General features: G+C 73.3%; 64 protein-coding genes and 1 tRNA gene (1 of these 65 only partly in view). 39 read left to right on the top strand and 26 right to left on the bottom strand.

From position 1 onward, the window contains the following. From PSU4_RS18090 to PSU4_RS33050, 6 genes are all read right to left on the bottom strand, one after another. A protein-coding gene (locus PSU4_RS18090) for a sulfate adenylyltransferase subunit 1 (protein WP_147109795.1) crosses the window boundary here: on the bottom strand, positions 1–677 show its 5' portion. Its footprint begins 628 nt before the window's first position; 677 of the gene's 1305 nt are visible here — the first part of the coding sequence; it begins with the start codon at positions 675–677; its stop codon lies beyond the left edge, outside the window. Then, positions 677–1564 carry a sulfate adenylyltransferase subunit CysD gene (cysD, locus tag PSU4_RS18085; protein ID WP_147109827.1) on the bottom strand — a complete coding sequence of 296 codons (888 nt, stop codon included), beginning with the start codon at positions 1562–1564 and terminating at the stop codon, positions 677–679. Before cysD ends, PSU4_RS18090 begins: the two co-directional genes overlap by 1 nt. Positions 1565–1620: 56 nt before the next feature. Beyond that, the gene (locus PSU4_RS18080; RefSeq protein ID WP_147109793.1) at positions 1621–2331 is read right to left on the bottom strand and encodes a phosphoadenylyl-sulfate reductase; all 711 of its coding nucleotides are present in this window, start codon (positions 2329–2331) and stop codon (positions 1621–1623) included. Then, positions 2328–2504, bottom strand: a complete 177-nt coding sequence (locus PSU4_RS18075) for an Insertion element protein (RefSeq protein WP_147109791.1) — start codon at positions 2502–2504, stop codon at positions 2328–2330. Before PSU4_RS18075 ends, PSU4_RS18080 begins: the two co-directional genes overlap by 4 nt. Next, positions 2501–4180: a nitrite/sulfite reductase gene (locus PSU4_RS18070; RefSeq protein WP_147109789.1), complete on the bottom strand. Its 1680-nt coding sequence runs from the start codon at positions 4178–4180 to the stop codon at positions 2501–2503. Before PSU4_RS18070 ends, PSU4_RS18075 begins: the two co-directional genes overlap by 4 nt. A 137-nt stretch (positions 4181–4317) precedes the next feature. Then, positions 4318–4404: a putative leader peptide gene (locus tag PSU4_RS33050; protein WP_366557239.1), complete on the bottom strand. Its 87-nt coding sequence runs from the start codon at positions 4402–4404 to the stop codon at positions 4318–4320. A 271-nt stretch (positions 4405–4675) separates the two neighbouring features. Here PSU4_RS33050 and hemW point away from each other — a divergent pair, with 271 nt between their 5' ends. Both hemW and PSU4_RS18060 read left to right on the top strand, forming a co-directional pair. Next, positions 4676–5851 carry a radical SAM family heme chaperone HemW gene (gene hemW, locus PSU4_RS18065; RefSeq protein WP_246115189.1) on the top strand — a complete coding sequence of 392 codons (1176 nt, stop codon included), beginning with the start codon at positions 4676–4678 and terminating at the stop codon, positions 5849–5851. Positions 5852–6038: 187 nt separating this feature from the next. Continuing rightward, complete coding sequence (locus PSU4_RS18060) at positions 6039–6836, top strand: esterase/lipase family protein (protein WP_147109784.1); 798 nt, start codon at positions 6039–6041, stop codon at positions 6834–6836. Positions 6837–6887: 51 nt separating this feature from the next. On the opposite strand, the gene PSU4_RS18055 is transcribed toward PSU4_RS18060, so the two are convergent. Genes PSU4_RS18055 through PSU4_RS18040 form a run of 4 tightly spaced genes read right to left on the bottom strand, consistent with a single transcriptional unit; the run spans position 6888 to position 10370 of the window. Then, positions 6888–7715 carry an ABC transporter permease gene (locus PSU4_RS18055; protein WP_147109782.1) on the bottom strand — a complete coding sequence of 276 codons (828 nt, stop codon included), beginning with the start codon at positions 7713–7715 and terminating at the stop codon, positions 6888–6890. Continuing rightward, positions 7712–8641, bottom strand: coding sequence for an ABC transporter ATP-binding protein (locus PSU4_RS18050; RefSeq protein WP_246115188.1), 930 nt, complete (start codon positions 8639–8641; stop codon positions 7712–7714). Before PSU4_RS18050 ends, PSU4_RS18055 begins: the two co-directional genes overlap by 4 nt. Further along, the gene (locus tag PSU4_RS18045; protein WP_147109780.1) at positions 8638–9750 is read right to left on the bottom strand and encodes a sigma-E factor regulatory protein RseB domain-containing protein; all 1113 of its coding nucleotides are present in this window, start codon (positions 9748–9750) and stop codon (positions 8638–8640) included. The genes PSU4_RS18050 and PSU4_RS18045 overlap by 4 nt, the downstream gene beginning before the upstream one ends. 47 nt (positions 9751–9797) lie before the next feature. Further along, positions 9798–10370, bottom strand: coding sequence for a hypothetical protein (locus PSU4_RS18040; protein WP_147109778.1), 573 nt, complete (start codon positions 10368–10370; stop codon positions 9798–9800). A 145-nt stretch (positions 10371–10515) separates the two neighbouring features. On the opposite strand from PSU4_RS18040, the gene hrcA reads away from it, so the two are divergent. The 13 genes from hrcA (at position 10516) to era (ending at position 23589) form a co-directional block, all read left to right on the top strand. Next, the gene (gene hrcA, locus PSU4_RS18035) at positions 10516–11535 is read left to right on the top strand and encodes a heat-inducible transcriptional repressor HrcA (protein WP_147109776.1); all 1020 of its coding nucleotides are present in this window, start codon (positions 10516–10518) and stop codon (positions 11533–11535) included. Between the two features lie 105 nt (positions 11536–11640). Further along, the gene (gene dnaJ, locus PSU4_RS18030) at positions 11641–12792 is read left to right on the top strand and encodes a molecular chaperone DnaJ (protein WP_147109823.1); all 1152 of its coding nucleotides are present in this window, start codon (positions 11641–11643) and stop codon (positions 12790–12792) included. Between the two features lie 5 nt (positions 12793–12797). Next, on the top strand, positions 12798–13544 hold the full coding sequence (locus PSU4_RS18025) for a 16S rRNA (uracil(1498)-N(3))-methyltransferase (protein WP_147109774.1): 747 nt from the start codon (positions 12798–12800) through the stop codon (positions 13542–13544). A 283-nt stretch (positions 13545–13827) separates the two neighbouring features. Then, the gene (locus PSU4_RS18020; RefSeq protein WP_147109773.1) at positions 13828–14589 is read left to right on the top strand and encodes an alpha/beta hydrolase family protein; all 762 of its coding nucleotides are present in this window, start codon (positions 13828–13830) and stop codon (positions 14587–14589) included. 57 nt (positions 14590–14646) lie between these two features. Continuing rightward, positions 14647–15420: a cyclase family protein gene (locus tag PSU4_RS18015; protein ID WP_147109821.1), complete on the top strand. Its 774-nt coding sequence runs from the start codon at positions 14647–14649 to the stop codon at positions 15418–15420. Between the two features lie 13 nt (positions 15421–15433). Further along, on the top strand, positions 15434–17098 hold the full coding sequence (locus tag PSU4_RS18010) for a thiamine pyrophosphate-binding protein (RefSeq protein WP_147109770.1): 1665 nt from the start codon (positions 15434–15436) through the stop codon (positions 17096–17098). 88 nt (positions 17099–17186) lie between these two features. Continuing rightward, a complete protein-coding gene (locus PSU4_RS18005) occupies positions 17187–17720 on the top strand; it encodes an isochorismatase family protein (RefSeq protein WP_147109768.1) in 534 nt (177 codons plus the stop codon). 204 nt (positions 17721–17924) lie between these two features. Continuing rightward, positions 17925–18944, top strand: a complete 1020-nt coding sequence (locus PSU4_RS18000; RefSeq protein WP_373866071.1) for a PhoH family protein — start codon at positions 17925–17927, stop codon at positions 18942–18944. Positions 18945–19035: 91 nt separating this feature from the next. Next, positions 19036–19572 carry an rRNA maturation RNase YbeY gene (gene ybeY / locus PSU4_RS17995; RefSeq protein ID WP_147109764.1) on the top strand — a complete coding sequence of 179 codons (537 nt, stop codon included), beginning with the start codon at positions 19036–19038 and terminating at the stop codon, positions 19570–19572. Between the two features lie 4 nt (positions 19573–19576). Next, positions 19577–21082: a hemolysin family protein gene (locus PSU4_RS17990; RefSeq protein WP_186817029.1), complete on the top strand. Its 1506-nt coding sequence runs from the start codon at positions 19577–19579 to the stop codon at positions 21080–21082. Then, positions 21063–21422 (top strand): cytidine deaminase-like protein, encoded by a 360-nt coding sequence (locus PSU4_RS17985; RefSeq protein ID WP_147109762.1) that lies wholly within the window; start codon positions 21063–21065, stop codon positions 21420–21422. The genes PSU4_RS17990 and PSU4_RS17985 overlap by 20 nt, the downstream gene beginning before the upstream one ends. Next, complete coding sequence (gene lhgD / locus PSU4_RS17980; RefSeq protein WP_147109760.1) at positions 21419–22663, top strand: L-2-hydroxyglutarate dehydrogenase; 1245 nt, start codon at positions 21419–21421, stop codon at positions 22661–22663. The genes PSU4_RS17985 and lhgD overlap by 4 nt, the downstream gene beginning before the upstream one ends. Then, positions 22660–23589 (top strand): GTPase Era, encoded by a 930-nt coding sequence (gene era, locus PSU4_RS17975; RefSeq protein WP_147109757.1) that lies wholly within the window; start codon positions 22660–22662, stop codon positions 23587–23589. Before lhgD ends, era begins: the two co-directional genes overlap by 4 nt. An 81-nt stretch (positions 23590–23670) precedes the next feature. Here the strand turns inward: era and PSU4_RS31895 are convergent, their stop codons facing one another. Together PSU4_RS31895 and PSU4_RS17965 are read right to left on the bottom strand one after the other, a co-directional pair. Further along, positions 23671–24369 carry a DUF4190 domain-containing protein gene (locus PSU4_RS31895; RefSeq protein WP_222596312.1) on the bottom strand — a complete coding sequence of 233 codons (699 nt, stop codon included), beginning with the start codon at positions 24367–24369 and terminating at the stop codon, positions 23671–23673. Between the two features lie 42 nt (positions 24370–24411). Beyond that, a complete protein-coding gene (locus tag PSU4_RS17965) occupies positions 24412–25239 on the bottom strand; it encodes a HugZ family pyridoxamine 5'-phosphate oxidase (protein ID WP_147109755.1) in 828 nt (275 codons plus the stop codon). A gap of 111 nt (positions 25240–25350) precedes the next feature. Between PSU4_RS17965 and recO the strand changes: the two genes are divergently transcribed. Together recO and PSU4_RS17955 are read left to right on the top strand one after the other, a co-directional pair. Next, positions 25351–26091, top strand: a complete 741-nt coding sequence (gene recO / locus PSU4_RS17960) for a DNA repair protein RecO (RefSeq protein WP_147109754.1) — start codon at positions 25351–25353, stop codon at positions 26089–26091. A gap of 168 nt (positions 26092–26259) precedes the next feature. After that, entirely contained in the window at positions 26260–26862 is a 603-nt protein-coding gene (locus PSU4_RS17955) for a hypothetical protein (RefSeq protein WP_147109752.1), read from the top strand. Between the two features lie 220 nt (positions 26863–27082). Here PSU4_RS17955 and PSU4_RS17950 read toward each other — a convergent pair whose 3' ends face one another. From PSU4_RS17950 to PSU4_RS17935, 4 genes are read right to left on the bottom strand one after another with little or no spacing between them, the layout of a single operon-like run. Next, positions 27083–27460 (bottom strand): hypothetical protein, encoded by a 378-nt coding sequence (locus PSU4_RS17950; RefSeq protein WP_147109814.1) that lies wholly within the window; start codon positions 27458–27460, stop codon positions 27083–27085. 14 nt (positions 27461–27474) lie between these two features. Next, positions 27475–28260 carry an isoprenyl transferase gene (locus PSU4_RS17945; RefSeq protein ID WP_147109750.1) on the bottom strand — a complete coding sequence of 262 codons (786 nt, stop codon included), beginning with the start codon at positions 28258–28260 and terminating at the stop codon, positions 27475–27477. 22 nt (positions 28261–28282) lie between these two features. Next, on the bottom strand, positions 28283–28705 hold the full coding sequence (locus tag PSU4_RS17940; protein ID WP_147109748.1) for a Fur family transcriptional regulator: 423 nt from the start codon (positions 28703–28705) through the stop codon (positions 28283–28285). After that, positions 28702–29079 carry an ArsR/SmtB family transcription factor gene (locus PSU4_RS17935; protein WP_147109746.1) on the bottom strand — a complete coding sequence of 126 codons (378 nt, stop codon included), beginning with the start codon at positions 29077–29079 and terminating at the stop codon, positions 28702–28704. Before PSU4_RS17935 ends, PSU4_RS17940 begins: the two co-directional genes overlap by 4 nt. Positions 29080–29142: 63 nt before the next feature. Here PSU4_RS17935 and PSU4_RS32465 point away from each other — a divergent pair, with 63 nt between their 5' ends. Beyond that, entirely contained in the window at positions 29143–29652 is a 510-nt protein-coding gene (locus tag PSU4_RS32465; RefSeq protein WP_246115186.1) for an antibiotic biosynthesis monooxygenase family protein, read from the top strand. Here PSU4_RS32465 and PSU4_RS17925 read toward each other — a convergent pair. Continuing rightward, positions 29586–30272, bottom strand: a complete 687-nt coding sequence (locus PSU4_RS17925) for an SRPBCC family protein (RefSeq protein WP_147109744.1) — start codon at positions 30270–30272, stop codon at positions 29586–29588. The two genes, PSU4_RS32465 and PSU4_RS17925, sit on opposite strands and share 67 nt — an antisense overlap. Beyond that, on the bottom strand, positions 30269–30601 hold the full coding sequence (locus PSU4_RS17920) for an ArsR/SmtB family transcription factor (protein ID WP_147109742.1): 333 nt from the start codon (positions 30599–30601) through the stop codon (positions 30269–30271). Before PSU4_RS17920 ends, PSU4_RS17925 begins: the two co-directional genes overlap by 4 nt. 947 nt (positions 30602–31548) lie before the next feature. On the opposite strand from PSU4_RS17920, the gene PSU4_RS17915 reads away from it, so the two are divergent. Next, positions 31549–32454, top strand: coding sequence for a type IV toxin-antitoxin system AbiEi family antitoxin domain-containing protein (locus PSU4_RS17915; RefSeq protein WP_186817028.1), 906 nt, complete (start codon positions 31549–31551; stop codon positions 32452–32454). Between the two features lie 1322 nt (positions 32455–33776). Then, positions 33777–35174 carry a glycine--tRNA ligase gene (locus PSU4_RS17910; protein ID WP_147109738.1) on the top strand — a complete coding sequence of 466 codons (1398 nt, stop codon included), beginning with the start codon at positions 33777–33779 and terminating at the stop codon, positions 35172–35174. A gap of 100 nt (positions 35175–35274) precedes the next feature. On the opposite strand, the gene PSU4_RS17905 is transcribed toward PSU4_RS17910, so the two are convergent. Next, entirely contained in the window at positions 35275–36270 is a 996-nt protein-coding gene (locus PSU4_RS17905; RefSeq protein WP_147109736.1) for a hemolysin family protein, read from the bottom strand. A gap of 73 nt (positions 36271–36343) precedes the next feature. Beyond that, a complete protein-coding gene (locus tag PSU4_RS17900) occupies positions 36344–37723 on the bottom strand; it encodes a hemolysin family protein (RefSeq protein ID WP_147109733.1) in 1380 nt (459 codons plus the stop codon). 232 nt (positions 37724–37955) lie between these two features. Here PSU4_RS17900 and PSU4_RS17895 point away from each other — a divergent pair, with 232 nt between their 5' ends. From PSU4_RS17895 to PSU4_RS17880, 4 genes are read left to right on the top strand one after another with little or no spacing between them, the layout of a single operon-like run. After that, positions 37956–38882 (top strand): ABC transporter ATP-binding protein, encoded by a 927-nt coding sequence (locus PSU4_RS17895; RefSeq protein ID WP_147109731.1) that lies wholly within the window; start codon positions 37956–37958, stop codon positions 38880–38882. Positions 38883–38884: 2 nt separating this feature from the next. After that, positions 38885–39610 carry an ABC transporter permease gene (locus PSU4_RS17890; RefSeq protein WP_147109729.1) on the top strand — a complete coding sequence of 242 codons (726 nt, stop codon included), beginning with the start codon at positions 38885–38887 and terminating at the stop codon, positions 39608–39610. 10 nt (positions 39611–39620) lie between these two features. After that, complete coding sequence (locus PSU4_RS17885; RefSeq protein ID WP_147109727.1) at positions 39621–40802, top strand: sensor histidine kinase; 1182 nt, start codon at positions 39621–39623, stop codon at positions 40800–40802. Then, positions 40799–41407 (top strand): response regulator transcription factor, encoded by a 609-nt coding sequence (locus PSU4_RS17880; protein ID WP_147109725.1) that lies wholly within the window; start codon positions 40799–40801, stop codon positions 41405–41407. The genes PSU4_RS17885 and PSU4_RS17880 overlap by 4 nt, the downstream gene beginning before the upstream one ends. A gap of 13 nt (positions 41408–41420) precedes the next feature. On the opposite strand, the gene PSU4_RS17875 is transcribed toward PSU4_RS17880, so the two are convergent. Then, the gene (locus PSU4_RS17875; protein WP_147109723.1) at positions 41421–41771 is read right to left on the bottom strand and encodes a tetratricopeptide repeat protein; all 351 of its coding nucleotides are present in this window, start codon (positions 41769–41771) and stop codon (positions 41421–41423) included. Between the two features lie 63 nt (positions 41772–41834). Here PSU4_RS17875 and PSU4_RS17870 point away from each other — a divergent pair, with 63 nt between their 5' ends. The 4 genes from PSU4_RS17870 to PSU4_RS17855 all read left to right on the top strand — a co-directional run bounded on the left by PSU4_RS17870 (position 41835) and on the right by PSU4_RS17855 (position 45429). Further along, positions 41835–42227, top strand: a complete 393-nt coding sequence (locus tag PSU4_RS17870; protein ID WP_147109721.1) for a hypothetical protein — start codon at positions 41835–41837, stop codon at positions 42225–42227. An 84-nt stretch (positions 42228–42311) separates the two neighbouring features. After that, positions 42312–43367: an XdhC family protein gene (locus PSU4_RS17865; RefSeq protein WP_246115185.1), complete on the top strand. Its 1056-nt coding sequence runs from the start codon at positions 42312–42314 to the stop codon at positions 43365–43367. A 149-nt stretch (positions 43368–43516) separates the two neighbouring features. Continuing rightward, the gene (locus tag PSU4_RS17860; protein ID WP_147109810.1) at positions 43517–44134 is read left to right on the top strand and encodes a YdcF family protein; all 618 of its coding nucleotides are present in this window, start codon (positions 43517–43519) and stop codon (positions 44132–44134) included. Next, a complete protein-coding gene (locus PSU4_RS17855) occupies positions 44131–45429 on the top strand; it encodes a deoxyguanosinetriphosphate triphosphohydrolase (protein WP_147109719.1) in 1299 nt (432 codons plus the stop codon). Before PSU4_RS17860 ends, PSU4_RS17855 begins: the two co-directional genes overlap by 4 nt. Before the next feature lie 156 nt (positions 45430–45585). Here PSU4_RS17855 and PSU4_RS17850 read toward each other — a convergent pair whose 3' ends face one another. Further along, the gene (locus PSU4_RS17850) at positions 45586–46326 is read right to left on the bottom strand and encodes an HNH endonuclease family protein (RefSeq protein WP_147109717.1); all 741 of its coding nucleotides are present in this window, start codon (positions 46324–46326) and stop codon (positions 45586–45588) included. 74 nt (positions 46327–46400) lie between these two features. Beyond that, on the bottom strand, positions 46401–46826 hold the full coding sequence (locus PSU4_RS33045) for a sigma factor (protein ID WP_373866070.1): 426 nt from the start codon (positions 46824–46826) through the stop codon (positions 46401–46403). Positions 46827–46969: 143 nt separating this feature from the next. Here PSU4_RS33045 and PSU4_RS17840 point away from each other — a divergent pair, with 143 nt between their 5' ends. The 8 genes from PSU4_RS17840 (at position 46970) to PSU4_RS17810 (ending at position 52197) form a co-directional block, all read left to right on the top strand. Then, positions 46970–47701 (top strand): SDR family oxidoreductase, encoded by a 732-nt coding sequence (locus tag PSU4_RS17840; protein ID WP_147109715.1) that lies wholly within the window; start codon positions 46970–46972, stop codon positions 47699–47701. Continuing rightward, on the top strand, positions 47698–48132 hold the full coding sequence (locus PSU4_RS17835) for a hypothetical protein (RefSeq protein WP_147109713.1): 435 nt from the start codon (positions 47698–47700) through the stop codon (positions 48130–48132). Before PSU4_RS17840 ends, PSU4_RS17835 begins: the two co-directional genes overlap by 4 nt. Before the next feature lie 71 nt (positions 48133–48203). After that, positions 48204–48395, top strand: a complete 192-nt coding sequence (locus PSU4_RS17830; protein WP_147109711.1) for a hypothetical protein — start codon at positions 48204–48206, stop codon at positions 48393–48395. A 69-nt stretch (positions 48396–48464) separates the two neighbouring features. Next, positions 48465–48596, top strand: coding sequence for a hypothetical protein (locus PSU4_RS32815; protein ID WP_281290696.1), 132 nt, complete (start codon positions 48465–48467; stop codon positions 48594–48596). After that, entirely contained in the window at positions 48593–48967 is a 375-nt protein-coding gene (locus PSU4_RS17825) for a VOC family protein (protein WP_147109709.1), read from the top strand. The genes PSU4_RS32815 and PSU4_RS17825 overlap by 4 nt, the downstream gene beginning before the upstream one ends. A 43-nt stretch (positions 48968–49010) precedes the next feature. After that, positions 49011–50909 (top strand): DNA primase, encoded by a 1899-nt coding sequence (dnaG, locus tag PSU4_RS17820; protein ID WP_147109707.1) that lies wholly within the window; start codon positions 49011–49013, stop codon positions 50907–50909. After that, complete coding sequence (locus PSU4_RS17815) at positions 50909–51433, top strand: hypothetical protein (protein WP_147109705.1); 525 nt, start codon at positions 50909–50911, stop codon at positions 51431–51433. The genes dnaG and PSU4_RS17815 overlap by 1 nt, the downstream gene beginning before the upstream one ends. Next, positions 51430–52197: a trans-aconitate 2-methyltransferase gene (locus PSU4_RS17810; protein WP_147109702.1), complete on the top strand. Its 768-nt coding sequence runs from the start codon at positions 51430–51432 to the stop codon at positions 52195–52197. Before PSU4_RS17815 ends, PSU4_RS17810 begins: the two co-directional genes overlap by 4 nt. Here PSU4_RS17810 and PSU4_RS31400 read toward each other — a convergent pair. Both PSU4_RS31400 and PSU4_RS31395 read right to left on the bottom strand, forming a co-directional pair. Beyond that, positions 52194–52817 carry an AAA family ATPase gene (locus tag PSU4_RS31400; protein ID WP_281290699.1) on the bottom strand — a complete coding sequence of 208 codons (624 nt, stop codon included), beginning with the start codon at positions 52815–52817 and terminating at the stop codon, positions 52194–52196. The two genes, PSU4_RS17810 and PSU4_RS31400, sit on opposite strands and share 4 nt — an antisense overlap. Before the next feature lie 131 nt (positions 52818–52948). Continuing rightward, the gene (locus PSU4_RS31395; protein ID WP_186817026.1) at positions 52949–53158 is read right to left on the bottom strand and encodes a hypothetical protein; all 210 of its coding nucleotides are present in this window, start codon (positions 53156–53158) and stop codon (positions 52949–52951) included. Between the two features lie 154 nt (positions 53159–53312). Here PSU4_RS31395 and PSU4_RS17800 point away from each other — a divergent pair. Then, a tRNA-Asn gene (locus tag PSU4_RS17800) sits at positions 53313–53385 on the top strand. Between the two features lie 178 nt (positions 53386–53563). Here PSU4_RS17800 and PSU4_RS17795 read toward each other — a convergent pair. Further along, positions 53564–54166: a TetR/AcrR family transcriptional regulator gene (locus PSU4_RS17795; protein WP_147109698.1), complete on the bottom strand. Its 603-nt coding sequence runs from the start codon at positions 54164–54166 to the stop codon at positions 53564–53566. A gap of 77 nt (positions 54167–54243) precedes the next feature. On the opposite strand from PSU4_RS17795, the gene PSU4_RS17790 reads away from it, so the two are divergent. Next, entirely contained in the window at positions 54244–54564 is a 321-nt protein-coding gene (locus PSU4_RS17790; protein WP_147109696.1) for a cupin domain-containing protein, read from the top strand. An 18-nt stretch (positions 54565–54582) separates the two neighbouring features. Next, positions 54583–54861, top strand: a complete 279-nt coding sequence (locus PSU4_RS17785) for a hypothetical protein (protein WP_246115184.1) — start codon at positions 54583–54585, stop codon at positions 54859–54861. The last annotated feature ends 87 nt before the right edge of the window (positions 54862–54948 follow it).

The raw sequence follows: 54948 nt of genomic DNA, 5'->3' as shown, positions 1-54948 counted from the left end.
GGCAGCCGGAACGGTGCGTCGACCTCCGGGCCGGTGACCGGCACCGACTCCAGGTGACCCAGCAGCGTCGGGCCCTCGTACCAGGGGGTGCGCTCGCTGCGCTCGACGACGTTGTCGCCGACCAGCGCCGACACCGGGATGGTGACGACGGCGTCCTCGGCGAACCCCAGCGAGCGGGCCAGCCCGGCGAAGTCCTTCGCGATGGCCTCGAGGACGGCCTGGTCGTAGTCGACGAGGTCGATCTTGTTGATGGCCAGGACCAGCCGGGGGACCCGCAGCAGCGCGAGCACCGCGGCGTGGCGGCGGGTCTGCTCGACGACGCCGTGCCGGGCGTCGACCAGCAGCACCGCGAGCTCCGCCGTCGACGCGCCCGTCACCGTGTTGCGGGTGTACTGCACGTGGCCGGGGGTGTCGGCGAGGACGAACTCGCGCGTCGGCATGCCGAAGTAGCGGTAGGCGACGTCGATCGTGATGCCCTGCTCGCGTTCGGCCCGCAGCCCGTCGACGAGCAGTGACAGGTCCGGCGTCGCCAGGCCCTTGTCGACCGACGCGCGCTGCACGGCCTCGATCTGGTCGGCCAGCACCGACTTCGTGTCGTAGAGCAGGCGGCCCACCAGGGTGGACTTTCCGTCGTCGACGGATCCGGCCGTCGCGAACCGGAGCAGGTCCCTACCCATCAGAAGTACCCCTCACGCTTGCGGTCCTCCATGGCTGCCTCGGACATGCGGTCGTCGGCGCGGGTGGCGCCCCGCTCGGTCAGCCGTGACGCGGTGACCTCGGCGATCACCTCGTCGAGCGTCGTCGCCGTGGACTCGACGGCACCGGTGCAGGAGCCGTCGCCGACGGTCCGGTAGCGGACCGTCCGCAGCTCCAGGGACTCGTTGCCGCGCGGGCCGCCCCACGGGCCCTCGGCCAGCCACATCCCGTCGCGCCGGAACACCTCGCGCTGGTGGGAGTAGTAGATCGACGGCAGCTCGATGTTCTCGCGCTGGATGTAGCGCCAGACGTCGAGCTCGGTCCAGTTGGAGATCGGGAAGACGCGGACGTGCTCGCCCGCGGCGTGCCGGCCGTTGTAGAGGTTCCACAGCTCGGGCCGCTGCTTGCGCGGGTCCCAGCGGCCGAACGCGTCGCGCAGGCTCATCACGCGTTCCTTGGCGCGGGCCCGCTCCTCGTCGCGACGTCCGCCGCCGAACACCGCGTCGAACTTCTTCTCGACGATCGAGTCGAGCAGCGGGACGGTCTGCAGCGGGTTGCGGGTGCCGTCGGCGCGCTCGGTGAGCCGGCCGTCGTCGATCCAGTCCTGGACGTGCGCGACCTCCAGGCGAAGACCCAGCCGCTCGACGATCGCGTCGCGGAACTCGATGACCTCCGGGTAGTTGTGCCCGGTGTCGACGTGCAGCAGCGGGAACGGCACCGGCGCCGGCGCGAACGCCTTGACCGCCAGGTGCACCAGCAGCGTCGAGTCCTTGCCGCCGGAGAACAGGATCACCGGCCGGTCGAACTCGCCCGCGACCTCGCGGAACACGTGGATCGCCTCGGACTCCAGTGCGTCCAGGGCGTCCAGTACCCCCGGGGACGGAAGGCCCGACGAAGGAGGGCCGGGGCGGGTGAGACCGGCACTCACTTCGCGACCTCCGCCGGGTGCAGCCCACACTCGATCTTCGCGGTGCCCGCCCAGCGCCCGGAACGCGGATCGGCGCCCGGGAGCGGCTTGGCCGTGCACGGGGCGCACCCGATCGACGGGTAGCCGGCGTCGACGAGCGGGTTCACGAGGATGCCGTGCTCGGCGATGTAGGCGTCCATGTCGTCGTCGCTCCACGCCGCGATCGGGTTGACCTTGACCAGCCCGAACTTCTCGTCGTAGGTGACCAGCGGGGTGTTGGCCCGGGTCGGGGCCTCGACCCGGCGTACGCCGGTGACCCAGGCGTCGTAGCGGGCCAGCGTGTCCTGCAGGGGAGCGACCTTGCGCAGCGCGCAGCACTGGTTGGGGTCGCGGGCGAACAGGTCCTTGCCCCACGCCTCGTCCTGCTCGGCCACCGACTGCGCGGCCGACGCGTTGACGATCCGCACGTCGTAGGTCGCCTCGACGGCGTCGCGGGTGCCGATGGTCTCGGCGAAGTGGTAGCCCGTCTCCAGGAAGAGGATCTCCACACCCGGCCGGGCCTTCGCCGCGAGATCGACGAGCACCGCGTCCTGCATGTTGGACGCCACGATCAGCCCGTCGCCGAACGTGTCCGCCGCCCACCCGAGCACCTGCTCGGCGGTGGCGTCGGGCCCGAGCTCGTCGGCCCCGCGCTCGGCCACCTTGCGAAGATCTGTCGCGACGCTCACGACCTCGTCACCTCTGGAACCCCGATCCCGATCATCTTGACGGTGAAGGTGCGCAGGCAGTCGGCGCAGTACCACGCGCCCTGCGGCACCTTCTCGGTCTGCTCCGCCGGCCGCAGGTCCTCCTCGCCGCAGTACGGGCAGTAGAAGGGGACGGCGCGTTGCGAGCCACTCACTTGAGGTCGTTCTCCTCGGCCCGCAGCACCCACTGCGCGAACCGCTCGCCCTCGGTGCGCTGCGCGACGAAGTTGCGCACCACGCGGTCGACGTAGTCGCCCAGCTCGGCGCTCGCGACCTTGTGGCCGCGCAGCTTGCGTCCGAACCCGGAGTCGAGCCCGAGCCCGCCGCCGAGGTGCACCTGGAAGCCCTCGACCTGGTTGCCCGCCGAGTCGGTGACGATCTGGCCCTTGAGCCCGATGTCGGCGACCTGGGTGCGGGCGCAGGAGTTGGGGCAGCCGTTGAGGTGGATCGAGATCGGGACGTCGGGGTGGACGTCGGCGAGACGCTTCTCCAGCTCCTCGACCAGCCGGATCGCCCGTTCCTTCGTCTCGACGATCGCCAGCTTGCAGAACTCGATCCCCGTGCACGCCATCGTCGAGCGCCGCCACGGCGACGGGTCCGACTGCAGGCCCAGGCTGTCGAGCTCAGAGCGCAGCGACTCGACGGCCTCGTCGGCCACGTCGAGCACCACGATCTTCTGGTACGGCGTGAGCTTGAGCCGCCGGGACCCGGCCGCCTCGACGGCCTTGGCCAGCGCGATCAGCGTCGTGCCCGACACGCGGCCCGACGCGGGCGCGACCCCGATGTAGTTCAGCCCGTCGACCTGCTTGTGCACGCCGATGTGGTCGATCGGGCGCTCCGGCGTCGCCGGGGCCGGGCCGTCGACCAGCTTGCGGTGCAGGTACTCCTCCTCGAGGACCCGGCGGAACTCCTCGGCACCCCAGTCGGCGACGAGGAACTTCAGCCGGGCGCGGCTGCGCAGCCGCCGGTACCCGTAGTCGCGGAACACGGAGATGACGCCGGCCCAGACCTCGGGAACCTCGTCGATGGGCACCCACGCGCCCAGCCGGACCGCGAGCTTCGGGTTGGTCGACAGTCCGCCGCCGACCCACAGGTCGAAGCCCGGGCCGTGCTCGGGGTGCACCGACCCGATGAACGCGACGTCGTTGACCTCGTGCGCCACGTCCTGCTGGCCGGAGATCGCCGTCTTGAACTTGCGCGGCAGGTTGGAGAACTCCGGGCTGCCCACGTACTTCTCGCGGATCGCGAAGATCGCCGGGTCGCCGTTGATCGGTTCGTCGGCCGCGATGCCCGCGACGGGCGAGCCGAGGAACGCGCGCGGGGTGTCGCCACACGCCTCCGTGGTGACGAGGTCGACGGCCTCCAGCCGTCGCCACACCTCGGGGATGTCCTCGATGCGCAGCCAGTGGTACTGGATGTTGTTGCGGTCGGTGACGTCGGCGGTGTCGCGGGCGAACTCCTGCGAGATCTCCCCGAGCACACGGAGCTGGTCGGTGGTCAGCCCGCCGCCGTCGACGCGCACGCGCATCATGAAGTACTCGTCGTCGAGCTCCTCGGGCTCCAGCGCCGCGGTGCGGCCGCCGTCGATCCCGGGCTTGCGCTGCGTGTAGAGCCCCCACCAGCGCATCCGTCCGCGCAGGTCCGACGGGTCGATCGAGTCGAAGCCCTGCTTGGAGTAGACGTTCTCGATGCGCGCGCGCACGTTGAGCCCGTCGTCGTCGCGCTTGACGCGCTCGTTCGGGTTCAGCGGCTCACGATGGCCGAGCTTCCACTGGCCCTCGCCGCGCTTGGGGCGGGCAGGGGACTTCGAGGGCGGGGTGGTGGGGGGCAATTCGGGGCCTCCGGATGACGGCACGGCTCGCCGCGACACCGGAGTCCGATTCGATCAGGGGCAGTGCGACCTGGTCGGATTCCGGGCACGGCTCACCCTGCGCCGGGAAATCGGTCCGTGGACGGTTCGGCGCGGGATCAGACCGCAAACCGACAAATCGCGCTGTTGACCCGCTGCAGGTCGACGTGGCGACGGGCCACGAGCCGCAGGGTCAGCGCATTCACTCCTTCAGGCTGCCATGTCCGGACCCCTTGGGCCAACGACCTTCTACGTCATGAGAGTCACCCCCACAATTGTCCGGACACTTGTCCAGAAATGGACCGAGGGGCGGGAGGTGTTCGGACAACGCCTGGAGTTGCGGCCCGTTCCGCCCGTTTCCGCCGCCTTGTCCACGACCGTCCTTTTCGGACACCTCGTCCGCCGGCCTCGCCCCGCCCGACGGCGCCGCCGGCCTGCGCACCCTCGGCGACCGTGGCGGCGGCTAACCTCGACGGAGTGCCCGTCCCCGAATCTCCCGCGCCCTTCGGCGTGTACGTCCACGTGCCGTTCTGCGCGTCACGCTGCGGGTACTGCGACTTCAACACCTACACCGCCGACGAGCTGTCCGGCTCCGGCTCGGGCACCTCGCCCGACGGCTGGCTCGACGCCGTCCGCCGCGAGCTGGCCGGGGCGGCCGAGGTGGTGGGGGAGCGGGCCGTCGACACCGTGTTCGTCGGCGGCGGCACCCCCTCGCTGATCGGGGCGCAGCGCCTCGGCGCTGTCCTCGACGCCATCCGCGCGGAGTTCGGCCTCGCCCCCGGCGCCGAGGTGACCACCGAGTCCAACCCGGAGTCGACGTCGCCGGAGTTCTTCGCCGGGCTGGTCGAGGCGGGGTTCACGCGGGTGTCGCTGGGGATGCAGTCGGCGGCACCGCACGTCCTGCAGATTCTCGACCGCCGCCACACCCCCGGCCGCGCCGTCGCCGCCGCGCAGGAGGCCCGCGCCGCGGGAATCGGGCACGTCAACCTCGACCTCATCTACTCGACACCCGGCGAGACCGACGACGACCTGCGCGCCTCCCTCGACGCCGTCCTCTCCGCGGGGGTCGACCACGTCTCGGCGTACTCGCTGATCGTCGAGGACGGGACGGCGCTCGCGCGGCGGGTGCGGCGCGGCGAGCTGGCCGCGCCCGACGACGACGTCGCCGCCGCCCGCTACGAGATCATCGACGACACCCTGTCCGCGGCGGGCCTGCGCTGGTACGAGGTGTCCAACTGGGCTGCCGACGACGCCGCGGCCTGTCGCCACAACCTCGGCTACTGGCTCGACGGCGACTGGTGGGGCGCCGGCCCCGGCGCCCATTCGCACCTGGGTGGGCGTCGGTGGTGGAACGTGAAGCACCCGGCCCGGTACGCGGCGATGCTGGCCGTTGGGGAGGCCCCGGAGGCGGGCCACGAGATCCTCGGGCCGCAGGAGCAGGCGACGGAACGCGTCATGCTCCGGCTGCGCCTGGCGACGGGCCTCGACCTCGACCTGCTCGACGCCCCCGGCCGCGAGGCCGCCCGCCGCGCCGCCGCCGAGGGCCTCCTCGACCAGACGGCCCTGGCCGCGGGCCGGGCGATCCTGACGCGGCGCGGCCGTCTGCTGGCCGACCGCGTCGTCACCGACCTCCTGACCGCGGTCCCCGCATGACGCTGCGCGTGCCGCCCGCCCACCCCTTCCCGAACGAACGGCACAGTGGCGCAACTGAGTGGCGTGACTGTGCCGTTCGTGCGCACCACCCGCCGGCGCCCTTCCCGAACGAACGGCACAGTGCCGCAACTGAATTGCGTGACTGTGCCGTTCGTGCAACCCGGGGTGCCGAGTGCGGAGCGCACGCGTGAGTCCCCGGCGTCGGCTGCTGGTCGCGGTGTTGGTGCTGGTGGTCGTCGCGGTGGGGGTGGTCGTCGGGGTGCGCGTGTTCGGCGGCCCCGGGCAGCCGATCCCCGGCACCCGCCCCGCCGACGACCGGCCCGGCCCCGTCGTGCTGGTCCCGGGCTACGGGGGCAGCCGGACGTCGTTGCAGGCCCTGGCGCGGCGGATCGAGGCGACGGGCCGCCAGGCCACCGTGCTGACCCTGGTGGGCGACGGCACCGGCGACCTGTCGGCGCAGGTCACGGTCCTGGACCGCGCGGTCGACGAGGCCCTGGCGGCGGGGGCGCCGTCGGTCGACGTGGTCGGCTACTCGGCGGGCGGCGTCGTGACGGCGTTGTGGCTGGCCCGGGAGGACGGGGCGTCGAAGACCCGCCGCGTCGTCACGCTGGGCGCGCCGCTGCACGGCACGACGTTGGCGACGGCCGGCGCGAGCCTGGCCCCGGACGCGTGCCCGGTGGCGTGCCGGCAGCTGGTGCCGGGGTCGCCGGAGCTGGCCGAGATCGAGAAGGCGGACGTCGGGTCCGAGCTGCCGTGGCTGTCGCTGTGGACGACCGACGACGACACGGTCACCCCGCCGGAGTCGGCGCGGCTGGCGGGGGCGTTGGACACGTCGGTGCAGGCGGTGTGTGCGGGGGCGCGGGTGACACATTCGGGCCTGCCGACGGATCCGCTGGTCACGGGTGCCGTTCTCCGCGCCCTGGGCACGACCCCGCTGACGCTGCCGGGCCCGGCGGACTGCGCCGGCCTACGCAGAGCGGGCTAGGAGTCGTGAGCGGTAATAGTCGCGATAGCGACTATTACCGCTCACAGGGGCCTACGAGGTCACGTCCTTCGTCGTGAAGTTCGCCCAGGCCGCACCGAACGCGACGAGGATCCAGCCGAGCTGCACCTCGACCCCGGTGCGGACGGCGTCGAGCAGCGGCGGGTCGCGGAACAGGTCGATCCAGGCGAGCCAGTGCTGCGTCGGCAGGAAGGTGCGGACAGCCTCGGCGGCGTCGAGGGGCTGCAGGGCCGCACTGGTGACGACGACGGCGAGCACCCCGAGGGCGGCGGCAAGGGGGGAGTCGGTGAGCGTGGAGAAGAAGATGCCGACGGCGCCGAGGGTGAGCATGCACAGCGCGAGGTAGCCGACGGTGCCGGCGGTGCGCCCGGCGAGCTGCAGCGGGGTGAGGGTCGCCCCGGACAGCGAGGTGATGCCGCTCCCGCCGAGCTCGGCGTCGGGCCCGAACCCGAAGGCGAGCACACCGACGACGTAGGACGTGACCGTCACCAGCACGACCGCGAGCAGCGTGAAGGCGGCGACGGAGACGAGCTTGGCGAGCAGCAGTCTCAGCCGGCCGACGGGCCGCACCAGCAGGTAGCGCAGCGTCCCGGCGGAGGCCTCGCCGGCGATGGCGTCACCGGAGACGATGGCGACGGTGATCGGCAGGAACACGGGCAGGACGAGGGCGAGCGCGGCGGCGGGGAAGAGCTGCCCGTCCGAGAGCACCGCGGACAGGAAGGCGCCGCCGCGGCCGGGTGGGGGCGCGAGACGGGTGGTGGCGAGCAGGACGGCGACGACGGTGGGCAGCAGGCACAGCAGCGCCCAGCACAGCCAGACGCGCCGCCTGCGCAGCATCAGGACGAGCTCGGTAGTGATCACCGGCGGGCCTGCCCTTCGAACCGGTCGTTGCCGCTTCCGGTCACGTCGAGGACGACGTCTTCGAGCGACCGCCGCTCCCGGTCGATGGCGGTGACGGGCACTCCGGCGCCGACGAGGAGGGCGTTGAGCTCGGCGGGGTCGTCGCCACGGACGGTCAGCAGGTCGTGGTCGCGCACCTCGACGCGCCCGTCGAGCAGGGCCAGCGCGGCGTCGGGTGCCGGGGTGCGGACCCGGATGCGGCCGGTGGGTGCGCGCAGCGAGGCGAGGTCGTCGGCCAGGACGAGACGGCCGGCGTCCATGATCCCGACGCGCGTGCACAATGCCTCGACCTCGGTGAGCAGGTGGCTGGACAGAACGACCGTGGTGCCGGTCGCGTTGAGGGCGACGAGCAGGTCCCGCATCTCGTGGATGCCGCGGGGGTCGAGGCCGTTGGTGGGTTCGTCGAGCAGCAGCAGCCGGGGCGCGCGCAGCAGGGCGGCGGCGATCCCGAGCCGCTGGCGCATGCCGAGGGAGTAGGCCTTGACGGGGCGGCGGTCGATCCCGGCGAGCCCGACGCGGTCGAGGGCCTCGTCGACCCGGCGACGGCGGTCGCGGCGCCGACCGCCGGGTCCGGCGGCGTCGAGGAGCCGGAGGTTGGCCCGCCCGGACAGGTGCCCCCATGCGGCCGGGCCCTCGACGAGCGCTCCTACCTGCGGCAGCACGGCCGCGGCGCGCCGCGGCACGGGTTCGCCGAGCACGGTGGCGGAGCCGGACGTGGCGTGGACGAGGCCGAGCAGCATCCGCACGAGCGTCGTCTTCCCGGATCCGTTGGGGCCCAACAGCCCGAACCGGACGCCGGTGGGGACGTCGAGGTCGACGTGGTCGACGGCGACGACGCGGCCGAACCGTTTCGTCAGCCCCGAGGTCGTGATCACGGACTCGCTCACCGGGCGGCCCCCGCCAGCTCGGTCACGGCCCGGGCGAGCACCGCGGGCGACACGGTGCCGACGAGCAGCGCCCCCCGCCTGCCGCCGGCCCGGATGACGACCGACAGCAGCGGCGTCGACACCGCGACGGCGCGCCCGGTCGGCACGGTGACCGGCACCCCTCCGGCGGCCGCGGCGCCGTCGACGGCCTGGGCGGCGATCCGCCCGGTCACCGGGACCAGCACGAACCCGCCGAGCCCGGTGCCGTAGACCCCGATGCCGGGCAGGTCGGGGAACCGCGGCAGCCGCCCACGTCCCGCGAGCTCGCCCGGGGGCGCGGAGGGCCCGAGGACGCGCAGGGCGCCGGCGAGGTCGGCGGCGGGCACCTCGGCGGCGGTGGCGCCGGGCGGGACGGTGGGGACGAGGACGTCGTCGGCCGGGGCGGTCAGGTCGACGGAGGTCAGCTCGCTGGTCAGGACGGGTCTCCCGGGGTCGGCGCGGCCGGTGATCTCGACGCGCAGCGGCAGCCCGCTGGTCGCGTCGGCCCAGACGTCGACGTGCGCGACGGTGGTGTCGGGGTCTGCGGGGGTGACGCGGATGCCCGCGGCGGCCCGTCCGGCGACGCGGCGGTCCGGCAGCGCCTCGACGGGGTCGTCGGGGGCGGCGGCGAGGATGCGGCGGGCGAGGTCGGGCGGCAGCAGGTCGGCGGCGCGGGGGAGCCGCACCGACGTCGTCCCGACGATCCGGGTGAGGCGCTGGGACCCGAAGTCCCACGACGACTCGACGCCGTCGAGGTGGTAGATGTCGCGTTCGCCCGCGGCGGTGAGCTCGTCGACGCGCCAGCGCTGCGGGCCCGCGTGGAACACCCGGATGCGGGTGGTGCCGGTGAACAGCGCGATGGCCTGTCCGAGCTGGGGGAGGTCGGGCAGCCCGAGCCGGCCCGACGCCTCGGCGAACCCCGTGTAGGGCTGGGCGGCCGAGGCCCGGATGCGCGCGCGCAGCGCGGCGGGGTCGGGGGCGCCGGTCGCACCGGCGGGCCACGGGACGGTCCCGGCCGCCACGAGAGCGGCGGCGCCCGCGCCGACGAGCAGCGCCCGCCGGCTCAACGAGCGACGTCCCCCGGCGACCACGGGACCGACGCTGCCACAGCGCGCGTCGGATGTGGGTGAACAGTCGGTCAGTTCCGCAGGTACGCGCGGCCTCGCGGCGACAGGCGGTAGCCGACGGGCAGGCTCTCGGTCAGCCCCAGCTCCTTGAGCTTGCGGACGTCCCGCTTGAACGGCTGCGTCTCCCGGCCCATCCGCTGGGCCAGGTCGGGGGCACGGACCTCGGGGTTCTCGGCGATCAGCGCCAGCGTCGCGGCCGTCCACGGCCCGTACGACGACGTGGTGTCCATCCGGGCCAGCCGGGCGTCGAGGGCGGCGCGGGCGTCGTCGTCGAGGTCGTCGTCGGCGCGCAGCGCGATCCGCGGGTCCTCCCCGGCGGGTCGCAGATCGATGCGGAACACCTCGCCGGTGGGACGTTTCGCCAGCTCACGGCGCAGTGCGGCGGCGTCGGCGACCCCGGCCGCGGCGGCATCGGCGTCGGTCAGCGACGCCGCGGCGACGGTCCGCACGGCCGTCACCTCCAGGACACCGACGACCGTCCGCAGCCGGGTGCCGGGCTTCACCCGGGCCCGGTCCCACCGCCGGTAGGCCCGCGTGACCCGGCCCGCGGCGATCGCGTCGAGGACGGGACGGCGCAGCAGCACGTCGCCAGTGTGCCCCGTTCCTCGTGGGCCGGGGAGCCTGTGGGTCGGGTCACCACACTCGACCCGGGGCGGTCGGTGGCCCTCCGAAAGTCGGTGGACCACCTAGACTGGAAACGACGGACGAGTGGGACCAGGGGAGGTGGCGGTGAACGCCGATGAACGCCGGTTCGCGGTGTTGCAGGCCATCGTCGCCGACTACGTGTCCACGCAGGAGCCGGTCGCGTCGCGCACGATCGTCGAGCGGCACAACCTGGGCGTCTCCAGCGCGACCGTCCGCAACGACATGGCCGTCCTCGAGGAGGACGGGCTGATCGCCCAGCCCCACACCAGCGCGGGCCGTATCCCGACCGACAAGGGGTACCGCCTCTTCGTCGACAAGATCGCCGAGGTCAAGCCGCTGTCGAGCGCCGAGCGCCGCGCGGTGCAGACGTTCCTCGACGGCGCCGTCGACCTCGACGACGTGCTGCGTCGCAGCGTCCGGCTCCTCGCGCAGCTGACCCGACAGGTCGCCGTCGTCCAGTACCCGACGCTGACCCGGTCCACGGTCCGTCATCTCGAGGTCGTCGCGCTCACCCCCGCCCGGCTGATGCTGGTCCTGATCACCGACTCCGGCCGCGTCGACCAGCGCGTCGTCGACCTGGGCGACGTGCTCAGCGACGACGACGTCGCGGCGGTGCGGACCCATCTCAACGCCGCGCTCGTCGGCCGTCCGCCGGCCGCGGCGTCCGCCGCGGTCGCAGAGCTTCCCGACAAGGTGCCGAGCGACCTGCGCGACGTGGTCCTCACGCTGTCCACCGTGCTGATCGAGACCCTTGTCGAGCACCCCGAGGAGCGGCTCGTCCTCGGCGGCACCGCCAACCTCACCCGCAACGTCGCCGACTTCCCCGGCTCGCTGCGCCAGGTCCTGGAGGCGCTGGAGGAGCAGGTCGTCGTGCTGAAGCTGCTGGCCGCGGCGCAGGACCCCGGCCTGGTCACGGTGCGTATCGGTGAGGAGAACGAGGTGGAGGACCTGCGGGCCACCTCGGTCGTGTCCATCGGCTACGGCGCGGGCACCGTCCTCGGTGGGATGGGCGTGCTCGGGCCGACGCGGATGGACTACCCCGGCACGATCGCGGCGGTGCACGCCGTGGCCCGTTACGTGGGTGACATCCTGTCGGGGCGATGAACCTCGTGGGGTTGAGCCTGCCCGGCTCGACTTCCGTGACACGTACTCTGGCACTCTGACCGAAATCTGCGACTCGACGAGCGAAGGACCATGGGGAACGCAAGGGTGGCACGCGACTACTACGGGATCCTGGGCGTCGAACACGGCGCGGGCCCCGACGAGATCAAGCGGGCGTACCGCAAGCTCGCCCGGGAGCTGCATCCCGACGTCAACCCCGACGCGGCGGCGCAGGAGCGCTTCCGCGAGGTCAGCACCGCCTACGAGGTGCTCAACGACCCCGAGAAGCGGCGCATCGTCGACCTCGGCGGCGACCCGCTCGACAACGGCCGCGGCGGCGGTGGCGGCGATCCGTTCGGCGCGGGCTTCGGCTTCGGCGACATCATGGACGCCTTCTTCGGCTCGGCGACCGGCGGCCGCGGCCGTGGCCCGCGCAGCCGCGTCCAGCCGGGTGCCGACGCGCTGATCCGCATGCAGCTCTCCCTCGAGGAGTGCGCCGCCGGGGTCCAGCGCGACCTGACCGTCGACACCGCGGTGCTGTGCTCGGACTGCTCCGGCTCGGGCTGCGCGCCCGGCAGCTCGCCCACCCGCTGCGACATCTGCGGCGGCTCCGGCGAGGTCCAGTCGGTGCAGCGCTCGTTCCTCGGCCAGGTCGTCACGTCGCGTCCCTGCCCGACCTGCCGCGGCTTCGGCGAGGTCATCCCCGAGCCGTGCCGCCAGTGCGCGGGCGACGGCCGGGTCCGCTCCCGGCGCAGCGTCGGTGTCCGCATCCCCGCCGGTGTGGCCGACGGGATGCGCGTGCGGCTGGCCGGTCAGGGCGAGGTCGGCGCGGGCGGCGGCCCGGCGGGCGACCTCTACGTCGAGGTCGAGGAGACCCCGCACGAGATCTTCACCCGCGACGGCGCCGACCTGCACTGCACCGTCAGCCTCCCGATGACCGCGGCCGCGCTGGGCACCACCGTCGCGCTGCCGACCATCGAGGGGTCCGAGGACCTCGACATCGACGCCGGCACCCAGACCGGCACCATCCGCACCCTGCGGGGCAAGGGCATGCCGCGGCTGCGCTCCAACGGCCGCGTCGACGGCCACGGCGACCTCATGGTCCACATCGAGGTGGCCGTCCCCACCAAGCTCGACAAGGAGCAGACCGAGCTGCTGCGCAAGCTCGCCGCCCTGCGCGGCGAGGAGCAGCCCGACCTGGCCATGGGCGGCCGCAACGGGCACGGCCTGTTCTCCCGGCTGCGTTTCGGCGGCCGCTGACCGAGGTGGGGACAGCTCCGCTCTTCCTGGTCGACGAGCTCCCGGCAGGGCCCTCGGCCGTCCTCGACGGTCCCGAGGGCAGGCACGCCGCCACCGTGCGGCGGCTGCGCGCAGGCGAGGAGATCACGCTTGCCGACGGTCGTGGCGGGCTCGCGCACACCGTCGTCGACACGGTGGGGCACGACCGGCTCGACCTGCGCGTCGTGTCCCGCGCGGTGCTCGACCCGCCCGTCCCGCGGGTCGTGCTCGCCCAGGCGCTGGTGAAGGGCGACCGCGGCGAGCTGGCCGTCGAGCTCGCCACCGAGGCCGGTGTCGACGAGATCGTGCCGTGGCGGGCGTCGCGCTGCGTCGCGAAGTGGGAGGACGGCCCGCGCGGCGACAAGGCGCTCGCCCGCTGGCGCGCGACCGTCCGTTCCGCCGCGAAACAGGCCCGCCGGCCGTGGGTGCCGCCCGTCGGCGCTCCCGTGTCGACGCGGCAGCTCGCCGCACTGTGCGGGGACGTCGAGCGGGTGCTGGTGCTGCACGAGTCCGCCACTGAGGGCCTCGCCACGTTCATCGACCCCGCCCCCGCGGCGGTGCTGCTCGTCGTCGGACCCGAGGGCGGCGTCTCCGACGAGGAGATCGCCACGCTCACCGCGGCGGGCGCCCATGCCGTCCGGCTGGGCCCCGAGGTGCTGCGCGCCTCCACCGCCGCCGCCGTCGCACTCGGCGCCATCGGCGCCCTGACCAGCCGGTGGAGCCCGCGCGGCTGACCGTGGGACGCCGCTCGGCATCCGGGTGACGAAATCCCCGCCGCGGTAGGCCCGGGGCTATATTTCGCGCACTTGTCCGGTTGCCTGCGCAACCGTCACGAACACGGGTGATGGGCACCCGTCGGGCCCGCCGGAGAGTCCCCTCGTCCGGCGGCGCCACGCCGCGGTGGGTGTCCCCCCACTTTCATCGCGGCGTGGCATCCCCGAAAGCTGCTGTGAGTGGCGATAGTCGCTATCGCGACTATCGCCACTCACGACCCCCGGTTCGCGCGATGATCGGGACGTGAGCACACCGACGCGGCTGGACTACGGCACCGACCCCGCACAGTTCGCCGAACTGACCCTGCCCCCCGACGGCGCGCAGCCGCGGGGGACCATCGTCGTCATCCACGGCGGGTTCTGGCGCTCCCGCCACGACCTCGCCCTCGGCCGCCCCCTCGCCGCCACGCTCGCCGGCGCCGGGTTCGCCGCGTGGAACATCGAGTACCGGCGCGTCGGTACCGGAGGCGGCTGGCCCGCGACGTTCGACGACGTCGCCGCGGCCGTCGACCTCCTCGCCGACCAGGAGTGGCTCGACCCCGACCGCGTCGTCGCCCTCGGCCACTCCGCGGGCGGACACCTCGCCGCGTGGCTCGCCGCCCGGCCCGGACTGCCCACCGGAACCCCCGGCGCCGACCCCCGGGTGCGGCTGCGCGGCGCCGTCAGCCAGGCCGGGGTGCTCGACCTCGTCGACGGCGCCCGCAACGGCGTCGGCAACGGCGCGATCGAGGACCTGCTCGGTAGCCCCCTCCCCGGGGACGGGCGTTACGAGCTCGCGTCTCCCGCCGAGCGGCTGCCCGTCGGCGTGCCCGTGATCTGCGTCCACGGCGACGCCGACGTCAACGTCCCGGTCCGGCAGAGCGAGCGCTACGTGGCCGCGGCGCAGGCCGCGGGCGATCCCGCCGAGCTGGTCGTGCTGCCGGGGGTCGAGCACTTCGCCGTGATCGACCCCGCCACCGAGGCGTGGCGCGCGTGCGAGTCCGCGGTCGCGCGGCTCCTCGCCTGATCTAGCGTGGACCCCGCCACGGCGGCGCCCGTCCGCGCGCGGCAGACGGGACAGTTCATGGCCGTGCTGCAGGACCTGCTCGCCGCGCTCCGCGACCGGCGCATCGAGGTCGTCGACCTGACCGCGCCCCTGCACGCGGGCACGCCCGTGCTGCAGCTGCCGCCGCCGTTCGCCAACACGATCTCCTTCTCGCTCTCGGAGATCAGCCGCTACGACGACCGCGGCCCCGCCTGGTACTGGAACGACATCCACACCGGCGAGCACACCGGCACGCACTTCGACGCGCCCGTCCACTGGGTGACCGGTCGCGACGGCGAGGACGTCTCGCAGGTGCCCGCGCAGAAGCTCGTCGCGCCCGCGGTGGTGCTCGACTTCTCCGCCGAGTCGGCCGCCGACCCCGACTTCCTCCTGGAGGTCGAGCACGTCGAGGCGTGGACGGCCGAGCACGGCCCGCTGCCCGACGGCGGCTGGCTGCTCTACCGCACCGGCTGGGACGCCCGCGCCGAGGACGCCGCCGCGTTCCTCAACGCGAACGACACCGGCCCGCACACCCCCGGCATGTCGGTGACGTGCGCGCGCTGGCTCGCCGAGGAGACCGCGCTGCTGGGTGTCGGCGTCGAGACCGTCGGTACCGACGCGGGTGCCGCGCACAGCTTCGACCCACCGTTCCCGTGCCACTCGTTCCTGCTGGGCGCGGGCAAGTACGGGCTCACGCAGCTGCAGAACCTGGCGACGCTGCCGCCGACGGGCGCGGTGCTGGTCACCGGGCCGCTGCCGATCGTCTCCGGCTCGGGCAGCCCCGCCCGCGTGCTGGCGCTCGTCGAACGATGAACGGGGTCGAGCAGTGATCGTCACCGTCGCCGAGCTCGTCGGAACGGTTCTCGGACGGCTCGGTGTCGGGCACGCGTTCGGGGTCGTCGGCAGCGGGAACTTCCACGTCACCAACGCGCTGCGGGCCGCGGGCGTGCCGTTCACCGCGACCCGCCACGAGGCCGGCGCCGCCACGGCCGCCGACGCGCACGCCCGGACCACCGGCGTCCCCGCCGTGCTATCGGTGCACCAGGGCTGCGGGCTCACCAACGCGCTGACGGGCATCACCGAGGCCGCGAAGAGCCGCACCCCGCTGCTGGTCCTGGCCGCCGACACCGGCGGCGCCGCCGTCCGCTCCAACTTCCGCATCGACCAGGACGCCCTGGTCACGGCGGTCGGGGCCGTCGCGGAGCGGGTGCACTCGCCGGGCAGCGCGCTCGCCGACACCGTCCGCGCGTACCGGACGGCGGTCGAGCAGCGCCGGACCGTCGTGCTCAACCTGCCGCTCGACGTGCAGGCCGCCGACGTCCCGGAGATCGGCTCCCTCGCCGACCTCGACGTCCCCGAGCTCGCGCCGCTCGCCCCGCCCCGCCCGGCCGCCTCGTCGGTCGCCGCGCTCGCCGCCGCCCTCGCCGGGGCGCGCCGGCCGGTGTTCGTCGCCGGTCGCGGCGCCCGGAACGCCGGGCCCGAGCTGGCGGGCCTCGCCCAGCGCTGCGGCGCCCTCCTCGCGACCTCCGCCGTCGCGAACGGGCTGTTCACCGGCAACCCCTGGTCGCTCGGCATCTCCGGCGGCTTCGCCACCCGGCTGGCGGCCGAGCTCATCGCCGACGCGGACGTCGTCGTCGGCTGGGGCTGCGCGCTCAACATGTGGACGATGCGCCACGGCGCCCTCATCGGTGCCGACGCCACCGTCGTCCAGGTCGACCTCGACGCCGACGCCCTCGGCGCCCACCGGCCCGTCGACCTGGGGATCCTCGGCGACGTCGCCGCCACCGCCGCGGACGTCGCGGTCGCGCTCGACGGCGACGACCGCCCCGGCTACCGCACCGACGACGTCCGCGCCCGCATCGCCGCCCACGGCCGTTGGCGCGACGTGCCCCTCGACCCGCCCGATCTGACGGGCCCCGAGGGCATCGACCCCCGCGTGCTGTCCACCGGCCTCGACGACGTGCTGCCCGCCGAGCGCAGCGTCACCGTCGACTCCGGCAACTTCATGGGCTACCCCGCCGCCTACCTCGGCGTTCCCGACGAGGCCGGGTTCTGCTTCACGCAGGGTTTCCAGTCGATCGGCCTCGGGCTGTTCACCGGGATCGGCGTCGCGCTGGCCCGGCCCGACCGGCTCACCGTCGCCGCCCTGGGCGACGGCGGCGCCCTCATGGCGGCCGCCGAGCTGGAGACCGTCGCGCGGCTGGGCATCGCGATGGTCGTCGTCGTCTACGACGACCGCGGCTACGGCGCCGAGGTCCACCACTTCGGACCCGGCGGCGACGACATCGCCACCGTCGTCTTCCCGGAGACCGACATCGCCGCGATCGGGCGGGGCTACGGCTTCGACACCGTCACCGTCCGGACGCCCGCCGACCTGGCCGGCGTCCGGGACTGGGTCGACGGCCCCCGGACCCGGCCGCTGCTCGTCGACGCCAAGATCGCCTCCGACGGCGGTTCCTGGTGGCTCGCGGAGGCCTTCCGCGGACACTGACCCCGCGCGCAACCTCAGTGTCGTTCCGAGGCCGGATCACGACCGTGAGGTTGCGCGCGGTTGTCGAAGTCGGCGTTAGGGTGGCCGCGTGCTGCTCACCGCGTCCCGCTCGGTCCTGCTGATGATCGACCTGCAGGAACGGCTCATGCCCGCCCTTCACGACGGCGACGCCGTGGTGGCACGGACGGCGCTGCTGGGCGAAGCGGCCGCAGCGCTGGAGGTACCCGTCGCCGCGACGGAGCAGTACCCGCAGGGGCTCGGGTCGACGGTTCCCGCGCTGGCGCCGTTCCCGCAGCTCGTCATGCCGAAGACAGCCTTCTCGGCTGTCGACGAGCCGGGCTTCGACATGCTGCTGCCCCCGGGACGCGACGAGGTCGTCGTCACCGGGGCGGAGGCGCACGTCTGCGTGCTGCAGACGGTCCTGGGCATGCGCGAGCGCGACATCCGGGTGGTACTGGTGGCCGACGCGATCGGGTCGCGCCGCGAGTCGGACAAGGAGGCGGCGCTGGCGCGGGCCCGCGAGCACGGCGCCGAGGTCGTCACCAGCGAGATGGTGATGTTCGAGTGGATGCGCGACTCCCGGCACCCGCGGTTCCGCGACGTCTCGAAGATGCTCCGCTGATCGTCGGCCCGGCGTAATCGCGCGGCGGAATGTCGGTCCCCGGCGGTAGCATCGCGTCGTCGTCGGGCAGCGGCGGCGTCGCAGGGGCGGCGTCGGGGAGCGCTGTCCGGTGGCCCGAGTGACGGTCCCGTGGGAGCGGGCGAGCAGAGAGAGCGGGCGGCACGAAACTTGACCGGAACCGAGCCGAACACAGTCCAGTCCAGGATGGCTCTGCCGGACACCGCGCTGCTGGCCCTGCTGGGCTCGCGCGACGAGAGCCTGCGAACGGCCGAGGACCTCCTCGACGCCGACGTGCACGTCCGGGGCAACGAGCTCACGTTGTCGGGCGAGCCGGCCGACGTGGCGTTCGCCGAGCGTGTCTTCGCCGAGCTGGTCACGCTGGCGCAGCGGGGCCAGCAGGTCGGCAAGGACACGGTGCGCCGCACCGTCGAGATGCTGTCCGACGAGAACGCGGCCGACCGTGAACGGATGGGGGAGTCGCCAGCCGAGGTGCTGAGCCTCGACATCCTCTCGCGGCGTGGCAAGACGATCCGCCCGAAGACGCTGAACCAGAAGCGCTACGTCGACGCGATCGACACGCACACCATCGTCTTCGGCATCGGCCCGGCCGGTACGGGCAAGACGTATCTGGCCATGGCCAAGGCCGTGCAGGCGTTGCAGGGCAAGCTGGTCAACCGGATCATCCTCACCCGCCCGGCCGTCGAGGCGGGGGAGCGGCTGGGCTACCTGCCGGGCACGCTCTACGAGAAGATCGACCCGTACCTGCGCCCGCTGTACGACGCGCTGCACGACATGATCGACCCCGAGTCCATTCCGAAGCTGATGGCGGCGGGAACGATTGAAGTCGCACCGCTCGCTTATATGCGCGGAAGAACACTTAATGATGCATTCATCATTCTCGACGAGGCGCAGAACACCACGCCCGAGCAGATGAAGATGTTCCTGACGCGGCTGGGGTTCGGTTCGAAGATCGTGGTGACGGGCGACGTCACGCAGGTCGACCTGCCGGGCAACACCCGCTCCGGGCTGCAGGTCGTGCGCGACATCCTCGACGGTGTCGACGACGTGCACTTCTCCCAGCTGACCAGCACCGACGTGGTGCGCCACCGGCTGGTGAGCGACATCGTCGACGCGTACGCCCGGTTCGACGCCGTCAACGAGCGGCGCGGCCTGGCGAGCGCGCCGCGCACCGGCCCGGAGCAGCGTCGCCGCGGCAGGCGCTGAACCGACCGGTCCGCCGGTGGCCGAGGGTGCCCGACTACCCTCGGACCACCGGCGGACGCCCGTCGGAGCACATCACGCGCAGAGGAACCCTGTGAGCATCGAGGTCGCGAACGAGTCCGGCATCGCCGTCGACGAGTCGCTGATCGTGTCCGTCGCCCGCTACGCGCTCGACGCGATGGGCGTGAACCCCGCCGTCGAGCTGGCCGTCACCGCCGTCACCACCGAGGCGATGAGCGAGCTGCACGAACGGTGGATGGACGAGCCCGGCCCGACCGACGTCATGGCCTTCCCCATGGACGAGCTGGCCGAGGACACCCGCCGTCCCGACGCGCCCGATCTCGGGCCCGCCCTGCTGGGCGACATCGTGCTGTGCCCCGCCTTCGCTCAGGACCAGGCCCGCAAGGCCGGTCACGGGCTGCCCGACGAGCTGCACCTGCTCACCGTGCACGGGGTGCTGCACCTGCTGGGGTACGACCACGGCGAGCCCGACCAGGAGCGCGAGATGTTCGCGTTGCAGGACAAGCTGTTGGGGGAGTGGCGGGCGGCGCGGGAACGGGCGGCCCGTGAGGAGGCCCAGCGCCGGACCGACGCACAGGTGCTCGGCACCGCCGGTCTCGAGGACGGCTGAGACCGTGAGCGGCACCGTCGTGATGATCGTCGTCGTCGTGCTGCTCGTGCCGCTGGCCGGTGTGTTCGCCGCCGCCGACGCCGCGCTCGGGTCGGTGTCCCGTGCCCGGGTGGAGGCGCTGGTGCGGGCGGGCCGGCCGGGTGCGAAGGCGCTGTCGCGGGTGGTGGCCGACCGGCCGCGCCACGTCAACCTGCTGCTGTTGCTGCGGCTGATCTGCGAGACCGCGGCGACGGTGCTGCTGTCGGTGGCGCTGGCCCGCGTGTTCGGCACGCCGTGGGTGGGTGTGCTGGTGGCGGCGGTGATCATGGTCGTCGTCAGCTACGTGCTGATCGGTGTCGGTCCCCGCACACTGGGCCGCCAGCACCCGTACCGGGTGGGCATGATCGTGGCCGTCCCGATCCGGGTCCTGGCGACGTTGCTGTCGCCGCTGGCGAAGCTGCTCATCCTGGTCGGCAACGCGATCACCCCGGGCCCCGGTTTCCGGGAGGGCCCGTTCTCGTCGGAGGTGGAGCTGCGCGAGCTGGTCGACATGGCCAGCACCCGTGGCGTCGTCGACGAGGACGAGCGCCAGATGATCCACTCCGTGTTCGAGCTGGGCGACACCATGGTCCGCGAGGTCATGGTCCCGCGTCCGGACGTGGTGTGGACCGAGCGGGACACCCCGATCGACAAGGTGGTCCGGCTGGCGCTGCGGAGCGGCTACTCGCGCGTGCCGGTGCTGGGCGACGGGATCGACGACGTCGTGGGCGTCGCCTACCTGAAGGACCTGGTCGCCGCCCAGCACGCGGGTGCCGACGCGCCGGCCGAGCTGGTCGAGGTCATGCGCACCGCGGTGTACGTGCCCGACTCGAAGCGGGTCGACGAGCTGCTCAAGGAGATGCAGCGCAGCCGCAACCACATGGCGATCGTCGTCGACGAGTACGGGGGGACGGCGGGCGTCGTCACCATCGAGGACATCCTCGAGGAGATCGTCGGGGAGATCACCGACGAGTACGACGCCGACGAGGTCCCACCGGTGCAGGAGCTCGACGCGCGCCGGGTGCGGGTGGCGGCCCGGCTGCCGGTCGAGGATTTCGGCGAGCTGTTCGCCACCACCCCCGACGACGACGGCAACTCCCCGCTCGACGAGGCACTGGAGGCGGCCGACGTCGACACCGTCGGCGGGCTGCTCGCGCAGCTTCTGGGGAAGGTGCCGCTGCCGGGCGCGCAGACGGAGGTGGCGGGCCTGCACCTGCTCGCCGAGGGCGGCAAGGACGCCCGCGGCCGCATCCGGATCACGACGGTGCTGGTCAGCCCGGTCGACGACGACGCCGACCTGCCGCTGGTGCTGCACACCCCACGGGAGGACCGCGCCGTCGACGGCTCCCCACTCGACCTGCACGACTCCGCGGCGGCCAACGGCCGGGCGGGCGACCCCGCCGCTCTCGCCGCGGCACCCCACGACACAGGCAACGGGACGGGCGGGCTCGCCGACCGTCGGGAAGGAACCGATGTCCGACCTCGACCCTGAGGACGCCAAGATCGTCACGCTGGCCCGTTCGTCGCGGGCGCGTACGGGGGCCGCCGAGGGCGCCGCCGTCCGCGACACCGACGGACGTACCTATGCCGCGGCGAGCGTCGCGTTGCCGTCGCTGCAGCTCACGGCCCTGCAGGCGGCGGTCGCCGCGGCCGTGTCCAGCGGGGCTCCCGGCCTGGAGGCGGCGGCCGTCGTCAGCACCGAGGGCAGTATCGACGACGCGTCGGTCGCCGCTGTCCGCGACCTCGCCCCGAAGGCGCCGGTGATCCTGGCCGACACGTCGGGCACCGTCGTGCGCGTGCACCCGCCCGACGCGGCGGGGGAGTCGGCGTGACCGCACCCGCGGCGCTGCCGCCGACGCCGCGCGCCGACGTCGTGGTCGTCGGTGGCGGCATCGTCGGGTTGGCCACAGCGCACGCCGTGGCCCGCACCGGCCGTTCGGTCGTCGTGCTGGAGCGCGAGCACCGCCTCGCGGCCCACCAGACCGGTAACAACTCCAACGTGATCCACTCCGGGCTGTACTACGCGCCCGGCGGGGCGAAGGCCCGGCTCGCCGTGGCGGGCTGCGCGGAGACGGTCGCCTTCTGCCGCGCGCACGACCTGCCGCACCGGGTGACCGGCAAGCTCGTCGTCGCCACCGGGCCCGAGGAGCTGCCGCGGATGGCGGAGCTGGCCCGGCGCGGCAAGGCCAACGGCGTCGAGGCCCACGAGCTCGACGCCGAGGGCATGCGCGTCCACGAGCCGCACGTGCGCGGCATCGCGGCGCTGTACGTGCCGTCGACGGGCGTCTGCGACTACGGGCGGATCGCCGAGACGCTAGGGGTGCTCGTGGTGAAGGAGGGCGGCGAGGTCCACACCGGCCGCGCCGTCACCGGGATCGCGCGCCGTCGCGCCGACGTCGTCGTCCGCACCGACACCGGCGACGTCCTCGGCCGCCAGGTCGTGGTCTGCGGCGGGCTGCGCTCCGACGAGCTCGCGCGCGCCGCGGGTGCCGACCCGGGCGTGCGGATCGTGCCGTTCCGCGGCGAGTACGCGGGCTTCTCCGAGTCGGCCGCCGAGCTGGTCAAGGGCCTGATCTACCCGGTGCCCGACCCGGCGTTCCCGTTCCTGGGCGTGCACGCCACCCGCGGCATCGACGGTCACGTCCACGCCGGCCCCAACGCCGTGCTGGCGCTGGCCCGCGAGGGCTACTCGTGGGGCGCGGTCAAGCCCAAGGAGCTGCTCGGCTCGCTCGCCTACAGCGGCACGATCGTGTTGGCGCGCAAGCACTGGCGCTACGGGCTCGGCGAGGTGCGCCGGTCGCTGTCGCCGAAGGCGATGGTCCGCAGGATCCAGCGGATGCTGCCCGAGGTGCGTGTCGAGGACCTGTCACCGGCCGGCGCCGGCGTCCGCGCGCAGGCCGTGCGCCCCGACGGCTCGCTCGTCGACGACTTCCTGTTCGTCGAGCAGGGCAGCGGCGACGGCGCGATCCTGCACGTCCTCAACGCGCCCTCGCCCGCGGCGACCGCGGCGCTGCCGATCGGCCGCGAGATCCTGGAGCGGCTGACGGGCGAGAAGCTGGGGCCCCTCTCATGACGGGCTTCGGTGACTGGCCCGACGACCACCGCTCCGGGTTCGCGTGCTTCGTCGGCCGGCCCAACGCGGGCAAGTCGACACTGACCAACGCCCTGCTCGGGCAGAAGATCGCGATCACGTCGAGCAAGCCGCAGACCACCCGGCACGCGATCCGCGGCATCGTGCACCGGCCCGACGCGCAGCTCGTCGTCGTCGACACCCCCGGTCTGCACAAGCCACGCACCCTGCTGGGGTCGCGGCTCAACGACCTCGTCCGCGAGACCTGGGCCGAGGTCGACGTCATCGGCTTCTGCGTGCCCGCCGACGTGCCCGTCGGCCGCGGGGACGAGTTCATCGCCGGGGAAATGAAGGCCGTCGCCGGCCGGACCCCGGTGATCGGGATCGTCACCAAGACCGACCGCGCGCAGCCCGAGCAGATCGCGGCCCGGCTCACCGAGCTGACCGCCTTGGAGATCGGTTTCGCCGAGCTCGTCCCGGTCTCGGCGACGAAGGGCTTCCAGGTCGACCTGCTGTCGGACCTCCTCGTCGCCCGGCTGCCCGAAGGCCCGCCGCTCTACCCCGACGGCGAGCTCACCGACGAGCCCGAGGAGATCCTCGTCGCCGAGCTCGTCCGTGAGGCCGCCCTCGAAGGGGTGCGCGACGAGCTGCCGCACTCCATCGCCGTCGTCGTGCAGGAGATGATCGAGCGCGAGGACCGGCCGAAGAACAACCCGATGCTCGACGTGCACGCCACGATCTACGTCGAGCGGCAGAGCCAGAAGGGCATCGTCATCGGGCGCGGGGGAGAGCGGCTGCGTCAGGTCGGCACCGCGGCCCGTCGCCAGATCGAGGCGTTACTCGGGGTGAAGGTCTTCCTCGACCTGCACGTCACCGTCGCGAAGGACTGGCAGCGCGACCCGCGCCAGCTGCGCAAGCTGGGCTTCTGAGGCGCGTCCCTCTCCGAACGAACGGCACAGTCGCGCAACTGAATTGCGCGACTGTGCCGTTCGTTCGCTCTGAAACGCCGCCTAGCGGTACGGGTACGACGTCGACACCGCGCCTGCGAGGGCGATGAAGAAGATGAAGAACAGCACGAACAGCGCGACGAAGACGCCGCTGATGATGATCCCGGCCAGCGCGAGACCGTCGCCGGACTCGCCGCTCGTCTTGATCTGGCCGCGCGCCACGAACCCGAACACCAGGCCGAGCGGGGCGAACACGAACGCGAAGATCAGCGACAGGATCGCCATCGTGTTGGTCGGCGCCGCGACCGGGTACGCGGGCGGCGGCTGATACGCGCCGTAGGCGCCGTAGGGCTGGGGCTGCGACGGGTCGGGGTAGCCCGGGGCACCGTAGCCGCCCGGCGGCGGGTAGGCGTTGGCGTCCCACCCGCCCGGCGGCGGGTACGCGTTGGGGTCCCAGCCGCCCGGCTGCGGCGCGCCGTACCCGGGCTGCGCGGCGCCGTACCCGGGCTGGGCGCCGTAACCGCCGTACGGGTCCGCGCCGTAGGGCTGCTGCGCCTGGTCCCACCCCGGCTGCGCGGCGGCCTGCTGTTCGGCGTCGGGTGTCGGGCCGGGCTCACCGGAGTTCTTCTGGAAGCTGACCGTCCCCTCGTCGCCACCCGACGAGGAGCCCCACGGGCTCGCCGTGGGGTCCGACGACGAGCCCGACCCGCCGTACGACGAGGAGGTGGGGTCGTTCCCGGACTGGTTCGGGTCCTGCGACATCGCTCTCCTCGGGGTGGGCCTGGATCCCCGAGGGTAGCGGGGTCAGCTCCGGATGCGGCGCACCAGTTCCACCATCGCCGCACGCACCGCGAGCGGGGTGTCGGCGGGCTCGTCGAACACGAAGCGGACCGCCCTCTCCCCGGACTCCGGCCCGTCGGAAGCCAGCACCGAGAAGCCGTAGCGGTCGACGTCGACCATCCGCGCCGTCACCGTGTCCGGCCGGTCGCCGAGCTCGCGGCAGAACGCGAGCAGCGAGTCGGCGTGGTCGTCGTTCATGTGGTCGACGATCCCCGCGCGGTGCGGGCGCAGCGGGTCCGGCTCGGCCTGCGCGTACCCGGAGGCGTCGACCCAGCTCATCCGCCCGAACCCGCCGACGTAGCGCACCGCCGCCACCTCGAGGCGGTGGATGCGGAAGTCGGCGAAGTCGGCGTAGAACGCGCCGGGGTGGGCCTCGCGGTAGCGCTCCAATGCCGTCGCACGCTCGTCGCCGACCAGGACGACCATCTCGCCCATCACCGTCGCCCGGCCCAGCGCCAGCGGATCGCCCTCACCGGTCTCGACGACCAGCACCGACGCCCGCCGGTCCGCTGCCAGGTTGCGGGTGTGTTCGGCCAGGTCGGACAGGCACAGGATCGGCCGGCCCGCGTCGTCGACCGCGTGCGCGACCAACGACCCGAACGGCACCCCGGCCGGGTCGACCCCGATCGTCGACAGGGTCGCGGTGTGCGTCTCCGCGAACAGGGTGCGCGACCGCTCGGCGTCGCTGGGCTCACCGACGAGCCCGATCGTCGCGTCCAGCGTGCGCCTGGTGGCGTCGCGCGCCTCCTGCGGGACCGCGTGGTCCCGGTACCCGGACGGCTGCTCCGACACGGCCGGTCCCCCTTCACGTTGGTGAGCCTGACCTCACCGTCTCCGGCGCGGGGGTGTCAAGTGGTCGCGCGCCGCGTCACCGCGTGGCCGGCGGCGTCGTAGTCTCGTGCGGTGAGCCTGTACCGCGACACCGGTGTGGTGCTGCGCGTGCAGAAGCTCGGCGAGGCCGACCGCATCGTCACGCTGCTGACGCGCAAGCACGGGAAGGTGCGCGCCGTCGCCAAGGGGGTGCGGCGCACCCGGTCGCGGTGGGGGGCCCGGCTCGAGCCCTTCAACCATGTCGACGTGCAGTGCTACACCGGCCGCAGCCTCGACGTCATCACCCAGGCCCAGACCGTCGACGCGTTCGGCGCCGGAATCGTCGGCGACTACCCCCGCTACACGGCGGGCTGCGCGATCCTGGAGACCGCCGACCGGCTCGTCGCCGAGGAGGGCGAGCCGACGATGCGCGTCTACCTCCTGCTCGTCGGCGCCATCCGGGCCATGGCGGGCCGCGACCGCGACCCCTCCCTGGTGCTCGACGCGTTCCTGTTGCGTGCCATGAGCCACGCCGGGTGGGCGCCCGCGATCACCGAGTGCGCCAAGTGCGCCGAACCGGGCCCGCACCGCGCCTTCAGCGTCGCCGGTGGGGGAGCGGTGTGCGAGGTGTGCCGCCCGCCGGGGTCGGCGCTGCCGTCGCCGGAGACGTTCTCGCTGCTCGACGCCCTGCTGCACGGCGACTGGGACCTCGCCGACGCCGCCGCCCCCGCCGTCCGGCGCGACACCTCCGGTCTGGTCGCCGCCCATCTGCAGTGGCACCTCGAACGCCAGCTGCGCTCCCTGCCCCTCGTGGAGCGCCGCGCCCCCCTGTGACCTGTGAGCGGCGATAGTCGCTATAGCGACTATCGCCACTCACGACCCCGGGCCGCGTGCTCGCGCGACGGGCTCGTGATCGGCGTCTCATATCGAGATCGGCGGCGGCCCGATCCGGGGTTAGCCTGCGGCCTCACGCAGTACCGCGCACGATCAGCAGGGGGCGACGTGGCCGACACGAACGGGACGACCGAGACCGAGGAGGCTCCGGCGTCCGTCCGGCGCATGGACAGCCCGGAGTCGGCCGAGCTGACCCGCCTCGCCGCCGTCTTCGAGGACCTCCAGTACGTCCTCCAATGCTGCGAGCACCTGGTCTCCAACCTGGCGAAGGGCCCCGACCCCGTCGTCGTCGAAGCCCTCTGGACGGGCGCGCTCGTCGCCTACGTCCGCTGCTTCTCCGGACGCACCGAAGTCCTCACCGACGCCGACATCGACGAGCTCAAGATGGAGGGCCAGGTCCGCGAGTTCCACGGGCTGGTCAAGAAGCTGCGCGACCACTACGCGTCGCGGCACACCAACCCGCGCGAGACCTTCACCGTCGGCGTCGCGCAGAACAACTCCGGCGCCCCCACCGGTGTCGCCGTCGTGTCCGCGACCCAGCCGAGCCCCGACGACACCGCCGTCCGCCAGCTCGGCCGCATCGCCTACGGCCTGTCCGGGCTCGTCGACGCCCGCATGCAGGAGGCGCAGCAGAAGGTGCTCACCGCCGCATCGGCGATGAACCCCGCGCAGCTGTCGTCGCTGCCGCTGGTGCACATCGGCAACGGCTGACCCCCACAGACCGGGCCCGGGGCGGCTCCCTGCGCCGTCCCGGGCCCGACCGTGCTCGACGGTCAGCGCCCCGCACCCAGCAGGCCGGACACGTCGACGTCGCGGCGCGGCTCGCCGGCCGTCGGTGAGTCGTCGGCACGGACACGGTGGCGCAGTTCCCGAATCTCACGCAGCCCCGGGGATGCGGGTCGGCAGGCGACCACACCGCCGCGGCCCGAGGTCAGTCCACCAGCTCCGCGCGCAGCGCAGACGCGTTTCCCGCCACCAACATCAGCAAGGTCCCCAACGGCTTCTCCGCCAGCCCTGCCACGGGGAACGCGTAGCGCAACGTCACGTCCCAGCCGTTGTCCCCGCGCACGACGCGCGGCGTGCCGAACAGGCCCTCGCCCGCGCCCAACGCCACCCGCGTCGGCACGTCCACCTCGATGGGCAGGTCCCACGCCACCACGCACGTGACGTTCAGGACCGGCAGGCCCTCCTCCAACTCCAGCCCCTGCACCACGCACGGCACCGCGCCGTGCACGAACGTCACCGCGCCGTCGTCGTCGACCTGCACGTCGTGGAACCGCTCCAGCGCCGTCCGCGCCAGCTCGAGCATCGCCCCGACGTCACTCACGATCCCGTCCCCTCCGCCTGGTCGACCGCGCCCCCGAACCGGCGGTCGCGGCGCGCATAGATCTCGATCGCCTCCCAGATGTGGCGACGGTCGAAGTCCGGGAACAGCGTGTCGAGGAAGACCATCTCCGCGTACGCCGACTGCCACAACAGGAAGTTCGACGTCCGCTGCTCGCCCGAGCTGCGCACGAACAGATCGACGTCCGGCATGTCGGGCTCGTCGAGGTAGCGCGCGATCGTACGCTCGTCGATCTTGCCCGGCTTGAGCTTCCCCTCGGCGACGAGCTCCGCGATCTGGCGCACCGCGTCGGCGATCTCCGCACGACCGCCGTAGTTCACGCACATCGTCAACGTCAGGACGTCGTTGGCCCGCGTCTTCTCCTCCGCGACCTCCAGCTCGCGGATCACGCTGCGCCACAACCGTGGACGGCGCCCCGCCCACCGCACCCGCACACCCATGGAGTGCATCTCGTCGACCCGGCGGCGGATCACGTCCCGGTTGAAGCCCATCAGGAACCGCACCTCGTCGGGGGAGCGCTTCCAGTTCTCCGTCGAGAACGCGTACGCCGACAACCACTTCACGCCGATGTCGATGCAGCCGCGGGCAACGTCCATCAACGACGCCTCGCCCCGGCGGTGCCCCTCGATCCGCGGCAACCCGCGCGCGTTCGCCCAGCGCCCGTTGCCGTCCATCACCAGCGCGACGTGGTTGGGCACCAGCTCGCGCGGGATCGCGGGCGGCCGGGCCCCCGACGAGTGCGGGGCGGGAGGCTGGAAGGGCACGACGTGCACCCTACTTTCCCGATCAGGACCGTCCGGAGCCCTCCGAGCAAGCCCGGCACACCCCGAAGATCTCGACGGTGTGGCTCACCTCGGTGAAACCATGCTCCGCCGCCAGCTTCTCCGCCCACCGCTCCACGTCGGGCCCGTCGATCTCCACGGCCGTCCCGCACAGCCGGCACACCAGGTGATGGTGGTGCTCACCCGTGTCGCAGCGCCGGTAGACGGCCTCGCCCGCACCCATGCGCAGCGCGTCGACCTCGCCGTTGTCGGCCAACGTCTGCAACGTGCGGTACACCGTCGTCAACCCGATACCCTCGCCCGAACGCCGCAGCGCCTCGTGGATCTCCTGGGCCGACCGGAAGTCGTCGAGCTCGTCGAGCAACGCCGACACCGCGGCACGCTGCCGGGTGGCCCGCGGCCGCACCGCGGGACGAGGATCGGTCACGCGTGCGCCTCTTCCTCGACGTGCGCCACGGCGTCGACGACGATGTGCGCCAGATGGTCGTCGACCAGCGAGTACACGACCTCCCGGCCGTGCCGGTGCCCGTGCACCACCCCGGCCGCCTTCAGCACCCGCAGGTGCTGGCTGATCAACGGCTGCGTGACGGCCAGCGCATCCACCAGGTCGTGCACGCAGCGCGGCGACTCCAGCAGCTGCAGCACGATCGCGATCCGCACCGGCGCCGCCAGCGCACGCAGCAGGTCACCCGCCGCCGCCAGCGTGTCCGGGGTGCGGACCGGCGCCGGCGCGATACACGTCCGCTCGTCGTGGTCGACGCGCTCCTCGGCGCCCTCCGCCGAGCCGGTGGTGATCGACATGGTTCCCCGTCCTGTCACGTACCGCCCATGTTAGGCGTCCGCACAGGACTAGATTCGCACCTCGTGCTGCTCGTGTGCCGATACGACGTCCCCGCCCCCGACACCGACGCCTTCCTCACCCGCGCCCGGCACGCCCTGGAGCTGCTCACCGCCACCCCCGGCTGCCTCGGCGGCGAGCTCGGCCGCGCCATCGAGGAGCCCGGACGTTGGGTGCTGCAGGTGCGGTTCACCTCCGTCGACGCCTACCGACGCGCCCTCTCGCCCTTCCCGGTGCGCGAGCACGTCGTCCCGCTGCTCGCCGAGGCCCTCGCCGACGAACCCGCCACCTTCGAGACCCTCGCCTCCGGCGCCGGCGGAGCGGTCACCGCGCACGAGAGCCTGCTCGCCGTGTCTCCCGACTCCGCGTCCCGGCCCGCTGCGGGGGGTTCAGCGTCTGTGTCTCAGCCGGCTGCCGAGGATTCGGCACTCGGGTCTCGGCGCGCTGTCGGGGGTTCGGCGTCTGTGTCTCAGCCGGCTGCCGGGGGTTCGACGCCCGCGTCTCGGTCCGCCGCCGGCGGTTCGGAGCCCGTGTAGAACGCCGTCGTCCGGTCCGCCGCCGGACGGGCCTCGGCCTCCGGCGTCCCCGCCGCCACCGACGGGCGGCACCAGTCGTCGCTCGCCGCCGTCAGGAACGCCACCCCCTCCGGCGATGCCGACCACGCCTCCGCCAGCTGCGGGTCGACGCTCGCGCCCGACACCAGGTGCTGCGCCAGCCCGTGCAACCCCAGGTCCCAACCCAGCCCCACCGCGCCCGGCCCGAACATCGCCCACCGCTCGTCGTCGACGTGCGCGATGTGGTCGATCGTCAGCCGGGCGTGCTCGCCCTCCGCGCCGACGGCGACCTCGATCCAGCTCACCTCGCCGCCGTACTCCCACGTCGCCGCGAACTCCCGAGGGGCGTCGCAGCGCTCGATCGTGCCGTTGGCGTTGCCCTCCAACTGGTAGCTGCCGCCGACCTTCAGCTCGCCGCTGACCGGCAGGAACCACCGCGGAATCCGCTCGATGCTGGTGCAGGCGTCCCACAGGTCCTCGGGTGTCGTCGGGTAGACGCGGCTGATCGTGACGACCCGTGCTTCACCCGCCTTCAACCTCCGCCCGCCGACCTCACGCCGCACCGCGCTCACCTCGTGCCGCACGTCCGTCGCGTCGCTCATCGCTGCCTCCGTTCACGTTTGCCGCGGGCGATCTCCGTCGCCAGCGCGTCGAGATGGGGGGTCCAGAACCGGCGGAACCGGTCGAGCCACACGTCGACCTCCTGCAGCGCATCGGGCCGCACGGCGTACAGCCGCCGGGTGCCGACGGCTCGCACTGTGGCGAACCCGTTCTCCCGCAACACCTTCAGATGCTGGGACACCGCGGGCTGCGAGATGCCGAACTCTTCCCGGACCGTCGCCGTCACCTCCCCGGCGCTCAGCTCGCCGTCGGCGATGAGCTCGAGGATGCGCCGCCGGACCGGGTCGCCGAGGATGTCGAACGCGTGCACGACGCCGACTCTAACAGGCGTGGCTTATATAAGCGAGCGACGATTATGAAGCTCGTGAGGCACCTCGGCAGCGACGTTCCCGAGAATGCTCCCCGACGATGCGCCACTCGTTCTGCGGTCGGCGAGCGGTTGCAGCCGGCTCGGGCGGGCCGCCGGTCCGCCCGCCAGCGGCTGCATGCACAGACCGGCGCGCGATTTCCGAAGCCGTCGCGCGGTTCTCGGGAACTGCACGCGTGCTGCAGGGCCGGCGGTGGTGGAGAAAACGGCGCGCCGACCGGACAGGACGCGTGGTGCGCGAGGTGCTGGCGGTGCGTGCGTGCAGCTCCGGGGCTCGTCGTGCACCCGAGCGGCAGGTTGGCAGGCGAAAGCGCTCGGTGCGCGTTGGTGCGGAGTTCCACACCATGTCGAGCAGCTGTCGAGGTCGGCCTGCAGCGTGTGCTGTCATCGTGCGGACTCTGGGGTCTGCACGTGCTTTCCTGCGTCAGAGCCCAGGCTGCAGGAGCGGCGGCGTTGCAGGAACCTGCGCGCGAACAGGGCGGGACGTGCGGGGGCTTGTCCGCACCGCGCCTGCGTTGAGGCGGCGAGGACGACGTTGCCGCGGGCCCTTCGTGTCGCCACCTGGCGGCTGACGGCAGCGCTCGCGCCGCAGCCAAGGCGTCGATGGAGGAGAGCGGGCCGTCCGGAGAGGGCGCGCGGCGGCGCGAGATGCGTTGACGTCTGCGCCGCTCGCGTGGTGTCGCTGCGAGCTCGCGGATCAACCAGTCGCCGCGTGGCGTGTGCGGTCGGTACCTGGTGTGCGTCGTCAGCGCTCGTGCTGCAGGCAGCGCGGCGAGGGAGAAACCGGCGCGGCGCAGCGGGTGCGGGCCGGTTGTCCACGTCGCACCGAGTTGTCCACAGGTCGGGGCATCGGGCTGGTCGGAGCCCGCTCCGCACGGCACGGTCGCGGTGTGGACGTGTACGGACTCACCAACAGACCCGCCCTGCTGGCCGCCGGGGTGTCGGACAACGAGCTTGCCCGGTGGTGTGCCCGGGGCGACATCGTGCGGGTCGCGCGCGGTGCCTACCTGCCGGCGGCGTCGGCCGAGGGGATCGAGCCGGCCGCGTGGCACGCGCTGGAGGTCCGGGCAGCCCTCGAACGGCTCCGGGTCCCGGTCGTGGCGAGCCACGTCTCCGCCGCGGTGCTGCACGGGGTGCCGACGTGGGGCGTCCCGCTGGACCGCGTCCACCTGACGCGCATCTCGCCGGGGTCGGTCCGTCGCACCACGACGCTGCACCTGCACGGCACCGGCCTCGCCGAGGACGAGGTCGACCTGCTCGACGGCTGTCGCGTCACGTCCGTGGCGCGCACGGTCGTGGACGTCGCCCGCACGGAGCCGTTCGAGCAGGCCGTCGCGATTGCCGACGCCGCGCTTCGCGCCGGGCTCGTCGCACCCGCGTCCCTCGCCCACGCGCGGGAGCGGGCGCGGCATCGTGCCGGTGCCACCGCAGCGGGCAGGGTGGTCGCGTTCGCCGACGGTCGCGCCGAGAGCGTCGGCGAGTCGCGCAGCCGCGTGGCCCTCCGCCGGTACGGTCTGCCGACACCGGAACTGCAGTGGGAAGTCCGCGGCGGCGGTCGATTCATCGGGCGCGTCGACTTCGGATGGCCGGCTTTGCGCACGATCGGCGAGTTCGACGGCCGGACGAAGTACACGCGCGACTCGCAGGACGACGCCGCCGACGTGGTCTGGGCGGAGAAGCGCCGCGAGGACGCCCTGCGTGCCGTGGGCCTGCGGGTGGTCCGCTGGACGTGGGCCGACCTCTCGGACTTCGGCCCCGTCGTGGGACGCCTGAGGTCGGTGTTCGCGGCGCCCTGATTGCCTCGGCCGGCAGGTGCACGGGCCTACCAGCACTCACGGACAGCGTCCTGCCGTGAGGAACCGGCGCGAGCCGGGACGTGCGCCCGCGGCCGTCGGGGCGGCACTGATCCGCGCAGCTGGTCCGCGACCGCGACCGCCCCGACCTCGCCCAAGGCGCTGACATTCCGCCCGCCGCGTCCCGCCCGGCGCGCGGATTTCGCGATCATCGTGCGGCTATGGCGAGCAGTCGCACGGCTGCAGGTAGTCGTGCGACGGTGGACGGCACGCGATGGCCCGGTGACTGCGCGATGACGAGGACGCAGACCGGTGGCTTCGGACCGTCTCTGCCTGAGCGGCTGGGCGCGGCCTCGCATCAGTAGCTGTTCCGGACCCGCTCGCGACGTTCCACTCAGCGCGCGGGCTTCTCGATGGGCGCGCAGCTTCGGGGGACAGCGGCCTGGTTGCAGGAGATCGGGTGACCGCGGAAACCTCGCGACGGGCGTGAAACCCGCGCGGCAGCCGCGGACGGGCGTCGGTCTCGGCCTGCTCAGCGGAGAGCTCGCCTCCCCAGAAATCGGCGGCTGAGCCCGTGGGCGCCGCGCGATCCGTCGCATCTCCCGACCCGCGACGGCACCGAGGGCCGCAGCCGGCCGCCGTACGGCCGTGTTCCCGCAGGTCTGGAGCTTCGCGCCGTGCCGTCGGCGCCCTGCTCAGCGCGTGGGTTGCGCGCTCGGCGCGCTGTCGCAGCACCTCGGCACGGCAGCAGGTCGTGGTGCGATGACGGAAACCGCGCGGGGACGGAGAAAGGACGGCGTCAGCTCGTCTGCCGCCGCCCGGCGCCGGCGACCTCGGCCGCGGCGGCCGGGCGCGGACTGGTCCGGCGGCCTCGCGCGTCGACTGGTCCGGCGGTGGCCTGACCTGTCCACTCGCGGAGCGCCCGTCCCGCCCGCGGACTCGCCCGGCGGCGATTCGCGCGCGGACTCGCCCGGTGCCGGTCTCGTGTGCCGCCTCCCGCTGCCCGCCTCCCGCTGCCCGCCTCCCGCTGCCCGCTGCCTGCTGCCTGCTGCCCGCTGCCCGCCTCCGGCGCCACCCGGCTCGGCCCACCTCCCAGCTCAGGCCACCCCAGGCGCCGACCCGCACTGCGCCCGTTCCCTGCGCGCCTTCTCCGATCGCCGCACAGGTACCAGGGCCGCCGCTGCCCCTGGAGGCGAGGCCCCAACCGCGAAAACTGCGCGCTGCAGCGGAGGTGCGGGGGTCGCGGAAGGGGTGCGGGCGGGCGCGGTGGGCCGGTCGATACGCTGTTGGCTTCCTATTCGGGACTCTTCCTGGAGATATCTGCCGTGGCCAGCAAGCCGACCTCCGCCAAGATCGAGACCATCGTCGCGCTCGCGAAGCGCCGCGGATTCGTCTTCGCCTCCGGCGAGATCTACGGCGGTACCCGCTCGGCGTGGGACTACGGGCCCCTGGGCGTGGAGCTGAAGGAGAACATCAAGCGGCAGTGGTGGCGCTCCATGGTCACCGGCCGTGAGGACGTGGTGGGTCTCGACAGCTCGGTGATCCTGCCGCGCCAGGTGTGGGTGGCGTCGGGTCACGTGGGCGTGTTCAACGACCCGCTGGTGGAGTGCCTGAGCTGCCACAAGCGGTTCCGGGCCGACCAGCTGGCCGAGGAGTACGTCGAGCGGACGGGCAAGAACGCGACGGAGGACGACCTGTCCGATGTCCCGTGCCCGAACTGCGGCACCCGCGGCCAGTACACGCCGCCGCAGGACTTCAACATGATGTTGGAGACGCACCTCGGCCCGGTGAAGACCGAGGAGGGCCTGGCCTACCTGCGGCCGGAGACGGCGCAGGGCATCTTCGTGAACTTCCTGAACGTGCAGACGACGTCGCGGAAGAAGCCCCCGTTCGGCATCGGCCAGATGGGCAAGAGCTTCCGCAACGAGATCACGCCGGGCAACTTCATCTTCCGGACGCGTGAGTTCGAGCAGATGGAGATGGAGTACTTCGTCGAGCCGGGCACCGACGAGGAGCTGCACCAGTACTGGATCGACGAGCGCACGCGCTGGTACACGGACCTGGGGATCGACGCCGAGAACCTGCGGCACTACGAGCACCCCAAGGAGAAGCTGTCGCACTACTCGAAGCGGACGGTCGACATCGAGTACCGCTTCCAGTTCTCCGGCCAGGAGTGGGGCGAGCTCGAAGGCATCGCCAACCGGACCGACTTCGACCTGACGACGCACTCGAACCACTCGGGTGTCGACCTGTCGTTCTACGACCAGGCGTCGGGCACCCGGTACCGGCCGTACGTGATCGAGCCGGCGGCGGGCGTGGGCCGCTCGATGATGGCGTTCCTGATCGAGGCCTACAACGAAGACGACGCGCCGAACGCGAAGGGCGGCGTCGACAAGCGGGTCGTGCTGCGGCTCGACCGCCGGCTGGCACCGGTCAAGGCGGCGGTGCTTCCGTTGTCGCGCAACGCGGACCTGTCGCCGAAGGCGCGTGACCTGGCGGCGACGCTGCGCAGGAGCTGGAACGTGGAGTTCGACGACGCGGGCGCGATCGGGCGCCGTTACCGCCGTCAGGACGAGATCGGCACGCCGTTCTGCATCACGGTCGACTTCGACACGCTGACCGACCAGGCAGTGACGATCCGGGAGCGCGACTCGATGTCGCAGGACCGGGTCGCGCTGGACCAGGTCGAGGCCTACCTGGCGGCGCGACTCCTCGGCTGCTGACCGCGTGGGAGGCCCACCCGAGGGCGGGCCTCCCACCCAGCAGCCCCGAAACTCAGCAGCCCTGAACCGCAGCAGCCCCGAAACTCAGCAGCCCCGAAACTCAGCCCGCGGCCGGGAACAGCCTGTCGACGATGTCGCGCATCGTCACCAGCCCGACCGTGCCGTCGACGGAGACGAGCGCCAGGTGCGCCCGCTTCTCCCGCATGGTGCCGAGCGCGGCGTGCGCGGTCTCGTCACCGGACAGGGTGAGCACCGGCCGCATGAGCGTCCGGGCCGTCGATCCGGGGGGCGCGGCGAGGGCGTCGCGGACGTGCACGACCCCGACCGCGCCGTCGAGACCGCCGTCGCGGACGACGAGCCGCAGGTGCCCGCTCTCCCGGGAGACGGCACGGATGCGGGCGGGGTCGTCGGCGGCGTCCACACCCGACAGGCCGGTGCGCATGAGCTCGCGCAGCGGCGTCCGGTAGATGTCGAGCGCCGTGACGATCTGGGCGCGGCGGTCCTCGTCGAGCGCCCCGGCGCGGGCGGAGTGGGTGACGAGCTCGCGCAGGTCGGCGGGGTCGCGGCCGGCCCCGACCTCGTCGACGGGGTCGACGCCCACGGCGCGCAGGCAGCGGTTGGCCAGCCCGTTGAGCACGACGAGGACGGGCCGGGTGAGCCACATGAACCCGCGCATCGGCAGGGCCAGCAGCGTGGCGGAGCGCTCGGGATGGGCGATGGCCCACGACTTGGGCGCCATCTCACCGACGACGAGGTGCAGGAACGTCACGATGACCAGTGACAGCACGAACGCGAGTACGCCGGCGGTGGCCGAGGGCATGCCCCAGCCAGTGAGGACGGGTTCGAGCGCCTTGTCGACGGCCGGTTTGGCGATGGCGCCGAGCCCCAGCGTGCACAGGGTGATGCCGAGCTGGGACCCGGCGAGCAGCAGCGACAGGTCCCGGGCGCTGCGCAGGGCGGCGCGGGCGGACGCGGACCGTTCCGCCGCCTCTTCCAGCCGGTAGCGGCGGGCCGCGACGAGCGCGAACTCGATCGCGACGAAGAACGCCGACAGGGCGATGAGCCCGACGGACACGACGATCGTCCAGATGCTCATCGCTCGCCCTCGCCGGGGCTCGGTCGGCGCTTCGCGTGGGCGCTGTGTCGTTGGTTCGCTCGCTGGCGCTCGCTCATCGCTCGTCCCCTTCGGCTCCCAGGGCGGGGGTGCTGGAGAGCCGCAGCCGGACCGACGCCGGCACCCGGCGTTCGACGGTCTCGACGACGGCGTGCAGGGTCACGACGGGGTCGTCCTCCTCGGCCCCGGGCGGCTGGGGCAGTTGGATCGCGACGTCGTCGCCGGGTTCGGGGAGCCGCTGCAGCGCGGAGACGACGAGGCCGCCGACGGTCTGGTGGTCCCCTTCGGGCAGGGGGTGGTCGAGGAGGCGTTCGACCTCGTCGACGTGCAGTGCGCCGGGGACGGTCCAGACGCCTTCGCCGACGGTGGGGACGTCGACACCGGCGGGGTCGTGCTCGTCGGTGATCTCGCCGACGAGCTCCTCGGCGACGTCTTCGACGGTGACGACGCCGGCGAGGCCGCCGTACTCGTCGAGGACGCAGGCGAACTCCTCGCCGGCGGAGCGGAGTTCCGCGAGGACCGCGGGCAGCGGCAGCGAGTCGGGGACGAGCAGCGCGGGCCGCATGATCTCGGCGACGCGGACGTCGGCGGGGTCGCGGCCGGTGTCTTCGAGGGCGAGGACGTCGCGCAGGCAGACGACGCCGGCGACGTCGTCGGGGTCGTCGCGCAGCACGGGCAGCCGGGAGTGGCCGGACGCCATGGTGGTGACGAGGTCGGCGACGGTGGCGTCGGCCTGCACGGTGGTGACGCGTGGGCGCGGGATCATGGCGGCGAGGACGTGCCGGTCGGTGAAGTCGAGGACGCGGTCGAGCAGGGTGGAGAGGTCGACGGGCAGGGTGCCGCTGTCGCGGGACTCGTCGATGATGGCTTCGAGGTCGCGCGGGGTGGCGGCGTGTTCGACGTCGTGGACGGGTTCGATGCGTAGCAGCCGCAGCAGCAGTTCGGCGGCTTTGTCGAACAGGTGCACGAGCCAGCCGAAGGCGGCGAGGTAGATCGACGTCGAGAGGGCGAGGGCGCGGGCGACGGGTTCGGGGCGGGCGATGGCGAGGTTCTTGGGGAAGAGTTCGCCGAACACCATCTGCACGACGGTCGCGAAGAGCAGCGCGAACACGGTGCCGACGATGATGCCGACGCCGGTGGGGACGCCGACGCCGCCGAGGAGTTCGCCGATGCCTTCGCCGATGAGGGGTTCGGCGACGTAACCGACGAGCAGCCCGGTGACGGTGATGCCCAGTTGGGCGCCGGAGAGCATGAAGGAGGTGCGGCGGGTGATGGCGAGGGCACGTTCGGCGCCGGTGTCGCCGGTGGCGGCGCGGGAGCGCAGCCGGGCCCGGTCGACGGCCATGTAGCCGAACTCCTGGGCGACGAACCAGCCGGTGGCGGCTGTGATGAGCACGACGACGACGATGCCGAGGAGGATGGACAGCACGGTCATCGGGGACCGCCGGGGGAGCGCGTGGGCAGACGCCTGTGGGCGCCGCCGGTACTTCGGGGAAGGTCCATGGTCCTGTCTGTCGGATGCCGGGATGGGCGGGACCGGCGCGGGCTGTCACAGCTGGGACGAACAGGACACCGCACGAGTTCCCGAAGCGATGATGACATCCGTCATCCGGGGGTCGTGACGTCCGCTCCGGGAACGCGCGGGGTTCACCCGCGAGAGTCGGGTCATGAGGATGACACCGGACGGCGCGGCGGTACGCATCACTGGCCTGGCGAAGAGCTACGGCCCGGTGCGTGCGGTCGACGGCCTGGACCTGACGATCGCGCCGGGCGAGGTGGTGGCCTTGCTGGGTCCGAACGGCGCCGGGAAGTCGACGACGATCGACGCCCTGCTCGGGCTGACCCGTCCCGACGCCGGTGAGGTGGCCTTGTTCGGCCGGTCTCCGCGGGAGGCGATGTCGCGCGGGTCGGTGGGGGCGATGCTGCAGTCGGGCGGGTTCCCCGACGACATCACGGCGGGCGAGCTGGTGCGGCTGTCGGTGGCGCTGTTCCCGGATCCGTTGACGCCGGCGGAGGTGTTGCGCCGCACCGGGATCGCTGACGTCGCGGGGCAGCGGTTCGGGCGGTTGTCGGGTGGGCAGAAGCAGCGGGTGCGGTTCGCGGTCGCGTTGGCGTGCAACCCGGACCTGCTGGTGCTCGACGAGCCGACGGTCGCGATGGACGTGGCGGCGCGCCGGGAGTTCTGGGCGTCGATGCGGGAGTTCACCGCGGACGGCCGGACGGTGTTGTTCGCGACGCACTACCTGGCGGAGGCGGAGGAGTTCGCGGACCGGGTCGTGCTGCTGCGGGCGGGCCGGGTGGTCGCCGACGGGTCGGTGGCGCAGGTGCGGGCGCTGGCGTCGGGGCGGGTGGTGTCGGCGGTCGTCCCGGGTGCCGACGAGGGCGCCCTCGCGGCGCTGCCGGGCGTCACGGGCGTGGCCGCGGTGGGCCCGCGGACGCGGTTGACCTGCGACGACTCCGATGCCGCGCTGCGGGCGCTGCTCGCGTCGCATCCCGACGCGCACGACGTCGAGGTCACCGCGCACGGCTTGGAGGACGCGTTCGTAGCTCTGACAGCCGAGAGCGCCGTCGCCACGGAAACGGAAAGGGTCTGACCATGGGTGTCCTGCTCGTGTCCGAGGTGCGGCGGATCGTCCGCTCGCCGCGGTTCCTGATCTTCACGGTCGGTTTCCCGGTCGTGTATTTCCTGATCTTCTCCGGTCTGTACGCGACGGGCGCCGACGCCGCCGTGGTGACCGTGGTGCTCATGCTGAACATGGCAGCGTTCGGTGCGATCTCGGCGGCGATCAGCACGGGCGGGCGGGTCGCGGTGGAGCGGGCCGTCGGCTGGAACCGGCAGCTGCGGCTGACCCCGCTGCCCGGCTGGGCCTACCTCGCCGTGAAGGCGGGGGTGGCGATGCTCGTCGCGCTGCCCGCCCTGGTGCTGACGTTCGCGGTGGCGGGGCTGGTCAAGCACGTCGACCTGTCGTTCGTGGAGTGGTTGCGGGTGTTGCTGGCGGCGTGGCTGGGGGTGCTGCCGTTCGCCGCGATCGGGCTGCTCGTCGGCACGATGGCGACGCAGGACTCCGCACAGAGCATGGCGACGGTGACGATGCTGGTGTTCAGCCTGCTGGGTGGCGTCCTGATCCCGGCCGAGGTCCTGCCGGCGGCGATGGTGACCGTCGCGCACCTGCTGCCCAGCTACTGGCTGGCCGAGGTCGCCCGCGACCAGGTGTCCGGCGGTGGCGTCCCGCTGCAGGGGGTCGCGGTGATGCTGGTCTGGCTGGTCGTGGCGGGTGCGCTGGTGGCCGTGCGGTACCGACGCGACGCGTTGCGGGTCTAGCGTGGACGGCATGGTCGACGGCGGCCGCGGACGCGCAGGCGACGGTCCCATGGACCCGACGCGGCTGTCCCTGCGCAAGTGGCTGCCGATGGCGGGCGGCTGGTCGTTGCTGCTGATGCCGTGGGTGTATGCGGCGGCGGTGTCCGACCACGGGCCGGCGTTGCGGGTCCTGCTGGTGCTCGACGTCCTCGCCTACATCGCCGGTTACGCCGCTGGGCTGTACTACGCGATGTGGTCGTCGCGGCGCGTGGTCGTGGTGGTGACGGTCGTCGGGATGGCGGGGTTGTGGGCCGGGATGGTGGTGGGCCTGGGCGCCGGCGGTACCGACGGCGGCGTCCTCTACACGATCAGCTTCCTCCTCGTCACGATCATGGCGCTGCTGCCGAAGCGGGTCTCCGCGGTGGTGGCGGTGCTGGTGGTCGCGGGCGCGTTCGTGCTCTACAGCGTCGTGTTCGGGGCGGTCGACCTGGGCTCGGTCGTCGGCATCGTGGCGATGACGATGGCGATGATCGGCATGTTCGGGCTGATCCGGGTGAACACGGAGCTGCGGGTGGCCCGGGAGGAGCTCGCGAGGATGGCTGTCACGCAGGAGCGCGACCGGATGGCGCGCGACCTGCACGACGTCCTCGGGCACAGCCTGACGACGATCACCGTCAAGGCCGGGCTCGCGCGGCGGCTGCTGGAACGTGGCGACGACGTGCGGGCCGCCGACGAGGTCGCCGACGTCGAGAGGCTCGGCAGGCAGGCGCTGTCCGACGTCCGCGCGACGATCTCGGCGAACCGGGTCGCGTCGTTGGCCGCGGAGCTGGCGGGGGCGCGGGAGGCGTTGCGGGCCGCGCAGATCGAGGCGGATCTGCCCCGCGCGGTCGACGACGTGCCGGCCGAACGTCAGCAGGTCTTCGCCTACGTGCTGCGCGAGGGTGTCACGAACGCGATCCGCCACAGCGGCGCCGGCCGCGTCGCGGTGCGGCTGTCACCGGACTCGATCGAGATCGTCGACGACGGTGTCGGCGCCCCGACCGGCACCCCGGCGGGCAACGGGCTCACCGGGCTGGCGGAGCGGGTCGCCGCGATCGGGGGCTGGGTCGACTCGGGGCCGGGGGAGCGTGGCGGCTGGCGGCTGGCGGCGACGTGCCCGCCCGCGCCGGCCGGCGCGGCGAGCACCCGCACGAACGACAGAGCGGCCCGATGACGATCAAGGTCCTGCTGGCCGACGACCAGGCCCTCGTCCGCGGCGCGCTCGCGGCGATGCTGGGCCTGGAGCCCGACATCGAGGTCGTCGCGCAGGTGGGCACGGGTGACGACGTCGGTCCCGCCGCTGCCCGCACGACGCCCGACGTGGCGTTGCTCGACGTCCAGATGCCGGGGATCGACGGGCTCGCAGCCGCGGCGGCGCTGCGCGAGTCGCTGCCGTCGTGCCGGGTCGTGGTGCTGACGACGTTCGGCCGTCCCGGCTACCTCGCGCGCGCGATGCGGGCGGGGGCGGCGGGGTTCGTCGTGAAGGACAGCCCGCCGGAGCAGCTGGTCGAGGCGGTGCGCCGGGTGCACGCCGGGCTGCGCGTGGTCGACCCGGCGCTGGCGGCGGAGTCGTTGAGCACCGGCGCGAGCCCGCTCACCGAACGCGAGCGCGACGTGCTGGTCGCGGCCGCGGACGGCGCGACCGTCGCCGACATCGCGAAGCGGCTGCACCTGTCGGAGGGCACGGTGCGCAACCATCTGTCGTCGGCGATCGGGAAGACGGACTCGCGCACACGCGCCGAAGCCGTCCGCATCGCGGACGGCTTCGGCTGGCTGTAGTCGTGACCGCAGGTCAGCCGACGCGGTCGGCGCAGGCATCGCGGTCCCCGGCGTAGTCGGGGTTCAGCGCCGCGGCCAGCCGCAGGTGCGGCAGGGCGTCGGCGTGGCGGCTCTGCCGTTGCAACGCCCGGCCCAGCAGGTAGCGGGCGTAGGAGTCGGCGGGGGCGAGCTCGACGGCCCGCGCCAGCTCCTCCTCGGCCTTGCGCAGCTGGGCGGACCGGTAGTAGGCGCGACCGAGCAGCAGGGCTCCGGCGACGCTCTCGCGCAGCTCGTCGGCGTGGGGCTCCAGCATCTCGAGAGCCTCCAGGGGCCGGCCCTCGTCGACCCAGGTCTCGGCCATCCGGAAGGTCAACGTGTCCATCATGATCTATACAACCACATACCCCAGCGGGGTATTCCGCCGGACGGTTCGGGGGAGACTGGCCCTGTGAACCGCCTGCGCTCGATCACCGCCCCGCAGTTCCTGCTCGTGCTGCTCGTGGCGTCCGCGGTGGTCCACGCGGTGCACGGCGTCCGGCTCTGGGACACCTCACGCCTCGCCATCATCGACGCGATTCTCGTCATCGCGGCGCTGGTGATCGCGGGCATGCTGGCCCGGACGCTGAAGACGCCCGCCGCGCAGCCGGTGCCGCTGCTGTCGGCCGCCGTCGTCGGTGCCATCGGGGTGGCGACGTTCCTGCTGCCCAGCGTCCTCGCCCTCACCCAGGGCCGCCCGCTCGCGGGACTGTTCGACGGCTGGGCGTTCGCCGCGCTGATCGTCGACGCGATCGTCGTGCGGATCGCGATCTTCGCCCTCAAGCGCACCCTGCCGACCGGCTGACCCGCTCGGGCCGACCCTCCCCCCGGGGACGCGCCCGGCTCTCGGTCGCCGCCGTCGTCGGTCGCGGTCGCTACCCTGGCCGACGTGACCGCTGCGACCGTGCCGCCGTCCGGCTCCACCGACGCCACCACCGATCCCCGCCGCGCGCTGGGTGCCGCGCTACGCGCCTGGGCAGCGGACGGGTCGGCCGAGATCGGCGTCGTCCGGGTGCTCGACCGGCACGGGTTCGGCACCGTCGAGTCGGGGCAGCTCGTCGCCTCGACGGCGGCGGGGGAGTCCGCGGGCCTGCTCTACCTCGGCGCGCTCGACGACACGGCGCTCCCGCTCGCGGCGTCCGCGGCGGCGGGCCCGCGCACCGGCCGGGCCCACGTCTCCGAGGAGGCGGGTGTCGCGGCGGGGCTGGCCTGCGCAGGCGGCGCCACGCTGCTGGGGCACCCGCTGCCGGCCGCGCTCGCGACGGCGCTGGGCGATGCGCTCGAGGGTGGTGTCCCCGCCGCACTGATCACCCCCGCCGACGGGTCGGCCGTGCTGGTCCTGACCGGGCCTGCGCTGGATCAGGTTTACGGCTCGCTCGGCGCCGCCGAGGTCGACGAGGCCGCGGCCGACACGGCCCGCAACCGCTTGCGCCGCGGCGGCACCGCCACCGAACGGTACGACGCCGCGGGCACCGACGTGCTGCTCGACCTGTGGGTGCCCGTGCCCACGGTGGTCGTCGTCGGCGCCGGCGCGATCGGCGAGGCCCTGCTCGCGCAGGCCGCGCTGCTCGGCTGGGGCGGCCGCACGATCGCCGACCTCGACGACGCCCGCGCCGCCGTCGCCGGGTTCTCCGACGCCGACGTCGTCGTCCTGCTCGACCACGCCCCACGCTTCGACGTCGTCCTCGCCGACGGCGTCCGCGGCGGTCGCGGCTTCATCGGCGCCCTCGGGTCCCGCCGCACCCAGGCCGCCCGCCGCGGCCGACTGCTCGCCGCGGGCCTCACCGACGCCGAGATCGACTCCATCCACGGCCCCGTCGGGCTCGACCTCGGTGCCCGCACCCCCGCCGAGACGGCCGTGTCGATCGTCGCCCAGGTCATCGCCGCCCGCTCCGGGCGCGCCGCCACCGCACTCGCGGCCTCCGACAGCCGGATCGGCGGGTGACAGCACCCCGCCCGCCGAGGCGGTCACCCGGGGGTCGCGCCGCCCCGACCGTCCCGCTGCGCCGTCCGCGACCGGCCGATCCCGGCGCCGACGCGCCCACCCGCAGGATCGGCGGCTCGGCACCGCGGGTCGTGTACCCGCGCTCGGGCCTGCGCTGGCCCGCCCGCTTCCTCATCGGCGGGCTGCTCATCGGCGTGATCATCGTGTGCGGCACCGCGTTCCGGGTCTGGCAGACCGCGCGGACCGACACCGAGACCCCCGCCGACGCCGTGATCGTCCTGGGCGCCGCGCAGTACGACGGCAGCCCCAGCCCGATCTTCGCCTCCCGGCTCGACCACGCCGCCGCCCTGTTCCGGGAGGGCGTGGCGCCGCGGATCGTGACCGTCGGCGGCAACCGGGCCGGTGACGAGTACACCGAGGCGTCCGCGGGGCGGCGGTACCTGCTGGCCAAGGGGATCCCGGCGTCGGCGGTCGTCGCCGTCGGCGAGGGCTCGGACACCCTGGCGAGCCTGCAGGCCGTCGCCGCCGTGGCGCGTCGCGACGGCTGGAGCAGCGCGATACTGGTCAGCGACCCGTGGCACTCGCTGCGGGCGCGCACCATGGCCGAGGACGCCGGGCTCGACGCCTGGACGTCACCGACGCGCAGCGGGCCCGTCGTGCAGAGCCGCGAGACGCAGGCGAAGTACATCGTGAGGGAGACGGCCGCGCTGTTGTACTACCGGATCACCAAGGCACCGGCCGAGACCGAGGACACCGGACTGGGATGAGCGGCCCGACCGACCTGGCCGTCGCGCACGACCACGGCTACGACGACCACGCCCGCGCCCGGCTGCTCCCCGAGGACCCCAAGGCCGCGGGCGGTGGGCGGCCCGAGCGGCGCAGCCCGTTCGCGCGCGACCGCGCCCGGGTGCTGCACTCCGCGGCGCTGCGCCGGCTCGCGGGCAAGACGCAGGTCGTCGGCCCGGGGGAGGGCGCCGAGGTCACCGGGATCCCGCGGACCCGGCTCACGCACTCGTTGGAGGTCGCGCAGATCGGCCGCGGCATCGCCGAGGAGCTGGGCGCCGACCCCGACGTCGTCGACACCGCCGGGCTCGCCCACGACATCGGGCACCCGCCCTTCGGGCACAACGGCGAACGCGCTCTCGACCAGATCGCCGGCAGCTGCGGCGGGTTCGAGGGCAACGCCCAGACGCTGCGCATCCTGACGCGGCTCGAACCGAAGGTCGGCCACGGCGACCACGCGGGCGGGCTCAACCTCACCCGCGCCACGCTCGACGCGTCGTCGAAGTATCCGTGGGTCGGTGGGCCGGGGGTGCGCAAGTTCGGCGCCTACGAGGCCGATGCGCCCGTCCTCGCGTGGGTCCGCGACGGCGCCCCGGAGCGCCGGCGCTGCATCGAGGCCCAGATCATGGACTGGTCCGACGACGTCGCCTACTCGGTGCACGACGTCGAGGACGGCATCCTCGCCGGGCGCATCGACCTGGCGTCGCTGGCCGACCCGGAGGAGCGGGCCGCGCTCGCGGAGCTGGCCGTCGCCAACTTCGGGGCCGATCCCGCCGCGCTCGCCGACGCCGCCGACCAGCTCCTCGCCCTGCCCGCGGTCGCGGCCGTCGCCGGGTTCCACGGCCCGACGGCCACCGGCGGCCAGCACGTCGCCCTCAAGGTCCTGACCAGCGAGCTGGTGGGCCGGTTCGTCCGCGCCGCGACCGACGCCACCCTCGACGCCCTGCCCGACCCCGACGCACCCGTGACGCGCTACGCCGCCGACCTCGTCGTCCCGCCCGGTGCGGCGGCCGAGGTGGCGCTGCTCAAGGCCGTCGCGGTCCGGTACGTGATGGCCGACCCGGTGCGCCTGTCGATGCAGGCCCGGCAACGGGACCTGCTCGCCGAGCTCGCGGCGTCGCTGCTCGCCGGCGCACCCGGCAGCCTCGACCCCGTGCGCGCCGAGGACTGGGCCGTCGCCGCCGACGACGCCGCCCGGCTGCGCGTCGTCGTCGACCAGATCGCGATGCTCACCGACCAGCAGGCGCTGACCTGGCACGCGCGCCTGCGCCAGGTCTGAGGTTCGCCGTCACGAATCCCGCCGTCGTCGCTGGAGAACCAGCGCGCCCGCAGCAACCACGCCCTGGCATCACCGACCAGGGCTTCGATGCGGCCTGCACAGTGCGCCTGTGAGCGGCAATAGTCGCTATGGCGACTATTGCCGCTCACGAGGGATTCAGCGCTCGATCGTGCTGTCCGCCGGCAGCGCCTGGCCGGGGCACTCGGCGAGGATGCGGGAGATCGCGTCGCGCTCGGCCGCGGTGACCCACAGCGTGTACTTCGTCTTCACCGCGACCTGGCGGGCCACGTAGTCGCAGCGGTAGGCCTTCGACGGCGGCAGCCACGTCGCGGCGTCGCCGTCGCCCTTGGACTGGTTCGTCGGCCCGTCGACGGCCAGCAGGTTGAGCGGGTCGTTGCCGAGCAGCTTGCGGGTCGGCGCGTCGAGCTGCTGCGCGCCCTTCTGCCAGGCGTCCGACAGCGCGACGACGTGGTCGATCTGCACCTTCTCGCTGGTGCCCTGGCCACGCTGGAAGGCGATGGTCTTCCCGGTGTAGGGGTCGGCCAGGGAACCGGTGAGGACGACGCAGTCCTTGGTACCGGGCTTGAACGTCTCACCGGTCATGTCCCGGGCGAGGACGTCGTTGCGCTGGTCGCAGCCGTTGCGGTCGACGTCGGACCATGCCGAGCCGAACTGGGTGCGCTCGTAGCCGGTCTTGGGGGCGCGACCCTTGACGGGCAGTGCCGCGAGCGCGGTGGCGGCGTCACCCGTGGCGGTGGCGCCCGCCGCGGGTGCGTCGGCAGGCCCGACCTGGAACCCCGCGGTCTGGAGGGCGGAACATCCCGACGCCCCCACGCTCAGGGCGGCCACCGCCGCCAGTACCGGAACCACCCGTCGCCACGCACGTACCGTTCGCACCTGGGAATCCTGTACCGGCGATCACCGTGGGTGCCGGAGCGACACGGGGGAGTAGCCGGGGCGAACCCGACGGGTCAGAGCTTGTCCGGGTTGACCACCTGGAACACACCTCGGATTCGCCCGTTCGTGATCGAGAGCACAACGACCGACGCCGGTGCTCTGCCCACCGCGTCGGTGCGTACCCCCAGCTCCCCGTTGACGACGACGGGCGACCAGCTCGTCGCGAGCCCGCCCTTGTCGCGGACGATGACGGCCAGCGGATCGTCGTCGCCGGGGGCGGTGACGAGGGGCTCGGGCAGCCAGGGCCCGACGTAGCGCTCACGCCGCACCGCCGCCGACCGAAGCCGGTCGAGGCACAGCCGTCCGACGACGGTCGTCAGCCAGGCCCGCGGCTCGTCGATCACGTCGGTGTCCTGGGCGGCGAACCGCAGCCACGCCTCCTGGACGGCGTCCTCGGCGTCGGCCAGGCTCCCGGTGATCCGGTAGCCGACGCCCAGCACGGTGCGTGCGGTGCGACTCGAAGGCCACGGCGGCGGCGGTCACCGCGCGGACGCTACCGGCGCGACGCACGTCACGTCCGTGCACCGTCACGTCCCGGGGCCCGCTGCCGTCCCATGGGAAACCACCGAGAACGGGAGGACCGATGGACATCCTCGTCACCGGGGGAACCGGCACGTTGGGCCGCGCCCTCGTCGACAGGCTGCGTCACGACGGGCACGCGCCGCGCGTGCTCAGCCGCACCGCGGGGGAGGGGCGCGTGGTCGGTGACCTGCGCACGGGCGCCGGGATCGACGACGCCGTCCGCGGCGCCGACGTGGTCGTGCACTGCGCCACCGCCCCGCGCGGCGACGCCGACACCACCCGGACACTCGTCGACGCCGCCGCTCGCGCCGGCAGCCCGCACCTGCTGTACGTGTCGATCGTCGGCATCGAGGGCGTACCGATGCCGTACTACCGGGCCAAGCTCGCCGCGGAAGCCCTCGTCACCGGCAGCGGCCTGCCCTGGACGATCCTGCGCGCCACCCAGTTCCACGACCTGCTGGCGACGATGTTCAGGGCCGGCTCGCGGACCGGGCTGCTGCCCGTCCTCGCCGGGGCCCGGTTCCAGCCCGTCGACGTCACCGACGTCGCCGCCCGGCTCGCCGCGCTCACGATCGCCCCGGCCGCGGGCCGGGTCCCCGACCTCGGCGGTCCGCAGGTGCGCGACATGGCCGACCTCGGCCGGACCTGGCTCGCCGCGACGGGGACACGGCGGCGTGTCGTCGCGCTGCGACTGCCCGGCGCGATGGGGCGCGGGCTGCGCGCGGGCGCCCTCACCACGCCGGAGCACGCCGACGGCACCGTGACCTTCGAGCAGTTCCTGGAGGCGTCGTGAACACGCGCATCGTGCTGCGTGTCGGGCTGCTCGTGCTGGCCGCGACCCAGGCGTTCGTCGGACTCTGGGCACTGCCCGCGCCACGCTCGTTCTACGACGACTTCCCCGCACCCGGCCACAGCTGGGTCTCGGCGCTGCCGCCCTACAACGAACACCTCGTCCGTGACGTCGGCGCGCTCAGCCTGGCGTTGACGGTCCTGCTCGTCGCCGCGGCGATCTGGCTCGACCGCCGGCTCGTCGCGATCACGCTCGTGGTGTTCGCCGTGTGGACGATCCCGCACGTCGTCTTCCACAGCTTCCACCTGCACGGGTTCAGCGCGCTCGACGCCACGTTGCAGACGGCCGGGTTCGCGGTGGAGGTCGTCGTCGCGGCGGCCCTGGCGGTCGTCCTGGTGCGATCAGGCCGCGCGTCGGTTCACTCCTCCGAATGACGTAGCCGCGACACGCGCGACACGCCGCCGGATGCGGTAACACGGTCAGCCTGCGGGGAGATGTCGGGGGTATGAACATGCTGTCCGACGTCCTGACCGTCCTCGCCGGCGGCGCCGGCATCGTCGTGCTGCTGGCCATGGCGGCCCTGCCGCTCTACGGCGACGCCGTGGGCCGCGTCGAGGCCGACGCCCCGCTCATCCCGCAGCCGCGCCGCGCGCCCGAATCCCTCGACGCCGTCGTCCCGCAGCCCGTCGCCGCCTGACCCGCCCTTCTCAGCGGGCTCCCAGCCCGCTCGCAGCCGCGGCACGGCCTGCGGGCTGACCGTGGAGCCATGGTGCTCCACGACGTCCTCACCTGGTCCGCCCTCGCCGCCGCCGTCCTGCTCTTCGCCGTGATGACCGCGGTCCCGCTGCTGCTCGACCACAGCGGACGCCCACCCGGGCCACTACCGTCGCGACGATGAGCCGCCCCACCCCGCGCCTGTCCGTCGTGGCCCTCGACTGCCCCGATCCCGACTCGCTCATCCGCTTCTACTCGGAGCTCACCGGCTGGCCCCTCGCCGAGGGCGACACCGACGACGACTGGCGCGAGCTCGTCGCCGACGGCCCCGTGACGATCGCCTGCCAGCAGGTCGGCGACTACCGCGCGCCGCAGTGGCCGCAGCAGGAGCACCCGCAGCAGCTGCACCTCGACTTCGACGTCCCCGACCTCGACGCCGGCGAGGAGTTCGTCCTCGGCGTCGGCGCCACGAAGGCCGACGTCCAGCCCGGCGAGACGTTCCGCGTCTACACCGACCCGGTCGGCCATCCGTTCTGCCTGGTCCTGGCGACCTGAGCCGTCCGGCCCGCCCGCGCGCCACGGGCCTAGACTCGCGAGCGTGGCAGGGCGTATCCGGGACAGCGACATCATGGAGGTCCGTGACCGCGCCCGGATCGACGAGGTCATCGGCGAGTACGTCGCGCTGCGCCGCGCCGGTGCCGGCTCGCTGAAGGGCTTGTGCCCCTTCCACGACGAGAAGACCCCGTCGTTCAACGTCCGCCCCACGCACGGCACGTTCCACTGCTTCGGCTGCGGCGAGGGTGGCAGCGTCATCGACTTCGTCATGAAGATCGAGGTGGTCGGGTTCGTCGAGGCCGTCGAACGGCTCGCGGAGAAGGTCGGCGTCCGGCTCACCTACGAGGGTGGCGGCAGCTCCGTCCAGCGCGACCGCGGCACCCGCTCCCGGTTGCTCGAGGCCAACCGCAAGGCCGCCGAGTTCTACACCGACAAGCTGCGCGGCCCGGACGCGGCGGCCGCCGTCGAGTTCCTCGCCGCGCGCGGGTTCGACGCCGCCGCGGCCGCCCGGTTCGGTTGCGGCTACGCCCCCGCAGGCTGGGACCTGCTCACCAAGCACCTGCTCGCCGCCGGGTTCACCCTCGACGAGCTCATGAAGGCCGGACTGTCCAAGGAGGGCAGGCGCGGCCCCATCGACCGGTTCCACCGCCGCCTGCTCTGGCCCATCCGCGACCTCGGCGGCGACGTCGTCGGGTTCGGCGCCCGCCGGCTCTACGACGACGACGGCATCGAGGCCAAGTACCTCAACACCACCGAGACGCCCGTCTACCGCAAGACCCACGTCCTGTTCGGGCTCGACCTCGCCAAGCGCGAGATCGCCAAGCGCCGCCAGGTCGTCGTCGTCGAGGGCTACACCGACGTCATGGCCATGCACCTCGCCGGGGTCCCCACCGCCGTCGCCTCCTGTGGGACGGCCTTCGGCGCCGAGCACGTCTCGGTCATCCGTCGGCTCATCGGCGACGACAGCTTCGACCTCGGCGAGGTCATCTACACCTTCGACGGCGACGCCGCAGGTCAGGCCGCCGCGCTCAAGGCGTTCGAGGGCGACCAGAGCTTCGCCGCGCAGACGTTCGTCTCCATCGCCCCTGACGGTCAGGACCCCTGCGAGCTGCGCCAGTCCGGCGGCGACACCGCCGTGCGCGACCTCGTCGCCCGCCGCGAACCGCTGTTCGAGTTCGCGATCCGCTCGATGCTGCGCGACCACGACCTCGACACCGCCGAGGGCCGCGTCGCCGCCCTCCAACGCTGCGTCCCGCTCGTCGCGCGGATCCGTCGGGAAGATCTTCGCGACGAGTACGCCCGCCGCCTCGCCGGCTGGACCAGCTGGGACGACATCGCGATGGTCGTCCGCCGGGTCCGCGAGTCGGCAGGCGCGCCCGCCGAGCCCGGCCGCGGCCGACGCACCCCGCCCCCCGCCGCGGCCCCCGCGAAGGACGACCCCCGCCTGCACCTGCAGCGCGAGGCCGTGAAGGCGGCCCTGCAGGAGCCCGCCGTCGCCGGCCCCGCCTACGACGAACTGCCCGAGGCCGCGTTCACCCACCCCGCGTTCGCGGGCGTGCACCGCGCCGTCGCCGCCGCCGGCGGGGTGTGCGGCGGGATGTCGGGCCAGGCGTGGATCGAGGCCGTCGGCACCGAGTGCGTCCCCGAGTTCCGCGGCCTCGTCCACGAGCTCGCCGTCGAACCGATGCAGCTGCCCCGCCGCACCGCCCGCGGCGGCAACACCGGCAACGGGCTCACCGACGAGGCCCGCTACGTCAGCAGCGTCGTCGCCGGGGTGCGGCTCGCGCTCGTCGAGTCGCAGATCGCCGAGCTCAAGGCCCGTCTGCAACGCACCAACCCCGTCGAGGAGGCCGACGCCTACCACCAGCTCTTCGGCGACCTCGTGCCGTTGGAGCAGTACCGGATCGCATTGCGCGACAAAGCGATGGGGGCGGCAGTCTGATGGGTCTGATGAACCGCCTCACCCAGATCGTCACGGGCCGCGGCGAGCTGCCCGCCGGTTTCGACGCCGTCCTCGAACCCGACGAACGTGTCCTCGCCGTCGCCCCGATCGTCGGCGGCAGCCACGTCGTCGTCACGTCGTGGGGCATCTGGCTGCCCGGCGACGCCCCGCGCCGCATCGGCTGGCACCTCGTCAGCAAGGCCGTCTGGGCCGAGGGCGCGCTCGTCGTCACGGAGGCGACCGAGTCGGTCGAGGACGGCGTCGTGCTGCTCGCCGACCTCCCCCCGCGACGGCTGCGCCTCGATGACCCGGGCAAGGTCCCGCAGATCGTGCACGAGCGCGTCACCGGCTCGATCCGGTCGCGCCACCATCGCGACCTGCCCGGCGGCGGCGCCTGGTTCCTGCAGCGCAAGGTCGCCGGTTCCGACGGCTCGATCCTGCAGGTCCGCCCCGACCCGGGCACCGACCCCGACCTCGTGCGCCGCCTCGCCGTCGAGGTGGCGAGGAAAGCCCGGCAGGGATGACCGGGACGACCGGGACGACCTGGGACCCCGCGCTCTACCTCCAGTTCGACGACGCCCGCTCCCGCCCGTTCCTCGGCCTCGTCGCCCGCATCGGCGCCGCCGCCCCGCGCCGCGTCGTCGACCTCGGCTGCGGGCCCGGCCACCTCACCGAGACCCTCAGCCGGCGCTGGCCCGACGCCGCCGTCGAGGCCCTGGACTCCTCGCCCGACATGGTCGAGGCCGCCCGTTCGCGCGGGATCGACGCGACGCTCGCGCCGGTCGAAACCTGGACGCCCGGCCCGGACGTCGACGTCGTCGTCACCAACGCCGTGCTGCAGTGGGTGCCCACCCACACCGACCTGCTCGCCCGCTGGATCGACGCCCTCCCGGCGGGCGCCTGGTTCGCCATGCAGGTGCCCGGCAACTTCGGCGCCCCCTCCCACGCGCTGGCCCGCGAGCTCGCCGCCCGACGTGGGCTCACCCTGCGCGACGAGCTCGCCGTGGCCGAACCCGCCGACTACGCCTCGATCCTGGGCGGCGCGAAAGTCGACGTCGACGTCTGGGAGACCACCTACCTGCAGCGGCTCACCGGCGACGACCCCGTCCTCACCTGGATCAGCGCCACCACGCTGCGCCCGGTCCGCGACGCACTCGATCCTCCGGACTACGACGACTTCCGCGCCGAGCTCGCGCCGCTGCTCCGCGAGGCCTACCCGATGCGGGCCGACGGCACGACGTGGCTCCCGTTCCGCCGCATCTTCGCGGTGGCGCACAAGGAGTCCTAGGGTCGCAGCAGGTCCCGCACCCGGTGTCCCGGGTCTGCCAGGAACGCCCGCATCGTCACGACAGGCAACGCGTCGTCGTAGGAGACGGTGTGCAGCCGCCCGTCGTCACCGATCTCCAGGATCCGCGCCCGCGGGACCGCGAGCAGGATCGGCGAGTGCGTCGCGACGATGAACTGCGACCCCTGCCGCGCCAGCTCGTGGATGCGCGCCAACGCCGCCATGCACCCCGTCACCGACAGCGCCGCCTCCGGCTCGTCCAGCAGATAGAGACCGCCGGGCCGGAAACGATGGTTGAGCAGGTCGAGGAACGACTGGCCGTGCGACCGCTCGTGCGGCGAGACCCCGCCGTACGCGTCGACCAGGTCGAGCGCCTCGATCTCCGTCGCCACGTTGTAGAACGACTCGGCCCGCAGGAAGAACGACGACAGCTCCCGCCCAGGCGCCCGGCCCACCCGCAACGCCCCGCCCAGCGTCGACTCGCTCGCCCGCGTCGAGAACCGGAACGACCGCGACCCGCCCTCCGCGTTGAACCCTGCCGCGACCGCGATGGCCTCGACGAGCGTCGACTTCCCGGAGCCGTTCTCGCCCACCAGGAACGTCACGCCCGGACCGAGCTCCAGCCGCCGGCCCCGCAGGGCCGCGACGACGGCGAGGTCGAACGGGTGGCACGGTTCGTCGGGGACCGCGGCCTCGTCGATCTCGAGGTACCGCAGGTAGACCGCCGGGCCGGTCGGCGCCCGCCGCCGAGAGGTCAGTGACCGCGCCCGTTCGACGACGCGTCCCCGTGCGGGTTGCCGGTGACGGCCTCCTCGACCCGCGCCCGCACCACCCCCGCCGCGCCCTGCACCGCAGGATGGTCGGTGACACGCTGGTAGGTCCGCACCAGCTGCTCGTAGCGCTCGTGCCCGGCCCGCGCCCCCAACACGTACCCGACGGCCGCACCCAACAAGAACTTCAGCATGTCGCCTCCGCAGGTTCGTCCGTGTTCGCGCCCCATCCTGCCCCAGCTGCAGGTCCGCCGGGTGCCCTGGCGGACAGGCCCCCCGGACGATGCGGCCGAACGGGTGCGCTAAGGTTTGCGAGTCGGAAGGGCGGTGCCCCGGCCGGCACAGCGGTCCTCCGTAGCTCAATTGGCAGAGCATGCGACTGTTAATCGCAGGGTTACTGGTTCGAGTCCAGTCGGAGGAGCTTTCCTCGCAGGTCAGCGGCTTACATGTGAATCTCTGACCAAGATCATCCGGCGTTTTCCCGCCGTAGCCGCTGTCTCCAACGTCTTTCCGGCTCTCTCGGTGAGCACGGCCCAGCGCGTACGCGGCTGCTCTGTTCATCTCGAACCAGCCCGGTGTCGAAGTCGGCGATCAGGTTCTCACGGGCCGCCGTCGCGGAGTGCGGTGCGCAGGATCGCGAGGCCGTTCCAGTGCATCGTCGCCAGCGCGTCGTCGGGGGAGCAGCCGGCGACGTCGACCAGCCAGACGAACGCCTCGATTCCCGTCGCGGCGCGGATCGCGACGGCCAGCCGGTCCCGGTCGATCCCCGGGTGCGTGGCGGCGAGGGGTTCGAGCGCGTCGGTCAGCCATCCGATCACCCGGCCCCGCCGCATCACCGGCTCCGTGGGGTCGGCCTCGGGTTCCAACGACAACCGCAGCGCCGCCCGCAGCTGGGTCTCCCAGTCGCGGACGATCCGGTTCGTGGCGTGGAGCAGCAGGGCGAGGCGCTGCTCGGGGTCGGCGGGCGGGTCCGCGGGCAGCAGCGACGCCTGGTCGACCTCGGGGTATGCGGCCGAGACGAGGGCGCGCTGATTCGGGAAGTACCGGTAGGCCGTGGTCCGGGAGACCGCGGCCGCCCCCGCGGCATCCTCGACCGTCGGCGTCGTCCCGTGGGACAGCAGCTCGCGGGCTGCGTCGACGAGCGCGGTGCGGGTGCGGGCCTTCTGGTTGCGTCGGCCGGTCAGTTCGTAGGGGGTCGACATTGACGCCGACGGTACCGTAGTCCCCTCATGGTACTTCAGTGCCACGAACTTCTCACCAGCGAACGCGGAGGTCTCGTATGAGCACGGACACGGCGAGCGCGAGGGCGAGCACGGACCCAGTCGTCACCGACCCGGGCCTGTACTCGGTGGTGTTCGAGAACGAGCGCGTGCGGGTGCTGGAGTACCGCGACGTGCCGGGCGACCGGACCTGCGAGCACGACCACCCCGACATGGTGATCATCCCGCTGGCCACGTTCCGGCGCCGGCTCACCGTCGGCGGGCGCGAGGTCGAGGTGGAGCAGACGCAGCACCAGGCCCGCTGGGTGGACGCGCAGACCCACATCGGCGAGAACATCGGCGACGTGCCGACACACGCGCTGTTCGTCGAGCTCAAATGAGGCGCCTAGGCTTCCCGTGTGGCTGAGCATCGGGGAGGAGACACGACATCGGCCCGGGCGACGGCGATCCGCGCACTGCTCAACGAGTGGGACTTCATCGGCGTCGTACCTCACGGCGTCCGAGACGAGTACGACTGTCTGATCCTGGAGTTGGGCGAGCACCTGGACCGTGGCGCCGGCGCCGACGAGGTGCAGGCGTACCTGTCGGCCGAGCTGGTAACCCACTTCGGCCTGAGTGGCGGTCGGACCCCCGCCGGCGACGAGTTCGTCGTCGGACTCCTGGCTCTCGGCACGTAGAGCGCGCATCAGCCGACTCCCACGGGTTCGCGTGGGAGGTCGAGGGTTGCGAGCTGGATGACGTTCGGTGGTCGGCTCCGTGGCCGT

The sequence above is a fragment of the Pseudonocardia sulfidoxydans NBRC 16205 genome, assembly GCF_007989085.1.
Classification (GTDB): domain Bacteria; phylum Actinomycetota; class Actinomycetes; order Mycobacteriales; family Pseudonocardiaceae; genus Pseudonocardia; species Pseudonocardia sulfidoxydans.
The sequence above is the reverse complement of the archived record's forward strand: the minus strand, read 5'-3'. Positions and strand labels throughout refer to the sequence as shown.

What these genes read in the sequence shown, in the direction of transcription:
- PSU4_RS17950 (WP_147109814.1), bottom strand. Translation starts at nt 27,460, where the DNA reads ATGCTCGAGCTGGCGCGGACGGCGCTGGAGCGGTTCCACGACGTGCAG.
- PSU4_RS17810 (WP_147109702.1), top strand. Translation starts at nt 51,430, where the DNA reads ATGACCGGGACGACCGGGACGACCTGGGACCCCGCGCTCTACCTCCAG.
- PSU4_RS17830 (WP_147109711.1), top strand. Translation starts at nt 48,204, where the DNA reads ATGAACATGCTGTCCGACGTCCTGACCGTCCTCGCCGGCGGCGCCGGC.
- PSU4_RS31395 (WP_186817026.1), bottom strand. Translation starts at nt 53,158, where the DNA reads ATGCTGAAGTTCTTGTTGGGTGCGGCCGTCGGGTACGTGTTGGGGGCG.
- PSU4_RS17855 (WP_147109719.1), top strand. Translation starts at nt 44,131, where the DNA reads ATGAGCGGCCCGACCGACCTGGCCGTCGCGCACGACCACGGCTACGAC.
- PSU4_RS17895 (WP_147109731.1), top strand. Translation starts at nt 37,956, where the DNA reads ATGAGGATGACACCGGACGGCGCGGCGGTACGCATCACTGGCCTGGCG.
- PSU4_RS17935 (WP_147109746.1), bottom strand. Translation starts at nt 29,079, where the DNA reads ATGTCGATCACCACCGGCTCGGCGGAGGGCGCCGAGGAGCGCGTCGAC.
- PSU4_RS18015 (WP_147109821.1), top strand. Translation starts at nt 14,647, where the DNA reads ATGGCCGTGCTGCAGGACCTGCTCGCCGCGCTCCGCGACCGGCGCATC.
- PSU4_RS17790 (WP_147109696.1), top strand. Translation starts at nt 54,244, where the DNA reads ATGAGCACGGACACGGCGAGCGCGAGGGCGAGCACGGACCCAGTCGTC.
- PSU4_RS17825 (WP_147109709.1), top strand. Translation starts at nt 48,593, where the DNA reads ATGAGCCGCCCCACCCCGCGCCTGTCCGTCGTGGCCCTCGACTGCCCC.
- PSU4_RS32815 (WP_281290696.1), top strand. Translation starts at nt 48,465, where the DNA reads ATGGTGCTCCACGACGTCCTCACCTGGTCCGCCCTCGCCGCCGCCGTC.
- PSU4_RS18000 (WP_373866071.1), top strand. Translation starts at nt 17,925, where the DNA reads ATGGCTCTGCCGGACACCGCGCTGCTGGCCCTGCTGGGCTCGCGCGAC.
- PSU4_RS31895 (WP_222596312.1), bottom strand. Translation starts at nt 24,369, where the DNA reads ATGTCGCAGGACCCGAACCAGTCCGGGAACGACCCCACCTCCTCGTCG.
- PSU4_RS17880 (WP_147109725.1), top strand. Translation starts at nt 40,799, where the DNA reads ATGACGATCAAGGTCCTGCTGGCCGACGACCAGGCCCTCGTCCGCGGC.
- PSU4_RS17925 (WP_147109744.1), bottom strand. Translation starts at nt 30,272, where the DNA reads ATGAGCGACGCGACGGACGTGCGGCACGAGGTGAGCGCGGTGCGGCGT.
- PSU4_RS17875 (WP_147109723.1), bottom strand. Translation starts at nt 41,771, where the DNA reads ATGATGGACACGTTGACCTTCCGGATGGCCGAGACCTGGGTCGACGAG.
- PSU4_RS17890 (WP_147109729.1), top strand. Translation starts at nt 38,885, where the DNA reads ATGGGTGTCCTGCTCGTGTCCGAGGTGCGGCGGATCGTCCGCTCGCCG.
- PSU4_RS17885 (WP_147109727.1), top strand. Translation starts at nt 39,621, where the DNA reads ATGGTCGACGGCGGCCGCGGACGCGCAGGCGACGGTCCCATGGACCCG.
- PSU4_RS17795 (WP_147109698.1), bottom strand. Translation starts at nt 54,166, where the DNA reads ATGTCGACCCCCTACGAACTGACCGGCCGACGCAACCAGAAGGCCCGC.
- PSU4_RS17840 (WP_147109715.1), top strand. Translation starts at nt 46,970, where the DNA reads ATGGACATCCTCGTCACCGGGGGAACCGGCACGTTGGGCCGCGCCCTC.
- PSU4_RS17985 (WP_147109762.1), top strand. Translation starts at nt 21,063, where the DNA reads ATGTCCGACCTCGACCCTGAGGACGCCAAGATCGTCACGCTGGCCCGT.
- PSU4_RS17905 (WP_147109736.1), bottom strand. Translation starts at nt 36,270, where the DNA reads ATGAGCATCTGGACGATCGTCGTGTCCGTCGGGCTCATCGCCCTGTCG.
- era (WP_147109757.1), top strand. Translation starts at nt 22,660, where the DNA reads ATGACGGGCTTCGGTGACTGGCCCGACGACCACCGCTCCGGGTTCGCG.
- PSU4_RS17815 (WP_147109705.1), top strand. Translation starts at nt 50,909, where the DNA reads ATGGGTCTGATGAACCGCCTCACCCAGATCGTCACGGGCCGCGGCGAG.
- PSU4_RS17900 (WP_147109733.1), bottom strand. Translation starts at nt 37,723, where the DNA reads ATGACCGTGCTGTCCATCCTCCTCGGCATCGTCGTCGTCGTGCTCATC.